Genomic DNA, 55749 nt, shown 5'->3' on the forward strand with positions numbered 1-55749 from the left:
AGGTGGTTGGTCGGTTCGTCCATCACTAGCACGTTGGGCTTCTGGCAGGCCAGCTTGCCGAACAGCATGCGGCCCTGTTCACCACCGGAGAGCACCTTGACCGACTTCTGGATCTCGTCGGAGGAGAACAGCATGCGGCCCAGGGCGGCGCGGATGTTCTGCTCGCCGCTGGTCCACTGGCCCATCCACTCGAACAGGGTTTCGTCGGCCTCGAAATCGTGGGCGTGATCCTGGGCGTAGTAACCCACCTCGGCGCTGTCGGTCCATTTGACGCTGCCGGCGTCCGGCTGCATCTCGCCGACCAGGGTGCGCAGCAGGGTGGTCTTGCCGATGCCGTTGGGGCCGATGATGGCCACGCGCTCGCCTGCTTCGACCTGGAAACCGAAGTTCTTGAACAGCACCTTGTCATCGAAGGCCTTCGACAGCTTCTCGATGGTCACCGCCTGGCGATGCAGCTTCTTGTTCTGGTCGAAGCGGATGAACGGGCTGACGCGGCTCGACGGCTTGACCTCGGCGAGCTGGATCTTGTCGATCTGCTTGGCACGGCTGGTGGCCTGCTTGGCCTTGGAGGCGTTGGCCGAGAAGCGGCTAACGAAGGTCTGCAGCTCGGCGATCTGCGCCTTCTTCTTGGCGTTGTCGGCCAGCAGTTGCTCGCGGGCCTGAGTCGAGGCCGTCATGTACTCGTCGTAGTTGCCCGGGAACAGGCGCAGTTCGCCGTAATCCAGGTCAGCCATATGGGTGCAGACCGCATTGAGGAAGTGACGATCGTGGGAAATGATGATCATGGTGCTGTTACGCGCCGTGAGGATCGCTTCCAGCCAGCGGATGGTGTTGATATCCAGGTGGTTGGTCGGCTCGTCGAGCAGCAGCACGTCCGGATCGGCGAACAGCGCCTGGGCCAGCAATACGCGCAGCTTCCAGCCGGGCGCCACTTCGCTCATCGGACCGAAGTGCTGTTCCAGCGGAATGCCCAGGCCAAGCAGCAGCTCGCCGGCACGGGACTCGGCGGTGTAGCCGTCCATCTCGGCGAACTCGCCTTCGAGCTCGCCGACCTTCATGCCGTCTTCTTCGCTCATTTCCGGCAGCGAGTAGATGCGGTCGCGCTCGGCCTTGACCTTCCACAGCTCCGCATGGCCCATGATCACGGTGTCGATCACATTGAATTCTTCGTAGGCGAACTGATCCTGGCGCAGCTTGCCAAGGCGTACGTTCGGCTCGAGCATTACCTGGCCGGCCGACGGCTCCAGATCACCGCCGAGGATCTTCATGAAGGTCGACTTGCCGCAGCCGTTGGCGCCGATCAGGCCGTAGCGGTTGCCGTTGTTGAACTTGACGGAAACGTTCTCGAACAGCGGCTTGGCGCCAAACTGCATGGTGATGTTAGCGGTGGAAATCAAAGGGCTCTATCTCGCGTGTTTCAGAGTGGTGCGTTTATGCTTGTGGCATTTTTGGGGCAAATGTGAGTTTTCCATCTCTGCCCAGTCGCTGGCGCCATCCAGCCAGCGCGCATATCGAGCCAGCAAAATCTGGATCGAATGGCCGAGCTGCTTGGCGATGAATGCGGGCTTCATGCCTACCATCAAGCACATGGTCGCGTATGTGTGGCGCGCATTGTACGGGGGTCGGTAACGAATACCCAGCGCCTTTAGGATGGGACGCCATTGATGGTGCAGTTCACTCGTCTGTTGAATGAATGCGCTTCGTGATGCCAGGTATTCAGCGTATGAATTTATGCGAGCAGGTTTTTTAACCACACCCAGGTAACGCCGCGAGATGCCGTCCGCCGAGTCTTTAGGGGGAAAGGTTGAAATAAGAATGATTCGCCATTAATGTTCGCGCGGTCGCCATGCTGCTCCATGGCATTTCAGCCTGCTGGTTTGCGCCGCGCTATGTCTTCCTCCGAAATCGATTCGATCATTCCTCTCGACGTGCTGTACGGCACGCACCAGGGCTGGCTGCATGGCTGGCTGCGGCGTTCTGTGGGCTGTTCGCAGCAGGCCGCCGATCTGGTTCAGGACACCTTTCTGCGCCTGCTGGTGCGCGGCCAGCCCGTCGATGATCGGGCGCCCAGAGCCTTGCTGGCGCGTATCGCGCGCGGGCTGGTGATCGATCATTGGCGACGGGATGCGCTGGAACGTGCCTATCTCGAGTCGTTGGCGCAGTTGCCCGAGGCGAGCCATCCCTCGCCGGAGGTTCGCTACGAGGCGTTGCAGTCCCTGGAGCGGATCGCACGCTTGCTCGATGGCCTGAAGCCCGCCGTGCGTGAGGCGTTTCTGCTGTACCAGCTCGGCGGCCTCAATCATGCGCAGGTGGCTCGGCAACTGGGCGTTTCCAGTCGCACCGTCGAGCGGCATGTGGCCAGCGCCTTGCTCCACTGCTATCGCCTGTGTTTCGAGGCGTCGGCGTGAAAGGCGCCGGACAGCCACCTGAATCCATTGTCCGTACAGCCATCGAGTGGCAGATGCGCCTGCGCGCCGATCCCGCCAGTGCCGAGCTGCAGCAGCGACTACAGGCCTGGCTGGAGCAGGACGAACAGCATGACCTGGCCTGGCAGCGCCTGCAGCAGATGGCCGGGCTGTTTCGGGTGACCCCTCTTACCGATGCAGCGCAAACCATTCCGCTATTGCAGCGCGCCGAGGCTGACCTGAGTCGCCGGCGCATGCTCAAGCTGCTTGGGCTGACGGCTGGCAGCGCCACGCTGTTGGCGGCAGCTTCGGCGCCTGTGTGGCGGGCGGACTTCGCCACGGCCACCGGCGAAACGCGGCGTCTTGAGCTGGCGGGCAATGTCGAGGTGCTGCTCAACACCGGCAGCGCCATCGATGTACGCGGGCAGGACCTCTTGCTGCGGAGTGGCGAGGCGCTGGTGCAAGGTGAGCGATGGCAACTGCGCTGCAATTTTGCCGAATGCCTGGGGCGGCACGCGCGCATGTCGGTGCGCGAGTACGAAGACCGCAGCGAGATACGGGTCGAGCAGGGCGAGGTGCAGGTTCGTGCTGCAGCAGGGCAGCATCGTTTACAGGCAGGCGAAGGGCTGGCGGTATCGGCGAGCCGCATGACGACGCTGGAACGAGGAGCGCTCGACCCGTTCGCCTGGGCGCGCGGTCTGCTGGTGGTCAGCGACATCCGCCTGGCGGACTTTCTCGCCGAGGCCGCGCGCTACCGGCATGGCTGGCTGGGCTGCGATCCGGCAGTCGCTGATTTGCGCCTGTCCGGCGTGTTCCGCCTCGCTGAAGCCGAGCTGATGTTGCGCAACATCACCCATCTGCTGCCGGTGACGCTGGTGGAGCGAACCCGCTGGTGGGTGCGCGTCGTGCCCATCGCGTAAAAAATTTGTCGGACTTTGGCTGTTCATCCGGTTAGGGGTGATCACTCCCTGAATGGATCCCCCCCATGCGTTCTACTCGATCTCTGCCGCCGCACCTGCAACCGCGCACGCTATCCAAGGCCATCTGTATCGCTCTGGCGCTATATGGCGTCGCCACGAGCCCGGCGCTGCTGGCCGCCGAGCCCACGTCCCGCGTAGCGACTGCGGACGTGCAGGGTGGGCCGCTGGACCAGGCGCTGAGCTTCTATGCCGAACGAGCCGGCATCACCTTGTCGTATTCCCCACAAGTGGTGCGTGGGCTGGTGAGCCCGGGTTCGACAGGCGCGCAATCGGTGGAAGAGGGGCTGTCGCAGCTGCTGCGCGGCACCGGGCTGGTGGCCGAGAAGACCGCGTCCGGCTATGTGGTGCGGCCGCAGGCTGCCGGTGACAGCTATCAGCTGCAGCCCGTCACCATCGAGGCCGCGCCGACGCAGAGTGCCTTTGCACCCGTGCCGGGTTATTTCGCCAGCAATGCCAGCACCGCCACCAAGACCGATCTGCCGATTCTGCAAACCGCGCAGAGCATCAGCGTGGTCACCGCCGGGCAGATCGCTGATCGCAAGGTCGACCGTGTCGAGGACGCCGTGGCCTACAGCGCTGGCGTGCGCACCGGCAGCTCGGGACTCGATCCTCGTTTCGACCAGATCAACATTCGCGGCTTCGACACCACCATGTCCGCCGACTTCCTCGATGGTCTGCGCCAGCCCTACAACGGCTGGCTGTCGATCTACGGCACGGAAGCCTACGCTCTCGAGCGCATCGAGGTGCTCAAGGGGCCGGCCTCGGTGCTTTATGGGCAGATCAGCCCGGGCGGCATGGTCAACCGGGTCAGCAAGCGCCCCAGCCTGCAGGCCAAGAACCAAGTGGAAATCCAGGCTGGCAACCACGATCACCGCCAAGGGCAGTTCGATGTCGGCGGTCAGCTGGATGAGCAGGGCGATGTACTGTTCCGTACCGTTGGTGTCTATCGCGACGCCAGGTACGACATCGAACAGCTGAACAATGACGTGCGCCTGCTGGCGCCCTCGCTGAGCTGGCAGATCGATCCGGCCACCAGCCTGACCCTGCTGGCGCAGTATCAGGAGCGCGAGACCGCCGCCTCGCCGATGCTCTATCACGATGGTAATCGCCTCACCGATTTCTGGCAGGGCGACGAGTATTTCGACAAGCTCGGCCAGCGTCAGTGGACCTTCGGCTACGAGTTCGAGCACGCCTTCAACGACGCTTTCTCCCTGCAGCAGAACCTGCGCTACGGCCAGCTGGACACCACCAACCAGTACCTGCAGCCCAATGGCACGATCACCAACGGGGTGATGGAGCGTTATGCCGTCGGTGTATACGAGGACATGGAGTCGGTGAGCAGCGATACCCGCCTGGTCAGCCGTTTCGCCACTGGCGAGCTGCAGCACACGCTGCTGACTGGCTGGGATTACACCTGGTTCGATAGCTCGGTGCTCTATGCGACCGGGCCGGCGCCCTCGATAGACATGAACGCGCCGGATTATCACCAGCCAGTCGCCCGGCCCGGCAACCCGCTTTCCGACCAGGACAGCCTGACCCAGCGCAGCGGCATCTACCTGCAGGACCAGGTCGAACTCGACCGCTGGCGCCTGTCCGCCGGTGTGCGCCGTGACTGGGTGCATGTGCGCACCAGCGACAACCTGAGCGACAGCAACAGCAAGATCAGCGACTCCGCCACCACTTACCAGCTCGGCGCGCTGTACCTGTTCGACAATGGCCTGGCACCCTATGCCAGCTACGCCGAATCCTTCCTGCCGCAAAGCGGCAGCAACGCTGCCGGCCCGCTCAAACCCACCGAAGGCAAGCAGTACGAGATCGGCCTCAAGTACCAGCCGCCCGGCACCAGCGCGATGTTCACCGCTTCGCTCTATCACCTGACCCAGGAGAACGTGTCGACCCGCGACCCGCTCGATCCGCTCAACACCTTACAGACCGGCGAGCAGGTGTCGCGCGGTCTGGAGCTGGAAGCCGTGGCCGACCTCAGCGAGCGCCTGCACCTGACCGCCAGCTACAGCTACAACGATCCGGAAATCACCAAGAGCAACGACGGCGACGAGGGCAACGATCCGAAGAACGTGCCGCGTCATCTGGCGGCGCTGTGGCTGGCCTACAAGCTGCCATCCGGTCTCGGTTTCGGTGCTGGCGCGCGCTACACCGGCAGCGTCTACGGCAACGACATGAACACGGTGAAGAGCGAGGATTACACACTGTTCGACGCAGGTGTGCATTACGACTTCGCCGGCGAGCTGGATGGTGTGCGCCTGGCCGTCAATGCGCGCAACCTGACCGACAAGCAGTACGTCAACTGTCAGGACGGCTACTGCTACCGCGGCGAGGCACGCAGTGTGGTCACCAGCCTGAGCTACAGCTGGTGAGAGTGCTGAACTGGCTGTGCAGCGCCATGACGGCGCTGCTGCTGGGCGGCCTTGCCGCCGCCCAGGCCGAGCCGGTCACTCTGGATGGCAGTGAACAATGGCTGATGAAGAGTGCCGAGGGCCGCGACTACCGCATCATGGTCAGCCTGCCGGAGGGCGATGTGCCCTATACCGGCGGCTACCCGGTGATCTATCTGCTCGACGGCAATGCCTACTTCCCGGCGTTCCACGCCGCCAAGCGGGCGCAACGGCAATGGCGCAAGGCGATCATCGTCGCCATCGGCTATCCCAGTACCACGCCGCTGGATTTCGAGCGCCGTGCGTTCGACCTCTCACCATCGCAACTCCCCGAGCGCAACGACCCGCCGCAGGGCGGCCAAGACCTGTTTCTCGATTTCATCGAGCAGCGTTTGATGCCCCGGGTCAATCAGCGTTTCAAGGTCGATCAGGATCAGCTCAGTCTGGTCGGCCATTCGTTCGGCGGCATGTTCGGCATCTACGCTCTGTTCACCCGGCCGCAGCTATTCCAGCATGTGGTCGCCATCAGCCCCAGCCTGTGGTGGCGCGACCGCTACCTGCTGGAACATGAGCTGGCATTCACCCGTCGCGCACATGCAGGAGAGCTGGATCTGACCCATCGCAGCCTGAGCATGTGGGTGGGCGACCGGGAAATGCCGCAGGAAATCCAGGACGTGCGCTCGCTGCAGATTCGCCTGGAAGACCTTTCGCAATATGGGCTGCGCAGTGACTTCCAGCTCGAGACGGGCGAGGACCACATGTCCGTTCCGTTTCGGGTCACCACCCGGGTTTTGGAGGAGCTGATGAGCACGCGGCGTTACTGAATGGTTTTTTGCATCTGCCTTGGGCCGGCTCGGAATACCAGCGGATTGCATGCATTGCTGACATGTCATATGGATATGTAAAAACGATATTTAAATTATTTTTTTTATACCGATATAGTTTCTTCCCATGCGTACCTGCCGACCAATCGGCGCGCCGCACTGAACACATGGCCGAACCCTCGGCCAGTCAAAGTGATGCGCCATTGGCGCCCTCGCATGGAGTTTTCTATGTCGGCAGCAGCTCATTCCATCCCCTCCGCGTCGGCACAGTCATTCGACGTTCGCCCCTTCTTTGATGCGCCGGTGGGGGCCGAGATCGTCGGCCTCGACCTCAGCCGCCCGCTGAACGACGCCGATTTCGCCCGCGTTCATCAGGCGCACCTCGATTACAACGTCGTGGTGTTTCGCGATCAACGCATCACGCCGCAGCAGCAGATCGATTTCAGCCGCCGCTTCGGCGTACTGCAGATCCACGTGCTCAAGCAGTTCCTGCTTGAGAACCATCCGGAAATCTTCATCATCTCCAACATCAAGGAGAACGGGCAGCCGATCGGCCTGGGCGATGCCGGCAAGTTCTGGCACTCGGATCTCTCCTACAAGGAGTTTCCCAGCCTGGGCTCCATGCTTTACGCCCAGGAACTGCCGGAGGAGGGCGGCGATACCCTGTTCGCCAGCCAGCAGCTGGCCTTCGAGACGCTATCGGCCGAACTGCGCCAGGCCATCGATGGCAAGCGCGCTGCCCATTCCTATACCGCTCGTTACGCCGATGAGGTGTTCGCCGGCATTCGCCGCCCGACGCTTACCGAAGCGCAGCTGGCCGAGGTCAAGGCCGTGGTTCATCCGGTGGTGCGTACCCACCCGGAAACCGGCCGCCGGGGCCTGTTCGTCAACGAGAATTTCACCACCCACATTCTCGATGTGCCCGAGGACGAAAGCCGGCAGATTCTCGCCGAGCTCTATGCCCACAGCGCCAAACCGGAATTCATCTACCGGCACCAGTGGCAGGACGGCGACATGGTGTTCTGGGACAACCGCGCGCTGATCCACCTGGCCACCGGCTGCCCGAGCCATCTGCGCCGGCGTATGCACAGAACCACCATCCAGGGCGACGTACCGTTCTAACGGCCTATCCCGCAGCAACCCCATTTCTGCACCTTTGACTGGAGCCTCGACATGTCGGCAGGTAAGCGCTTTTCCTTCGTTCCCGGTTTTGGCCGCCTCGCCGCTGGCATCGCCCTGAGCGCGAGCATTCTGATTGGCAGCCTGGCGGCGCCTCAGTCCGCTCACGCCGAGGGGCAGATCCGTATCGCCGAGCAGTTCGGTATCGTTTATCTGCTGCTCAATGTGGTGCGCGACCAACAGCTGATCGAGAAGCACGGCAAGGCCGAAGGCCTGGATATCGAGGTCGACTGGCAGCAGCTGTCGGGTGGTTCGGCGGTCAACGATGCGCTGCTGTCCGGCGCCATCGACATTGCCGGTGCCGGCATTGGCCCGCTGCTCACTGTGTGGGATCGCACCCAGGGTAGGCAGAATGTCAAGGGTGTCGCTTCGCTGGGCAACTTCCCGTACTACCTGCTGAGCAACAACCCCCAGGTCAAAACCATTGCCGATTTCACCGACAAGGATCGTATCGCCGTGCCAGCCGTGGGCGTGTCGGTGCAGTCGCGCTTCCTGCAGTACGCCGCTGCCAAGCACTGGGGCGACAAGGCATTCGACCGCCTCGACAAATACACCGTGGCATTACCGCACCCGGATGCCACGGCGTCCCTGAAAGCCGGTGGCACCGAGCTGACTGGGCACTTCTCCAACCCGCCGTTCCAGAACCAGGCGCTGGAAAACCCGGATGTGCACGTGGTGCTCGACACCTACGAGCTGCTCGGCCCGAACTCGCCGACGGTGCTGTACACCACCGAGAAATTTCGTCGCGACAATCCCAAGACCTACAAGGCCTTCGTCGGTGCCCTGGCCGAAGCGGCGGATTTCGCCCAGAAGGACAAGGGCGCGGCAGCCGACACCTACATTCGCGTCACCGGCGCCAAGATCAGCCGCGAGGAGCTGCTGAAGATCATCGACAACGAGCAGTTCCAGTTCACCGTCACGCCCACCAACACCTACCCGCTGGCCGACTTTCTGCACCGTGTCGGCGCCATCAAGCACAAGCCGGCCAGCTGGCAGGACTACTTCTTCGAAGACGCCGCCATCGGTCAGGGAAGCTGATAACCCATGAATGCTCCTTTGCAAGGCCACACGGCCAGCATGCTGAATCCAGGCGCCTTCGACACCGTTCTCCAGGTGGACAAGGTCAGCCTCGAATACCGCACCCCGCAGCGCGTGGTGCGCGCCACCCACGAAGTCAGCTTCGCAGTGGATCGTGCCGACCGCTTCGTGCTGCTCGGCCCCTCCGGCTGCGGTAAATCCACTTTGCTCAAGGCGGTGGCCGGTTTCATCGAACCGGTCGCCGGCAGCATCCGCCTCGACGGTGCCCGGGTTCACGAGCCGGGCCCGGACCGGATCGTGGTGTTCCAGGAGTTCGACCAGTTGCCGCCATGGAAGACGGTCAAGCAGAACGTCATGTTCCCGCTGCTGGCCTCACGCACCCTGGGCCGTAAGGAGGCTAAGGAGCGCGCCCTGCATTACCTGGCCAAGGTCGGCCTGGCCGCGTTCGCCGATGCCTACCCGCACACCCTGTCCGGCGGCATGAAAGCCCGGGTGGCGATCGCCCGAGCCCTGGCCATGCAGCCGAAAATCCTGCTGATGGACGAGCCGTTCGCTGCCCTCGATGCACTGACCCGCCGCAAGATGCAGGAGGAACTGCTGGAGCTGTGGGAGGAGGTGCGCTTCACCCTGCTGTTCGTCACCCACTCCATCGAGGAGGCGCTGATCGTCGGCAACCGCATCCTGCTGCTGTCGCCACACCCCGGCCGGGTGCGGGCGGAAATCAACAGCCATCAGTTCGACCTGCACAGCCTTGGTGGTGTGGGCTTCCAGCAGACCGCGCAGCGGATTCACCGCCTGCTGTTCGACGAGGAGGTCGACAACGGCACGGCCGTCGAACTGGGTTTCCAAGATATCCGCATCTCCTACTGAGGAGCGTTCATCATGAGTCTTTCCCCCGCACGGCGTGAGGAATACGAAATTCCCTTGCAGCCGCTGCCCGGCCTCAAGTTGGAGCGCGAGCTGTCGCTCAGTCAGCGCCTGTGGCAACAGGGCTGGCTGCGCAAATCGCTGATCTTGCTGGCGCTGGCGCTGATCTGGGAGGCGGCGGCCCGCTACCAGGCCAATGACCTGCTGCTGCCCAGCTTCCTGCAGACGGCCAGGGCATTCGTCGAGGGCATCGGCAGCGGTGAGTTGCTGGAAAAGGTGGCGATCTCGCTGTCGGTACTGGTCAAGGGTTACCTGATCGGTATCGTTCTGGCCTTTCTGCTGACCAGCCTGGCGGTCTCGACCCAGCTTGGCCGCGACCTCTTGTCGACGCTGACCTCAATGTTCAACCCGCTGCCGGCCATCGCGCTGCTGCCACTGTCGCTGCTGTGGTTCGGGCTGGGCGAGAACAGCCTGATCTTCGTGCTGGTGCATTCGGTGCTCTGGGCCCTGGCCCTGAATACCTACGCGGGTTTTCTCGGCGTCTCCGAGACCCAGCGCATGGCCGGTCGCAACTACGGGCTCAAGGGCCTGCGCTTCGTGTTGTTCATCTTGGTTCCGGCGGCGCTGCCGTCGATCCTCTCGGGTCTGAAGATCGGCTGGGCCTTCGCCTGGCGCACGCTGATCGCCGCCGAACTGGTGTTTGGCGCCTCCAGCGGCAAGGGCGGCCTGGGCTGGTACATCTTCCAGAACCGCAACGAGCTGTACACCGACAAGGTGTTCGCCGGGCTGGTGGCGGTGATCCTGATCGGCTTGCTGGTGGAGAACCTGATCTTTGCCAGCATCGAGAGGGTGACCGTCAAGCGCTGGGGGATGCAGCGCTAAGGGCCATTGAATGCCATGGGCCGTAGGGTGGGCCGGGCGGCGATCCGCTTCAGCCCACCAGCGGTGCACCCAATTGGTGGGCTGAAGCCCACCCTACAGACGAATAATTCACTGATCGCATAACGAGAAAAAAAATGACCAACACCTTCAAACTCGGCCGCCTGGCCACCGCCCTGGGTCTACTCGGCGCCTTGGCAACCCCGCTGGCCGCTCAGGCCGAAGGCAAGATCAGCATCGCCCAGCAGTTCGGCATCGGTTATCTGGTGCTGCATGTGGTCAAGGACCAGCAACTGATCGAGAAGCACGCCAAGGCCCAGGGCCTGGACAAGATCGACGTCGAGTGGCGGACCATCTCCGGTGCCACCGCGATGAACGAAGCGCTGCTGGCCGGTGCCATCGACGTGGTCTCGGCTGGCGTTCCGCCGATGCTCACCGTATGGGACCGCACCCATGGTCGGCAGAACGTCAAGGCCGTGGCCTCGCTGGGTTCGCTGCCCAATTACCTGCTGAGTAATCGCGATGAGGTAAAGACCCTCGACGATCTCGGTGAGAAGGACCGCATCGCGGTACCGGCCGCCGGTGTCGGCTTCCAGTCGCGCACTCTGCAGATCGAGACCGCCAAGCGTTACGGCAATGCCGACTTCCAGCGTTTCGACAAGATTTCCGTCAGCCTGCCGCACCCGGATGCCACCGCGGCACTGACCAAAGGCGGCTCGGAAATCACCGCGCATTTTTCCAGTCCGCCGTTCCAGTACCAGGCGCTGGAAAATCCCAAGGTGCACAAGCTGATCAGCAGCTACGACATCCTCGGCGGCCAGGCTACCTTCAACGTGCTGTACGCCACCGAGAAATTCCACGACGACAATCCGAAAACCTACAAGGCCTTCTACGATGCTTTGGTGGAAGCCTCGCAGATCATCAAGGCCGACAAGGCCGCTGCGGCCGAGACCTATATCCGCGTGGAGAACTCCAAGCTGCCGCTGGAGTTCGTGAAGAAAATCATCGAGGATCCGGAAAACGACTTCACCGTGTCGCCGCAGCGCACCTTCATCTATGCCGAGAAGTTGCACGAGCTGGGCGTGCTGAAGAACAAGGCAGCGTCCTGGAAGGATTACTTCTTCGAGGAAGCCTACGGCAATCCGGGGAGCTGATCGTCAAGCGGCCAGACCCTAGATGCGTGGCCGCAGTTTCAGTTCGGGGGTGGGCTTGGGCGCATCCTTGGCAGGGTGGCTGTCGGGGTGCTGCTCGATCATCTGGGCGATCGCCCGCAACTGCTCGAGCATGGCCTTGGCCAGCCCGGCCTGGGTGCGATACAGGCCGGTGTCCGGGTCCTTTTCCAGGTCGTTGAGGCCCTTGAAGGGGTAGCTGAAACGCCTGGCTTCGGGTGTGAAGAAGCGTTGGTAGTCATGCTCGCTGCCGTGCAGCTCACGGCAGGCACGTTCCAGGCTCTGCAACTGTTCGGCGACGCTGGCCAGTTGCAGGCGCAAGCGGATGATCTGGTGGTTTTCCCAGTTCATCGACGAGGCTTTTGCGCCGGGCTGCCAGCACGCCGGATTGCCGAAGCGCAGCACGAATTGCTGGCCGGCTTCGCGGCCGTAACCGGTCAGGCGCTCGATGCGTTCGGCAGGCATGGTCAGGTTGAGGCCGCCTTCCTCGCGGGTCAGCTGAATCAGGCCGATACGGTCGCGAAAGCCTGGCATCAGCGACAGGGTCTCGTGGTTCCAGTCCTTGGCCACGTTGCTGAGCTGGGCCAGAAAGCCGCGCAGCGCCGGCAGGCCGCTCTGCGGGAAGCGCCGCCAATAGGCGAGCCGCGCATCGCCATTGTTGCGCGGGAAGCGCACGCGCTGTTCGTCCGAGCCGTCGGTCGGGCCGAGATCCAGGCCGAAGGTCGGGCGCCGGGGCAGGGCGGCGTCGAAGAAGTGAATAGGGAAGTTGGAGCTGATACCGCCATCGGTGAACCAGCAGCGCTCGAGTTTCTTCTCGCGCTTGCGGTAGTCCACGGCATGCAGAGGCACGGCGCTCAGCAGCAGCGGGAAACTCAGGCTCATGCGCACCGCGACGATCACCGGCAGATCGTCCGGCAGGGGCATACGCAGATAGCCGTCGTTGCGTTCATCATTTCCGGGGCGTTGGCGCGCGCTCATCCAGGCCACTACGCGGCGCGGGAACAGGCGGGCGAACTCCTCCTCGCGGAAATGGAACTGGTTGTTCTCACGTACCTGATCGTCATCGCGAAAGGGCAGACGGAAAGGGCGCGCCATGCTCAGGCAGGTGGTCATGACCTGCAGATCGATGCCGTGCGCGCGCAGGTCGCCGAAGGTCAGCGGCCGCTCGCATTCAATCGCCCCAGCGTGCTGCGCGCAAAAGGCCTGCTGCCCGCTGAGCCGATCGAAATAGTGGGTCAGCCAGTTGGTCAGGGCTTCCTCCGGGGCCTCGTCATCGGCGTCAGGCAGGCCGGTGCAAATGCCGAAACCATTCTTCGGCAGCTCGCGCAGCGCGGGCAGCAGCAGGCGGCAGGCAGCCGCGAACACGCCGCCAAGCGCGGCGAACAACAGCACCCAGAACCAGACCAATAAATTGCCGCTGGTGATGGCGCTGCTCCACAAAGGCCCACCCGCGACGAGTGCACCAATCAGTGCGGCGAGCTTGTGCCGCATCAGCATTACCTTGAGTGGCGCCAGCACGCGCGCCCGCGGCCCCTTGCCCTTGGCTTCGAGCGTGGCGATGAAGGTGTCGAACAGCGTTCGCAGCGCCGGAATGGGCTTGAACAAGGCCAGCAGCTTGGTGCCATGGCCGTCTGCCGCGGGTGTGCAGAGATGTTCGGGCAAACGTTCGATTTCGGCGAAGCCGGCCGGGTCGCTGCTCAACTGCCCGCTCTGGAAACGCTGGCGACCAAGTTCGGCGGCGGCAGCTGCCGCGGCGGCGATGGCCCCGGCACTGGTGCCACCGATGCTGCGCAGACGAAATGCCTTGGCGATCTCGGTAATGGCCAGCGGATAGACGATGCCGCTGGTGATGCCGCCTTTCATGATCAGGTCGCATTCCCTGGCGAATACCGCCTGGCGCGAATCGTTCATCTACTGCTCCTTGTCGTCATGCCGAACGCAGGCGCGGGCATGATAACGCGGCTTTGCTGTCGTTTTGCTAGCAGGTTGCGGCGCTTCGGTAAAACGACGGTTCAGCGTTCGCCGGAGCTGGCGAGCTGTAAGGGGAGCAGAGGCGGACGTGCGGGATCTGGTTGGAGCCCAGTTGGTTACCAGCGAGTCTTCAACTGTTCTGGCCGGCACGCTTGCGCTCGTGTTGCTCCATCACATCGAGCAGGTCCTGGAGCGTATCGTCCATATGGTCGCCGGCCCTGTAACGCGACATTGCCTGGCCTGTGCTGTCGTTCACCACGGCTCTGGGGCGCTCGACAAATGTTCCGACCAGGTCGAAGGCCTCGTCCAGTATGGCGACCACTGGAACCAGAATGCGCTCTAGCTCCAGCGCATCCCGCAGATCATTCTCGGCACGCCCCTTGGAGACGATTGCCAGTTCGATATTCGGCTGTGCTTGGCACATGAAATCCATCACCGCCAGGTTGATATGGCAGTCCGGGCACCAGATCTCCGCCGCGACCAGCAGATGATACTTACCCTTGAGCTGGCCGAGCCTTTCCAGCGTCGATGCTGCAAAAGTGCCTGGCCTGCGAGCCTTCTGCGCAAAGCTGGTGGCCGATGCTTTCTCGCCCTCCAGCCCTTCACTTACGAAAGCGCTGAACTGCTTGCCTGTTGCAACGATGTCCTTGTAGCGGGTCATGATCTTTCTGCCAGCGTCAAAGCAGTTGATGGTAGTAGAGAGTGATTGCAGGGGCACGTGCTGCAGTGTCGGTTGCCAGTGGGGGGAAGCAGCTTTGGTGGGGCAGCTTTCGGCCAGGAGCAGACATCCGAGAGCATCTCCTCCTCCGGTATCGGGCATCTCGGTTCGTGCGAGCCAGAGTCGCACTATGCGAGCAGTAGCTTTTAGTTTCTTGTCCACCATTTACGGGACAGACCACTAGACCCGCCCAGCCCGGCGAAGCACCATTGTGGATCAGCACCGCAAACCACTCACTGGACTCTCCAGTGCAACTACAAGATCACCCACAGCCAGATCACAGAGCATCGAGCCATTTGCGTCCTTGTAAAGCCAAGTGTAAAGTGTCAACCACAGTGTCAAGCACAGGGGCGACCAATGGGACAGAAACTAAAAAATGCACCGGTCTTTTTTACGATCGGACAGGTGCAGCACAATCCTTTGCTTTCGCTCGGCAGCTACATCCCGCAGATTCAAGAGCGCATGCGGCTGGCTGGCTATCCAGGCTTTGAGCAATCGACCCAAGTACGTGTTGCCATCAAGGCCGCACCCGAGAACCCCGAGGAGAATGGGCTCGCACCTTCCCTTCAGAAGCATGACAGCTACGTCTTTACGGATCTGGACGGCGTCAACACCTTCATCCTTCAGGCCAATTCCATTTCATTTCAAACCACAGCCTACGACTGCTTTGAGGCGTTCTACGAGCGGTTCGAGCAAGGGTTAGGCCTACTGAATGACGTGGTTGGAGGACTGAGCTTTGTCGAGCGCCTGGGGCTGCGCTATGCGGATGCAGTAGCCCCAAAAGAGACAGAGGAGCTGAGTCAGTATCTGGCTCCTCACCTGCTTGGCCTTCCAGCCATCATGGAGGACTCGAGCTTTAATTACTCATTCGCTGAATCTCAGCTTCTTTCCGAGGACGGAGATCAAGTGATTGCTCGTGCCGTCATTCAGAACGGGCGCCTTGGTGTTCCGCCAGATATCGGTCGAGATACGCTTAAACTTCAGTCACGATTTGAGGAGATCAGCGGCCCCCACGCCACGCTCGACACTGACGGCTTCCGCGTCGAGCGTCGCCCCTATGAGATTTCAGATGTGCGCTCCAGAATGAGCGTCCTGCACGAGCTGATCGCCAGATGCTTTAAGGCATCGGTAACCGATTATGCTCGCGAAAGCTGGAATCAATGAAGGGGGCATCCATGCGCATAACTCACTCGGCCGGCGCGAATTCGCGACTGGCCAGCGGCCTGTACACAGCCCAGCGGCTAGAGCAGACGCAAATCGACACCCAAGAGCGCGCCAATTCGAAGCGCACCGCTCGGCAGAGCGTGACCGCTAACAACTCGAGCCTCATCCGCAGCTGTGGCGGGGTTGTTCTCGCTCTACTGGTGGGGACTGGCGGAGCCATGACGGCAGATTTTGTGGCTGCACGCGAAAGCAGAGGGTATCGCCTGCCGGCCATCCAATATGCAGAGCGCCGAATAAGCCCCGTCACTCAAGTTGCCAAGGCTCCCTCGGCGTCGGAAAAACTGGCTTACGTGCGCGATTCGCTTAAGGCCCCAGTAACCGACCTGGCTGCAGTCTTCGGAGTGTCTCGCCAGGCGATTTACAACTGGCAGGCAGGAGAGGCTATTTCCGCCCAGAACGAAGAGCTGCTTCAGCAGTTAGTGGATGCAACCAGCATTCTGCAGCGCGAAGGCATCACTAGCAGTAGCGCCATCAAAAGGAAGCTACCAGGGGGGATGACTCTCCTGGAGATGCTTAGGAGCGGGGAGCCTGGCGAATCTGCAGCCAGGAGTCTCGCTTCCATGATTCAGAAGGAGAGCAGGCAGCGCGAAAGCATTGCCAGACGACTAGAGCGGCGATCGCGCACAGCGATTGATCTGACTAGCGCAGGCACTCCTCATCTTGACGAACGAGCATAGAGGATGAGGTAGCAGTATGGGCAGCTGGAGCAGAGAAACTCCCTGGAGGCAGGGGCATCTTCTTCAAGCGGAAACCATTCGCGAGCTTGAGCTTGCGACCGACCTCCCGCCAGAAAAAGTTGCAGCAGTCGTCGCCACGCACGACTGCGATCTCGCCCAACTACCCAGTGGCGGAGAGCCAGTGGTGGAGGTGATTCTAGGCGTGATCCTAGATGGCGAGCCTAACGGCAGTTACACCAACTGCAAGAACCTTCGCCGACTGCACGTAGGCTACACAGCAACCAGCACAGCTATCTACGTCGAGCTTGATGCCAGCAAGCGCATTTTCATCCCCAAAGAAAACCTCAAAAACCCAAACCACGCACTCTGCGCACACCGACCCGCCAGCGAAAGCACAATGACGAGGAAAGAGCATGGAATTTTCCAGCGCTGGCTGACCGCCCGATATCGCCGATCAGCCTTTCCAGACGAGTTTGATCGCCGCCTGAAAGAAGAAACCAAGATCACCGAAAAACTTGCAAAGACATTTCGGGAGAGCGGAGCTCACATTGTTGCCGTTTTCTTCGACGTGGACTCAGGCATAGAGCAAGCCAGGCAAGGCCCAGATGACCCGTACGAGCTAGTAATCACGCTGCTATACGCAACCGACAGCGACCCCGACGCAGCCGAGGCAGCCGCCGAGTCAGCCAAAAAGACCATCCAGAGAGCATTTAATAAGCACTGCCAGATAAGGAGAGGCGAAGGAATTCACTGGCAGTGGATCGAGCTAATTGACGTCGAAGTCGTAGCTGACGAGGCACTGACGTACGCTCAATCACAGCTACTGAGCAAATGGCAGGCCGACCACATCAGCCTCCGCACCACACCAGAACAGCCAATGCTGGAAAATTGACCCAGCGAAGGCCATGGGGGCGAGAGGAAGGGTAAATAGCTGAAAAACTTGAAATTCCTGCGCACAGGCTGTTGACATCAAGCATAGCTCGTGGGAATATGCGATTTGCTGTGAAATCGTTACTAGCAGCAAAAAGCCCACAACCCGTGCTTTACCAGGGTTATGAGCTCTAAGTCGTGCATCGAAGGTTTTGCAGAACCCTAGAGCACTTTTAACTAAACCAACCTTGGAGGTCAGGTTTTTTCATTCGCGGTGAAAGATTGTACGGATAATAATTATCCGTAGCAAGCCTGCTTGACCAACGGTCTTAAGACCAAGGTGCCTCCGAGGTCTCTTTTTGGAGAGATTCTCTTATGAGTACCATGATTTGCAGACCTTTCATCACCCTTCGCAACGGGCGTCGTTTGTTTGCCCATGAGGTAGGTAAAACTGCCTTCTGCTTTGAGGTTGATGAAGTGAAGCCAGCCAAGCCCCAAGGACCTGTCCAAGGGCAACTGGAACTGGATGACGATAGTGAAGCGAGCGAAAGCTCTCTGCATTGACCTATCCAGGGTTTCATAAAGCGTCTGTACGCTACCGGAGGGGGCCCTGCCCCCTCCACCTATTCAGGCCTCGGATTTCACAATAGCAGGGCAAACGAAATTTGCACCGGCAGTGAAATCACAAGCCATTTCTCGAAAGCGAGCACAGCTCATGTGCGCTGACCAGTAGCCCACTCAGCTTCAAATCTGGCGCGAAGCTTGGCCTCATTGGCCTGGCAGACCTCCGCCATGCGCTGGGATTCGGGAATTTGGCAACGCGATGTTGGTGTGAAGTACTTGGACCAGGCCCCTTCCTTCCTCCATTGTTCTGTTGCAGCTTTCGCGTGCTCTGCCGCATGTCTACGATCTATTTCCGCCTGACGACGTGCAGCCTCCCGCCGGGCTGAGATTTCTGCGGGAGAAAGTTCGCGAGGCGCTGGTGATTGAGGAGCGAGGTTGTACTGCAGCGGTTGCTCAATGCGGGATAAAGAGCGCTCGAGTCTGTACTAGGCTCTGAATTGCCCCGGCTTTCCTAGAGACTTTTAAGCCTCAAGATGCTCTCCCGATGGCTGTGAGATCGTTCTCTTTTTCGCCAGCTCGTAGCTGCAGAGAAGGGCCGCTTTTGGCCGAAAGCAGCCTCTGACGCTTATCGCTATCAACCAGGGGCAACCCGCCCAGCTCATTTATAAAAGCTTGAAGGCGCAATGCCGAACTGCCGTCGGAACGCTGCGGCGAAGGCGCTCTGGCTCTCGTAGCCATGCTGCAGGGCGACTTGCAGCACTGGCTGGCCTTCGGCCAGGGCTTCCAGCGAGAGCAGCAGGCGCGCCTGTTGGCGCCAGCGGCCGAAGGTGATGCCGGTGCTGCCGAGAAAACGTCGGTGAAAGGTTTTCGGACTCATGGCCAGGCTATCTGCCCAATGTTCGGCGCCGTCGGTCTGCGCCGGGTTTTGCGCCAGGGCCTGGCAGACCCGGGAGATGCGTTCGTCATTCGGCCAGGGCAGGTGGAAGGGCAGCACCGGCAGGCTGCGCAGTTCGTCCAGGAGAAAACGCATCAGGCGGCCGTCTCGGCTATCCGCACTGTACTGCGCCGGCACCTGGGTGGCCGCCAGGATGAGTTCGCGCAGCAGTGGCGATACATCGATCACGCAGTTGTCTGTGGGCAACCCCTCGATGGCGTCGGGGTTGACGAACAAACTGCGCATGCGTGCAGCGCCGCGTATGCGCAACGCGTGCTCGACGCCTGCCTGCACCCACACGCCACGGGTGGGCGGTATGACCCAGCGGCCGGCCGGCGTCTCCACCACCAGCACTCCGGAAATGGCGTAGATCAATTGCGCGCGCGGGTGGCTGTGGGCGGGCACCTGATGACCGCTGGGGTAGTCGACCGAGACGCCGGTGACCGGCATTGCCAGAGATTCATAGGGCAGGTGGCTGTGGTCGACCATGGGCGTATCCAGATGTGCGGGTTGGCCAGCTTAGCTGCGGTAGTGACCATTTGGCGACAACGACGGACCATTTGTCGTGCGTGGTCGGTTTTCTGCCTGCCTATGCTGGGCCCCTGTCTGACCGGAACGGCGCCATGAACCTTCTGCTGCCCTTGCTAACGCTACTCGTCCTGAGCTTCGGCCGGGGTCTGTCGCCGCATGTGTGGCGCCGACTTGCGATCTCCCCCAGATCCCGGCCTTGAACAGCCCGCCAGAGCGGGCAGGGGAGATCGGCATTGTCCGCTCTCCCGTTCGAGGTTCGCCCCATGCTGCGCAATCCGCAAACCAAGTACCGTGCTTTTCCCTCCATAGACCTGCCCAATCGCCGCTGGCCTTCGCGTCAGATCACCCAGGCCCCGGTGTGGCTGTCCACCGACCTGCGTGATGGTAACCAGGCGCTGTTCGAGCCAATGAACCGAGAGCGCAAGTTGCGCCTGTTCGGCGAGCTGGTGCGCCTCGGTTTCAAGGAAATCGAGGTCGGTTTCCCGGCCGCCTCGCGCACCGACTTCGAGATCATCCGCCAACTCATCGATGACGGTGGTATTCCCGGTGACGTCACGCCGATGGTCATGACCCAGCTGCGCAAGGACCTGATCGAGGAGACCGTACGAGCCGTGGCCGGCGCACGGCGGGTGATCGTGCACCTGTACAACGCCATCGCACCGGTGTGGCGGCGGGTGGTGTTCGGCCTGTCGGTGGACGAAGTGGAGCAGCTGGTGGTGCGCCACGTGCAATTGCTCAAGGAAAAGGTGGCGGCGCACCCGCAGACGGAGTGGGTGCTGCAGTACTCCCCGGAGACCTTCTGCATGGCCGAGCTGGAGGTGTCGCTGCGCATGTGCAACGCCGCCATTCGCACCTGGGATGCCGGCCCCGGCCGGCCGATCATCATCAACCTGCCGACTACGGTGGAAGTGGCGACGCCGAACTTGTTCGTCGACCAGATCGAATGGATGCACGAGCGCCTGGAGCGCCGTGAGCATGTGGTGCTCTCGGTTCATCCGCACAACGACCGCGGCACCGGTGTGGCCTGTGCCGAGCAGGCGCTGCTGGCCGGCGCCCAGCGGGTGGAGGGCTGCCTGTTCGGCAATGGTGAGCGCAGCGGCAACCTCGACTTGGTCACTCTCGCACTGAATCTCTATACCCACGGCGTCGATCCGCGCCTCGATTTTTCCGATATTGCTGGCGTGGCTCGGGTAGCCGAGATGTGCACCGGGCTGCCGATACACCCGCGCCATCCCTACGTCGGCGATCTGGTGTTCACCGCCTTTTCCGGCTCGCATCAGGATGCCATCGCCAAAGGGTTCGCGGCGCAGGACCCGGAGGGGTTCTGGGAGGTGCCTTACCTGCCAATCGACCCGCAAGACCTGGGGCGCACCTACGACAGTATCGTGCGGGTCAACAGCCAGTCGGGCAAAGGCGGCATCGCCTACCTGCTGCAGCGCGACCACGGCGTGTCGATGCCGCGGCGGATGCAGGTCGAGTTCAGCGCCATCGTGCAGAAAATGGCCGACAGCAGCGAAACCGAACTGGCGAGCACCGAGCTCTGGGCACTGTTCCAGCGTCACTACCTGGCGCCCGCGCGCCCAGGAGGCGAACTGGTCTATCTCGGTCACCAGCTGTTCGAGGACGATGCCGGCCAGGGTGTGATGCTGGAGATCGAGCTGCCCAACGGTCGCCGACGGCAGTTGCAGGGCATCGGTAACGGTCCTATCGACGCCGCCGTCTCTGCACTCGGTCTGCCCATCCGCGTCGACAGCTACGAGGAGCGCAGCATGGGCGGCGGTGCCTCCGCCAATGCTCTGGCACTGGTCGAGGTGGCCTGGCCGGGCGTGGCCGGCTCGCGCTTCGGTGCCGGCAGCCACGCGAACATCGTCGTCGCCTCGATCCAGGCTTTGCTGGTCGCGGTGTCGCGTTTCGATGACGGTCTGGTGCAGTTGCTCGAGTGAGATCGCGTCTGTCGCCTCCAAGGCCTGGACTGCTGGCGTAGAGCGACCTGCTCTGCATCTGCCTCACCCGATGCGCCTAGCGGCCGTAAGCATTATCCGGTGGAGGGCTTTCGGCTTGGGCATCCTGCTTCGCTCTACGTCCTGCATCCCCGCAGTGGTAACTGCGACAGGCGCTCGGCGCTGAAGCCACTTGCATGCCCGCGATGGGCTACAGCGCCTGGCCGAGCAAAAACTTGCTGAGAAACTGTCGCGTGCGTTCGTGCTGCGGTGCGGTGAGCAGGACCTTGGCCGGGCCCTGTTCGACGATGTGCCCCTGGTCGATGAAGATCGCCCGATCCGCCACATCACGGGCGAAGGCCATTTCGTGGGTGACGATGACCATGGTGCGCTTTTCCTCGGCCAGATCACGGATGGTGGTCAGCACTTCGCCTACCAGCTCAGGGTCGAGAGCCGAGGTGGGTTCGTCGAAGAGAATCACCTGAGGGCGCATGGCCAGAGCGCGGGCGATGGCCACGCGCTGCTGCTGGCCGCCGGAGAGACGCTTGGGGTAGGCGTCCTCCTTGCCGCTGAGGCCCACCTTGGCGAACAGCGCGCGGGCATGAGCGAGTGCCTCGTCACGCGGCTCCTTCTTCACCTGCACCGGGCCTTCGATGACGTTTTCCAGCGCCGTGCGATGGGGGAAGAGGTTGAAGTTCTGGAACACGAAGCCGGCCTGCTGGCGCAGTTGGCGGATCAGTTTCTGCTGACCCTTGAGCGGCTTATCCGCATCGATATGGATATCGCCCACGGTGATCTGCCCGCTGCTGGGCTCTTCCAGCAGGTTGAGGCAGCGCAGCAGGGTGGTCTTGCCCGAGCCACTGGGACCGATGATGGCGACGACTTCGCCGGCGGCGACGTCCAGGTCGATGCCCTGGAGTACCTCATTGGTGCCGAAGGCTTTTCGCAAATTGCGCACGGATATCATCAGTCGTCCTGCTCGTGCCGGTTGACCCTGGCCTCCAGGCGCGCCTGGAAGTGCGCAAGGATGCTGGCCAGCGCCCAGTAGATCAGCGCGGCTGCCAGGTACATGGTGAAGATCTCGAAGGTGCGCGCGGTGATCAACTGCGCCTGACGGAACAGTTCCGGCACCTGGATGGTGGCGGCCAGGGCGGTGTCCTTGACTAGCGAAATGAAGCTGTTGCCCAACGGCGGCAGGGCGGTGCGCGCCGCCTGCGGCAGGATGGCCCGGTACAGCGTCTGCGCCTTGCTCATGCCGATGCTGGCGGCAGCTTCCCACTGGCCACGATCGATGGAGGCGATCGCGGCGCGGAGAATCTCCGAGGTGTAGGCGGCCATGTTCAGCGAGAAGCCGATCAGTGCGGCCGGTAGCGGGTCGAGCTGGATACCCAGTTGCGGCAGGCCGTAGTAGATCAGAAACAGCTGCACCAGCAGTGGTGTGCCGCGGAAGAAGGACACGTACAACCGTGTAAGCCAGCGCAGCGGCGCTGGTCCGTACAGGCGTCCGATAGCGAGGGCGAAGCCCAGCAGCAGGCCGAAGAACATGCCGCCCAGGCTGAGTATGACCGTGAAATAGGCGCCCTTGAGCAGAAAGGGCGCGGACTCCAGAGCCAGCTGCAGGGCGGATTCGATCATCGGGTGACGTCAGCCTTGAACCATTTCTCGGACAGTTGCTTGAGGGTGCCGTCGGCGCTCAGCTTGGCCAGGGCCTCGTCGATGGCGGCGAGCAGTTCGGGGTTGCCCTTGCGCAGGGCGATGCCGGCTTCCAGGCGAGAGAAGGCATCGCCGGCCACGGCCAGGCGACCACCGGTTTTCTCGACCATCTCGAAGGCGGCCAGGCGATCCACCAGGATTACGTCGATGCGGCCGACATTGAGGTCCTGGAACTTGGTCGGATCGTCGTCGTAGGTGCGGATGTCGGCCTGCGGCACGTTTTCCTTCAACCACTGCTCGTAGTTGGTGCCCAGGCCCACGCCGACTTTCTTGCCGGCCAGGTCCTGCGCGCTCTTGATGCTGTCGCCATCGGCCTTGCGGGTCAGCGCCTGGATGCCGGAGACAGTGTAGGGGGTGGAGAAATCGTATTTCTGCTTGCGCTCGTCGGAGATGGTCACCTGGTTGATCACCACGTCCAGGCGCTTGGATTCCAGCGCGGCGAGGATGCCGTCCCACTTGGTCGGCTGGAACTCGGCCTTGACCCCCATTTCCTTGGCCAGCGCTTCGGCCAGTTCCACCTCGAAGCCGGTCAGCTTGCCGTTGGCGTCCTGGTAGTTGAAGGGCGGGTAAGTGCCCTCCAGGCCGACCTTGATGGCGCCACGGGCCTTTATGTCATCGAGCAGGTCCGCAGCGAAGCTCGGCGCGCTGAGGCTGGCACCGAGCACCAGGGCCAGGCTGCCGAAAAGGAAATGGCGACGCAGAGTTGAGACGTTCATGGTGACCTCGTGCAGGAAGAAGATTGCGCCACTCTAGGCGGAAATTTTTATGCCGCTAAATAATTAAAAGTTACTCATTTATTCGTTTTTCTTGTAGGCGAACAGGGCAGGTGAGCCACCCGTATGCAGAAACAGCAGCGGCCCGTTGCCGGGGAAGGCGCCTCGTTCGAGCCCGTCGAGCAATCCGGCGAAGGCTTTGCCAGTGTAGACCGGGTCGAGCAGTATCGCTTCCAGGCTGGCCAGCAGGCGGATGGCCTGCAGAGCACCAGCATTGGCTTCGCCGTAGCGTGGCGCGAAATAGGCGTCCCACAGCTCCAGGTTCAATCCGTGTGGCACGTCTACACCCAGCAGTTCAGCCGTGCGCTGCAGTAGACCTTCGACCTTGGGCTTTTGTGCCGCCTCGCTGCGCGAAACGGTGACGCCGATCACGCGCGTGCCCGGGCGTGCCGCCTCCAGCGCCAGGGCCAGCCCGGCGTGGGTGCCGGCGCTGCCGGAGGCCAGCACCACGGCGGCGAAATCCTGGCCGCTGGCGGCGATCTGTTCGGCCAGCTCAAGCCCACCGCGCACATAGCCGAGCGCGCCCAGGGCATTGGAACCTCCTATGGGCACTGGGTACGGTCGTCGTCCGGCAGCGCGCAGCCGTTGGCAGGCGGCCTCCAGTAACTGGTCGGCATCATCCAGGTTGGCGACGTTTTCCACTTCGGCGCCGAACAGATCCAGCAGCAGGCGGTTGCCGTTCTGCAGATAGTCGGTGCTGTGGCTGTCGATGGGATTTTCCAGCAGCGCCAGGCAGCCGAGGCCCAGTTGCGCGGCTACGGCCGCAGTCTGGCGCACATGGTTGGACTGGATAGCGCCGGCGGTGACCAGCACGTCGGCGCCCTTGGCCTGCGCATCGGCGGCGAGGTATTCCAGCTTGCGCGCCTTGTTGCCACCCAGCGCCAGCGGCGTGAGGTCGTCGCGCTTGATCCAGACCTCCCTGCCCAGATGCTGGGACAATCGCGGCAGATGTTGCAGAACGGTGGCTTGGGGAATCAGCGGCAGGCGAGGGAAGTGGGCGAGGGCGGCGGTAAGCATGGAGCCTCCTGAGAGAGAAGGCCATCTACTCTCGGTCGCAGAGAGGATGGCTCACAAGCAAAAACAGATTTTGATTTCGGATATAAGAAAATAACTAATAAGTATTTTGTGGAATAAATATTTCTTCATACTGTCGCGCTCAGCCCGCCATATCCGTTGGGCATCTGCCAAGCGCGCCGGCCTGTCGATCCAGCCGGCGCCATGAACCGAGAACAAGGACATCATGAAAAAGACCCTGTTGTTGACTGCCCTGACCGCTGCTCTGACTGCCTCCCTGGCCCACGCCGGCGAGAAACTGAGCGTAGCCGCCACGCCGGTACCGCACGCTGAAATCCTCGAACTGATCAAGCCCGAGCTGGCCAAGCAGGGCGTGGATCTGGAGATCAAGGTCTTTACCGACTACGTACAACCCAACCTGCAGGTCAGCCAGAAGAACCTGGATGCCAACTACTTCCAGACCAAACCGTACCTGGACAGCTTCAACGCCCAGCGCGGTACCGAGCTGGTGATCGTGCAGGGCGTACACGTCGAACCCTTCGGCGCGTACTCGACCAAGTACAAGTCGCTCGATGAACTGCCGAATGGTGCCACCATCGCCATTCCCAACGACGTCAGCACCACTGGCCGTGCTCTGCTGCTGTTGCAGAAAGCCGGTTTGCTGAGCCTCAAGGATCCCAATAGCGCGCAATCGTTGCCGCGTGACATCGTCGATAACCCGCGCAACTTCAAGTTCCGCGAGCTGGAGGCAGCCACCGTGCCGCGCGTGCTGAATCAGGTCGACCTGGCCCTGATCAACACCAACTACGCGCTGGAAGCCAAGCTCAATCCCAAGCGCGATGCGCTGGCGATCGAAGGCAGCGACTCGCCTTACGTCAATTACCTGGTGGCCCGCCCGGATAATCAGAACAGCGAGGCGATCAAGAAGCTGTCTGCTGCCCTGACCGGTCCGCAGGTGAAGGCGTTCATCGAGAAACGTTACGAAGGTGCGGTGTTGCCAGCCTTCTGAATCGATCCACCTGGTGGCTCTTGCTGTGTCGCTGCTGCCCACCGTGGAACGTCGTAATGAACCTGTGCCAACGGGTTTGCGTTGACGCCGAGCTGGCCTGACCGGCTCGGCGTTCTTTTATGAGCGCCAGGCCGCGCTCACAGGCTGAAATAGTTGCTGCAGGCACCGCGAATATTGTCGTGATAGTCGAAGCGCTGGACGATCTTGTTCTGGTCGATGTCCATCATCACCGAGCAGCTGTAATGGCGGGTGCGCGTCGAATATTCGTTGTAGCGGTACCAGCCGCCTGGGCCGGGGGTGACGTAACTGGCCGAAAGTTCTTCCCAGCTCCGATTCCAGTTATCGAACCACAGGTATTGCTGGCGGCCGTCGCCGAGGTCCTTGATGACGTGCGGGTCACCATACTGGGCGATGGCCTCCGAGGCTGGCTTGCCGGGCCAGGAGTTCTTCGCCATCAGACCGGGGATGTTGGGGATGGCCCGCTCCATGGGGCTACCGACGCAACCGGCGAGAATCAGGCCGGTAAGCAGTGGCAAAATCTGAAGAGCCTTGCTCGACATGGAACCTCCTTGTACTCGATTGAGCTGTGAGTGAAGCCCTGACACTCGCGCAGCCGAAACCGAAAGCAGAACCGCAGCGAACCGGGCAAGCAGCGATAATGGGCCGAATTTGTCGTCATGTGGCCCTGGCCCGACAAACTGCACTGTGGGCTGACGATGCCGACTGGCGGGCAGGACAAACCTGATCCACCGTCGGGTACTTCGCGAACGACTGGAAGGCAGATTGCCTTGGCTGACGCTATGCGCCACGTTTCACAGGCTTGAATAGCCAAGCCAGAATACATTCTGGAATGCTGAGGGAAGTGAGGGCGCGATATGGGCGCCGATCCATCGGCCTGTTGCTACCTCTCACTTTGCGCGAATCCATGGTCACTACCGTCATCCTCGGCATGCTTTGCGTGCACCTGCTGTGCTTTTCCGTGATGTTCCTGCTGATCAGCAGGCGGCTGAACGGCAAGACAATGGGCATGGAAGTCTTTGCGCTGGGCAACCTTCTGCTCGGGCTCGCCTATATCCTGCAGTTGCTCGACGGCCCACCGGACTGGGGGCCGATGAGCCTGGTCAACCATACGCTGACGCTTGGCGCTCCTGTCGCCTACGTTCTGGGTGCGATGCGCTTTTTCGATCGCCCGACGCCGGTGTTGCGGCCGCTGATCATACTGCTGGTCGTCTATAGCCTGGTACAGGTTCTGGTGCAGTGGCTGCTCGGTTCCGCAGCACGCCATGCGCTGCTGGCCGGCCTCTGCGCGTTGCTCTTTCTGGCCATGACGGCAGCCGTTCTCTACGGAAGACGAAGCTTTGCCAGGGACCTGCGTGTCGAGATGGTGGTGTTCGCGGTGCTGATCGGTGGGGTCGGCGTGCTCAATGCCGTTAAGTTCGCGATGATCGTCAATGGCGGAATGGCGGCGCTGGACATGAACAGCGGCTTCCAGAAGGTTTTCTATATCTACATGTCGTTCCTGGCGACCGTGTTGCCACCCTGTGCGGTGTGGCTGGTGCTGCGCCGGCTGACCGATGAACTGCGCCGCCTGGCGGCTCACGACCCGCTGACCTGCTTGCTCAACCGGCGTGGGCTGCTGGACGCCCTGGACGCGCAATTTCGCCTACGCATGACCGGCCCGGCGTACCTGCTGATCATCGATATCGATCACTTCAAGCAGATCAATGACAGCCACGGCCACAAGGTCGGCGACCTGGTTCTGTGTCATATCGCCGACGTGCTTACCTGCAGCGCCCGCCAGGGCGATCTGATCTGTCGCCTGGGCGGAGAGGAGTTCGTGGTCATCGCGCTGGAGACGGATGAGACTGGCGTCGTGCAACTGGCGGAGCGCATGCGCGCCGCGATCGAGCAGAGCGAGGTGCCGGGTGCCAGCCAGGGGCACGTGATCCGCTGCACGGCAACCATCGGCGTATCGGATCGTTTCAACGCTGCGCAAGCGTTCGACCAGGCCTTGCAGCGCGCTGATGCGGCGCTGTACCGGGGCAAAACGGCGGGGCGCAATCGGGTCGAGCGGGCGTAGACGGCCGAGGCGTGACGGTCGGCCAGGCCGGGCTTTTACGTCTCAGCCCCGGGCTCCGGTGCGCCTGGCGTGTCGGCAGGCCGCGCGTTCAGTTCTTCGTCGGCCGCTTGGCGCACCGTGGTTCTAGGGTAAAGGTCTGCGACGCATCCACCGCGCCCAGATGCTCCAGGGTGCGGCGCCCGATCAGCACGGGGTAGATCATCTTGTCGCGGTCGTTGAGCGAGAACTGCTCGTCGTAGACCTGATCGCCAATGCACATCTGCATCGACACCACGGGGCGTCGCTCGGCGCCGCCGGCCCCGCGCACCTTGATATTGCGCTCGACCTGACGTTCGAAGGGAATATTCACCGACTTGCCGGTGTCGCTGTCCTTGAGCTGGACCTTGAAACGCACCCACTTCTCGCCATCGCGCTCGAAACGTTCGAGGTCCCTGGCGTCCATGGACGAGGTGAGGGCGCCGGTATCCAGCTTCATCTTCACCGATACCCGTTCGGGCAGCAGCAGGCCTTCTTCCACCCAACCCAGAATCCTGGGCTTGTCGGCAGCCGTTGCAGCGAAGGGAGCGGCCAGAAGTACGAGGATGATGGCGGCGATACGTTGAACGACCGAAAGGGTCATGGCGAGGACCTCTGGCAAATGGGCAGGAGTGTTTCGCCGCGCGCCATCGAGTCGTTGAAGCGCAAGAATGGCGGCAACGGTTCACCATCATTCAGGCAAGCTGATCGCGGCTTCGTTCGGCTGATACCTGCGAGGCTGGCCGCGCAAATCGCTCAGACGTTCCCGGCGAGCACTCTGGCGCGGGCGTGACAGGTTCGTACGGCTTGGCGAATAATCCATGCCTTACCCGTCCAGCAGCCAGAGACCGCCATGAGCGCCACGCTTCCGCCCCTCGTCCTGTCCATTCAGTCGCATGTCGCCTGGGGCCACGTCGGCAACGCCGCCGCGGTATTTCCCTTGCAGCGCCTCGGCTTCGAGGTGCTACCGATTCACACCGTGCAGTTCTCCAACCACACCGGCTATGGCCAGTTCCGCGGCCAGGTGTTCGGCGCGGAGCACGTGCGCGAAGTGTTGCTCGGATTGCGTGAGCGTGGCGTGCTGCCGCGGCTGTCGGCCGTGCTTTCCGGTTACCTGGGCGATGCCGATACAGGGCGGGTGATTCTCGAGGCGGTGGGCGAGATTCGCCAGCACAACCCGGCAGTGCGTTACCTGTGCGACCCGGTGATGGGCGACGTCGGGCGCGGCCTGTTCGTCAATCCGGCGATTCCCGACTTCCTGCGTGACCAGGCGATTCCCTTCGCCAACATCATCACGCCCAACCAGTTCGAGTTCGAACTGCTCACCGGCTCGAAACCGGCCAATCTGCAGGAGGCGGTAAAGATCGCCAGGCAGTTGCGGGGTCGCGGGCCGGACGTGGTGATCGTGACCAGCCTGGCGACGCCGGACATCGCTGACAGCGAACTCGGTACGCTGGCGGTGAACGGTGAGGGCGCCTGGCTGGTGACCACGCCGCGCCTGGCACTGCACCCCTTGCCCAACGGCATGGGCGATGTGTTCTCGGCTACGCTGCTCGGTCGGCTGCTGGCTGGCCAGGCGCTACCGCAAGCACTGGAATTGGCGACGGCCACGCTCTACGCCCTGGTCGGGCATACCGAAGATGGCGCCCGCGACCTGCCGCTGGTGACCGCGCAGGAGCAGATCGTGGCGCCGGCCAGGCGTTTCGTCGCGCAAACTCTGGGGTGAATCGCGTTCGTCGGAACAGAGGTGATTTCAATGTGATATCACCGTATTCTTGCCACCTGCGGTCCCCAGTCGAACCGGTGACCGCGTCTACGGATGGATATTGACCTTCAACCTCAGCAGGCCATCTTCACCGTAGACCCCTTGTCATGCCGTTTACTCGAATTCTTGCCTACTGCCTGGCGGGCGTGCTGTGCGCGGCTGCCAATCCCTCACTCGCTGAACAGATCAGCGGGCAGTTGCATATCAGCCTGACCATTCTCAAACGCTGCGAGATCGTTGCTCGAAGCGATGCGGCGAGCGTGTATCTGAGCGGCCATAGCTGCGAGCACTCGGCCTATCAGGTGCGCGATGACCAGGGACGTGCCCTGGCGTTGAGCCAGGACGGTCAGACGGCCTCGCTGCCCGTGAAGTCCATCGAGCAGGAAGGCTCGACGCTGGTGGTCTACTGGTGACGCCTCAATAGTTGATGATCAGCAGAACGTTGTCCGTGTACACCCCCACCGGGGCATTGGGCTGTCCAGGGTCGAGAATCGCCTGGTAGGTGAAAGTCTGCGAATTGCCCGTGCCGCTGGCCGTAAGTGGCGAGGCGGGGTTCCAGATCAGGCTGCTGGCGTTGTGGTAGAGGTTGTAGCGGATGTAATTGCTGCCGCTGCGCAATCGTCGCCAAGGCGCCTGATAGTTCTGGCCGTTGTCGAAGGTCAGCGTGTAGCCCTCGGTGGCGGTGCAGGTGACGGCGAAGGTGCGCTGCTGTGTGCTGAACTGGCTGATCAGCGCCTGGGCGCCGAAGTCCACGTTGGGCAACGTGTCGATGCGGCAGGCCTTGCTGACCACCAGTGTGATGGTCAGGGTCGCGAGCGAGCCGGTGCCCCAATTGGTGGGAGCGCCACAGATCAGCAGCGGGCAACTCTGCGTCACTCCGGGGCTGCGGCTCCAGTTGCAGAGATTGATGAGTCCGATGGTGCAAATCGCCCAATCCCAACGCAGAGTAACGGTCGCAGTGTAGGTGCCCGCCGGCACGTTCGGGCCTGGGTTGGTGCGGAAGTACAGGCCGATGGCGCTGGAGCTGCCGCCAAGGGCCAGAAGGTTGATTGCGCCAAGCTGCTGTGGCTGACCTGCAACCAGAGCCTGGTTGTAACCGGAGTCCTGATAAACCTGAAAGGGAACCTGGTTGCCCTGACCGTCCCGCAGGACCAGGCTGCCGGCATTTTGCAGAGTGACCCTGACATAAGCGGCAGTCAGCAACTGAAGTACCCCAGGGCAGGACAGGCCTGCCCCGGCCGCGGCGAATTGTGGGTTGGTGCGCAGGCTCAGGGAGTTGGTGGTGCCCAGGTTGACCGAGGCCCCGTAGGTGTTGCAGGCATGCGTGGTGGTACTGGCCAGGGCGCTGCACAGCAACAGGGCGAAGGCCACCCAGCGGATCATGGCTGGTCCTCCCGTTGCAGGCAGGCGAGGGGGCCGATCACCGCCATCTCCACAGCGCTGTCGTCCAGCGAGAAGCGGCTGCTGCAGCGGCTACCATCGGCCAGGCTCACCTCGAGCTGGTTCTCCCTGGACAGTCCTTCGAAGTACAACTGGCCATCCCAGCCGATGTAGGTGCGTTGGCCGCTGGGTTTATGCAATACCTGGGTGCCGCGTGGCAGCGGTTGCCCCAGGCTGTCGACCAGCTGGATGCTGGCCGACAGGCTCATCTCCATGGGGAAGGCGAGCAGAGCGCCGCTGCCCTGGTGCACGGCGATGCGTTTCTGCGTCTCGGCAAGTTGCAGGTTGCTCGGCAGCTCCAGCAGGTCGACTTCGTATTGGCCGGGGTAGTAGGACGGCACCCAGGGCACCAGCAGGTAGCCAGCCGAATCGGTGCGGCCGAGCAGTTGATGCTCGTAGCGTACCGGCACCTCCGAGTAACCCTCGGTACTGACCAGGACGAAGGCGTCGTCGATGCGGTTGCTGGCGAACATCTGTCCTTGCATGGCCACCAGCGAGCCGCTGACACCGCCCCAGTGGGTGGTGATTCCATCGTTCTGGTAGGCACCGGCCTGCACCTGGGCGTGCTGGGTGCGCCAGGTCAGGTCAGCCTGGCGATATTCGCTCTCGCCGCCGGCATAGCCCAGGTTCCAACCCAGGCCTCCGTCGCTGGGGGCGTTGCGGCTGTAGTTGGCGCGCACGCGCTGGTTGCCATTGCTGTCGCGTTCGACGCCGGTGGTGAAGGTCGAACGGAGGTCGAACGGGATGACCAGTTGCGCCTGGACGGCGTGCGAGCCGTCGTCCAGCTGGCGATTGAACGACAGATAAAAGCTGGCATTGCCCCACAGGCTGCGCGACCAGGACAGATTGAGCAGGCGCGTGCGCCGCCCGCTGTGCTCCTCGCTGGCGAAGTAGCCCACGCCGAACGAGCCGAGATCTTCGGGACTGAAGCTGAAAGTCAACTGGTCGAGGATCTTGCTCAGCGGGCCGCCGGACAGGTCGCTGTCCAACGCCTGGGCGACGCTCAGGTCGGCGTAGTCCGAGGTGCGCTGGATACGCTGCGCGGTGATGCCGAAGCGGCGCGCATAGTAGCTGTAGCCCAGGCTGTATTGCTGGACATTGCCGATACCACTGCTCTGGCTCACCGAGCCGGTCACGGTCCCCATGAGGCCGAGTCCCAGCGTCGTACCGACTCCGGCCTGCTTCAGGCCCGCGCCACCTTCGGCGTGGCCTTCCAGGGTCAGGCTGTCGGTGAGCCCGTAGCGCGCGCTGCCGCTGCCCACCAAGCTGCCGTAGGCGAAGTCTTCCTCACCATAGTTCTGGCGCAATTTGCCCAGCGACAGGGAAAAGTCCGAGAGCCCCTGGCGCAGCAGGGTATCGGTCACGTAGAACGGGACCGTGGTCGACACCTGGCGTCCCAGCACATCGGTGGTCACTAGCGTCGCAGTGCCCGAACCGCTGATATAGGGCACCGTATTCAGGGTGAAGGGGCCGGGGCGCAGGTCCTGCTGGCCAATGCGCGCGTCGTCGATGAAAAGGTCCACGGTGCTGGGCACCGCGGCGTCGCCGTCGAAGCGCGGCAGGGGATAGGTGATCAGGTCCGGGCGCAACGAGAAGTTGCGAGACACCTGCAGCCCGCCCATGCGCACCGCGCTGTTCCAGGTCAGCGCCCCGCTGATCAGGTCGCCACCGCTGAAGCTGAGCATGCGCTGCTGGTCGTTGAACCGCCAGGTGGTGTCGTAGCGGGTGTAGCCGTCGCGGTAGCCCGGCTCGGAAAAGCTGTGACGATAGACCCCGGTATTGGAGATCGTGCCGAAGCCGTCGAATACCCGCTGTTCAAGCCAGGTATTGGCGTAGTGGCCGGCGTTCTCGGTGTGGTTGTAGTAGAGGTCGTAATTGAACAGCGCGCCGAAGGCACTTTGCGCCTGCATGGGCTCGTTCAGGCTGGTGGGGCCGAAACGCTGATGGGGCAACCATTCGCTGGGCAGGGTGAGCAGCAGGCGCTGATTGTCCTGCTGGTATTCGCTTTCGAGGGCGTCGATGCTGTCCAGGGCGACCCAGGGGTTGGTCTGCTCCGGCAGGCGCACGCCAGCGGCAAGCAGGTCGTCGCGCTGGGCAAAGAGCCGGCCTTGGTACTCTCTCACTTCCACCACCTTGCCACTGGACAGTTCATTGATGATCAACTCCAGGTAGAGCGGTTGAGCTTGGGCGAACTGCTCCTGATCATTGCCATGAGCCGGCTGGCCCGACAGCACGGCGGCCAGTAGCCACAACGCCAGCGACTTATTCAGAGTCCAGCGTCTGCGCTTGCCGGCTTTCGTTGATTCGCGCCTGCACACGACCACCCCGTACACCTGCTGGCAACGGCCAGCGCATCTGTGCGTCAGGCAGCACGTAGCCGAGCAAACCTTCGGCCAGTGGCTGGCGGCCGCTGTCGCGCAGCAAGTCGACCTGGGACAGGCGGGCCGGGGCGGGGCCGATATTGCGCAGGTAGAGGAAGGCACCGTCGCTGTCAGCGACGACTCGGTAGCGTAAATCGGGGGCCAGTGGCTGGCCCTGGCCGGGCGTCTCTCGCGCACCGTCATCCAGGTAGGCCCCAGGGCCCACCACGAAAAGCGGCACCGAGTAGCGCATCTGGAATTGCACGCCCATCTGTGACGGGCGCGATTGCGGTGGCAGCATTTCGTCTACCAGCACTCGATAGGTGCGTAGAGTCCCGGCGCTCGGAGGCTCCAGGTTGACCAGTCGCACCAGTTGCCGCTTGCCCGGTTGCAGTGTGGCCATGGGTGGGCTGCCGACGACCTGCTTTTGCGCTGTCAGACGATCTTCGAAACCCTCCTGTTCCCAGGCCAGCACCCGAACCTGCAAGTCCACCGGCTCCTGGCCACGGTTTTCCAACCAGAGCGCGGCTGATTTCTGACGATCGGCCTCGATCAGAGGATTGATTGGCCATATCAGGATGGAGCTGGCGGCCTGCAAGGCCAGGCTCGCCAGGCTCAGGGGGAGAGCCAGGCAGCAGGCGAAGAGGGTCGATGTCCTCATGGGTCAATAACTCACTGTCACGGTGATGGTGTCGGTGTAGATGCCGGCCGACGGCATCGGGCTGACGCTGAACAGGCGTGCGTAGACCGTGAAGGTCTGGGTGGCGCCGCCGGCGGGAAAGTTGATGCTCATGCGCGTACCGCCGTTGCTGCCGTTGCCCCAGATGACGCTGCGCGCGGCGTCCTGGTACAGCTGGTAGCGCAGGCGTTCGGCACCGCGTGCCAGGTATCGCCCGCCCCCGACGCTGCTGGCGTTGAGGCCGGCGTTGAGCGACAGGATGACGGCTGTACCGGGGGAGACTGCAGCACGATGGAGCCGTTGCCCGGTGTGCTGGCGGTATCCAGATTGGCGGGTAGGGTGCTGATCTGGCCGAACGATATGTTGCCGAAGGTGGTGGCGTCGCTGCCGCCGGTCCCCAGCAGGCAGCCCGGTACGATTTCGGCTCGTAGCTGGAAGCTCTGGCTGACGATCTGGTCGTTGACGCCCGTGTCGCCGTGGGCGGGTAGGGTGGGCATGACCCAGGTAGTCAGGCAGAGCAGGCCGGAGATGCCAAGTGATCGGACTCGGCACGGCATCACCAACTCACCGTGATGGTCAGGGTGTCACTGTAGCTGCCGGGCGGTGGAGCGCTCTGCGCCGGCACGCGCGCGTAAACCGGCAGCCACTGGTCCTGGCCGTTGCCTACCGCGCTGACGCCTGTGCTGTCGTCCCAGATGGTGGTGTAGTCGGCGCTGGTGTAGAGGTTGTAGGTGAGCACGGCCGAACCCGGTCCGGTCATCTGCCGATTGTTGGTAGTGCCGCTGTGTCCGGCATTGATCAGCACACGGTAGGGAATGTTCTGCTGGCAGTTGACACGCAGGGCACCGGCTCCAGGCTGGCCTACGCGAGTGATCAGGTTATCGAGTCTGACATGGGTGCCAAAATCCAGTGTGCCGAAGCTGAGCCCCGAGCCACTGCTGCTTCCTGCCTGGCAGGCGGGTAGTACCTCGACGTTCAGGCCGATGGTAGCGGTCTTGTCGACCGCGTGCAGAAGGGGCGGAGCCAGCACTAGAAGAAGGGCGAGCAGGCGCTGCATGACGTGTCTTCCCTGGTAAGCCTTAGATCCTCTTGAGCGGAGCGAAGGGAGTTACCAGGTGATGGTGACCTGCACGGTGTCGCTGTAGGTGCCTGGAGCTGGCGTGGGCTGTGGTGGCACCCGACCGAAGACGATCACCTCCTGATCGGTGCCGTTGCCTGTGCCCGAGAGCGCCGTGCCGGTGGCACCGCCGTCGCCCCAGAGTTGGGTGCGGCCGGCGTCCTGATACAGGTTATAACTGACGAAGGAACCCGCGTTGACCATGCGGCGCTGAGAGCCAGTGGCGTTTTGCCCCGAGCTCAGGGCAATGCTGTAGTCAGTACCATCGCTGCATTGCAGGCCGAATGAGCTGCCACCAGCGCTGCCGAAGGAGCGGCCGTCGATCAGGTTGGTGAGGTCGTTGTAATCGCCGAACGATATGGAACCGAAGGTGTTGGCCGAGCCGTCGCTTGAGCCGTTGGTTACGGTACAACCGCTGCCGATGGTGATCTGAACGTTCAGTTGGCCTTGCAATTGGCCGGCTGAAAAGGCGGGTGCTGACATTAGGGTAAAGGCCAGCGCGGCGGTTCCCGTAACAGACTTCATCGGGTGACTTCCTTGAAGATGGAGTTACTTGGACCATAGTTGTTCAGCCGTTTCGCAGCCTTCAAAGTGTCATTTTAATGACGATCCAGTCGTGTGCTCCGTTCTATTTGCTAACTTTAAGACCTACAAAGAAAAAAATATCCTCTGTAAGAAATCTATGAAAACCGGGAATAGTCAATTTCTTACACGTTTTTAAGATATGGCCATTGCCGGGCATCAAGCGAAGCGCTCTGGCCAAAGCGCGTCAGATTTTGCTCACCCCGGCGATTACCGGCGTGCCGCTCAGCGGGTCGCGCAGCAGCGTGCAGCTCACGCCATACAGGCGCTCGACCAGCTCCGACGTGACGATCTCATCGGGGCGGCCGCTGGCAACGATCTTTCCCTGATGCATGGCGATCAGATGATCGGCGTAGCGGCAGGCGCTGGACAGGTCATGCACCACCATGACGATGGTCTCGCCGATCGCCGCCAACTGGCGGATCAGCTCGAACACTTCGATCTGGTGGCCCAGGTCCAGCGCCGAGGTGGGTTCGTCGAGCAACAGCAGAGGCGTGGCCTGAGCGATGGCCATGGCGATCCAGGCGCGCTGGCGCTGGCCGCCGGACATCGATTCCAGCGGCCGATCAGCCAGTTCCACCAGGTCGGCGGCGACCAGGGCCGCCTCGACGATGGCCTGGTCCTCCTCGCTCCACTGACGTAGCAGGCCCTGGTGAGGCTGGCGGCCGAAGCGGATCAGTTCGCTGACGGTCAGCCCATCCGGTGCGCTGGCATCCTGGGGCAGCAGGGCAAGTCTGCGCGCCACCTCGCGCGAGGGAAGGTTGCCAATGGCCTTGCCGTCAAGCAGCACCTGACCGGCGCTGGGTTTGTGCAGGCGCGCAAGGCCGGCGAGCAGGGTGGACTTGCCGCAGCCGTTGGGACCGACGATGGCGGTGACCTGACCGCTGGGGATGACCAGGTTCAGGTCATCGATGATCGTCGTGTGGGCGTAGCCCATGCTCAGGTCGTGTGCTTCCAGGCGCACGTCTGGCTGGTGGGTGTCGCCGAGCAGGGAGGAAAGCAGGGTCATGTCGAACTCCGTGGGGCCTGGCGCAGCAGAATCCACAGCAGGTAGGGGCCGCCGACCGCGGCGGCGATGATGCCGACCGGGATCTCGATGGGCGCCAGCAGAGTGCGGCCGAGCCAGTCGGCAAGGATCATCATCAGTGCGCCGGACAATGCCGCGTTGAATACCGGCACGCCGTGGCGGTTGCACAGGTGCCGCGCCATTTCCGGTGCCGCCAGGGCAATCAGCCCGACCGGCCCGACGACGGCCACCGCCAGCGCGGTGAGCCACACGCACAGCGCCAGAGTGAGCAGACGCATGCGTTGCAGACGGACGCCGAGGCCGATGGCGACGCTATCGGAAAAGCGCATCAGGCTCAGCGCGCCTGCCAGCAGTTTGGCCAGCGGCAGGCCTGCGGCCAGGCCGATGCCGAGCAGTAGCACCGAATCGGCCGGGCGCGCATTGAGGCTGCCGACCGTCCAGGGGTAGGCGGCGTTGGCGGCGTCCATGTCGCTGCGCGCCAGCATCAGGTTGGTCAGCGCACCGAACAGTGCGCCAACGGCGATGCCGACGACGATGAAGCGATAACCGCGCGCGCCGCCGCCGGCGGCCAGAGCAAAGGTCAGTACCGCCGCAGTGGCGGCGCCGCTCAGCGCCAGGACAGACGGCGCCAGGCTGGTCGGTACGGCAACGATCGAGGCGACGGCGAAGGCAGTGGCGCCGTCGTCGATACCGATCACTCCCGGCGTGGCCAGGCGGTTGCGTGCCAGGGTCTGCAGCAGGCAGCCGGCTGCGCCCAGGGCGGCTCCACTGAGCAGGCCGGCGGCCAGGCGGGGCAGGCGCAGCTCCTGAATCAGAAATACCTGCAGCGCCTCGCCCTGGCCGAAGGCGGCCTGCAGCGCTTTCCATGGCGTGAGGGCATCATCGCCGGCGGCCAGCATCAAGCCGCCGACAACGATCAGCAGCAGGCTGAGGATCAGCGCTACGACCGCGCTGCGTCGGTGCAGCAGCAGGCTATAGGCGCCAAGACGCAGCAGATGATGGCCGGCCGGGGCGAGCAAGGGGCGTGGGGCAGGTGGGTTCATGTCACAAGGTCGGCAGGCGGTGGTTGCGCACCACGGCGATCAGGATCGGCGCGCCGACGAAGGCGGTCACCACGCCCACCGGCAGTTCGTAGGGGCGCACCAGCAGGCGCGAGATGACATCAGCCAACAACAGCACGCACGGGCCGAGCAGCATGCTCAGGCCGAGGGTGCGGCGGATGTCCGAGCCCACCAGGCGGCGGGCGATGTAGGGCACGATCAGGCCGATGAAGGCGATGGGGCCGGCGGCCGCGGTGGCGGTACCGACCAGGATTGCCACGGCTAGCAAAGTGCCCAGGCGGGTCAGCTGCGGGTGATGACCGAGGCCGCTGGCGACGCGCTCGCCCAGTGCCAGTGCTGCCAGCGGGCGAACTACCAGCAGCGCCATCAACAACCCGCCGATCAGCCCTGGCAGGCTCCAGTCGAGGGTATCCAGTGGGCGGCCGGCCAGGGCGCCGATGACCCAGAAGCGCATCTCATCGGCGGTGCGCTGATCCCACAGCAGCAACAGGCTGCTCAGCGCGCCGAGCATGCCGGAGAAAGCGGCGCCGGCCAGCACCAGTCGCACCGGATCGTCGCCGACGCCGCGCATACGCGTGACCAGCAGCACCAGTACGCAGCCGACCAGCGCGCCAAGCATTGCCACGCCCAGATGCAGGCTGGCGGCCGAGGCGCCTAGGTTGATCGCCAGCACCACCGCGAACGAGGCGCCGGCACTGACCCCGAGTAGCCCGGGTTCGGCCAGCGGGTTGCGCGTTACCGCCTGGAGCAGCACGCCGGCCGCACCCAGGGCGAGACCGACCAGCAGGGCCAGTTCGGTGCGCACCCAGCGCAGCTCGAAGACGATGAAGCGGGCATCGTCGTCGCTGCCGCCGAGCAAGGCCTGCAGGCTGGGCAGAAGGCCGATGTCACCCGCGCCCAGGAGCAGACTGGCGAGGCACAGCAGCGCCAGGCAAAGGGCGGCGTAGCCCAGTGCCTGGGGAACGGAAAGGCGTGCGGGCATCAGTCGAGAAGAGCCTTCTCCACGTCATCGAGAACCTGCTGGGCGGCCAGGTAGCCGGAGCTGCTGCTCCAGATCTGGCCATCGACGGCCACCACGTGATCATCGGTGACGGCTTTCAGGCGGGTGAAGGCCGGCTGCTTGCGTGCGTCCTCCAGCGCCTTGCGGCCGTCCGGGTTGAGCGTGGCGAGGAAGATCCAGTCGGCGTTGATGCGCGCCAGGTTCTCCAGGCTGAGCACGTCGCTGTGCGGTTTCTGCGCCTGGGCGGCGGCCAGTTCGTTGGCGCGCAGGCCGAGGTCATCGAGCAACTGGCCGACGAACAGTTGGCTGGACATGATCACCGGCCCCTGCGGGTTCCAGCGCACCACGCTGACCGCTTGCCCCTGGGGCAGGCGCTGTCGCAGCTGTGCGCTGCGCGCGTCGATTTCGGCGATGCGCTGCTGGCCGTCCGCAGCCTTGCCCAGCGCCTGGGCGTAGATGGCGTAGGTTTCGCGCCAGTCCTGGAAGCTGTTGCCCTTGGGCACCACGGTTGGCGCCATCAGGCTCAGCTTGGCGTAGAGCTCGCGTGACAGTTCGCTCGAGGCCAGGACCAGATCCGGCTGCAGGCGCAGGATGGCTTCCAGGTTGGGCTCGCGCACGCTGCCGACCAGAGTGATCTTGCCGGCCTTGGCCTTGAGATAGTCCGGCACGTCATCGCCGCCACGGCTGGCCAGGGTGCCGACCGGTTGCACGCCAAGCGACAGCGCTGCATCCAGCGCGCTGTCGCCGAGAGCGATCACGCGCTGCGGCGTACCGCTGAGTTTCAGCGGGCCGTAGGCGCTGTCCAGCGTGCGTTCGCTGGCGTGCAAGGGAAGGGCGGCTAACAGCGAGGCGGCAATCGCCACCGCAGCGCGTTGCAGATGAGAGCGGATAGACATGCTGGGCTCCGGGTCGGGACGAGCAGCGACGGGCGCTGGTCTAGGCAGGATCGAAAGCAAGCTATCTTTCTACTATTAAAGTTAATGAAAATCCATTTCATTTACGAAGTGTTTACAGGCTGACTCAGCAGGCAATCATTCAAGGTTGGCGGCATGGGATTTTCAATTTTTCATTGAAACGCCTGCTGCCGATGGCCACTTTTTTCACTCGCACGCATGGTTCAAACTAGCGCCCATTTCGCTCCATCCATTCCTTAGGAGGTTGTCCATGAGCCCCGTTTCCTTCGCGCGTCAGCGTTACACCACCAAGGCCTACGATGCCAGCCGCCAGGTGGATCAGGCCATTATCGACGAGTTGCTGGAGTTGCTGCGTCTGGCGCCGTCGTCGGTCAACTCGCAACCATGGCATTTCGTCGTGGCGAGCACCGCCGAAGGCAAGGCGCGCCTGGCCAAGGGCGCGCAGGGTGGCTTCGCCTACAACCAGCCGAAGATTCTCAATGCCTCGCATGTGATCCTGATCTGCGCCCGCCGCGACCTCGACGATGCCTACCTGGCCGATGTCCTGCAGCAGGAGGCCGATGATGGCCGTTTCCGTGATGACGCGGCGCGCACCACCCAGCACAACACCCGCAGCAGCTACGTCGAGCTGCACCGTGGCCTGGGCGATATTCCGCACTGGGCGGAGAAGCAGGCCTACCTGGCGCTCGGTACCCTGTTGCTCGGCGCGGCGGCCAAGGGCATCGATGCCACGCCGATGGAAGGCATCGACCGCGAGGCGCTGGACCAAGAGCTGGGGTTGACCGCCCAGGGTCTGAGCAGCATGGTGGCGGTGGCTCTGGGGCATCGCAGCGACAGCGATTTCAACGCCGCGCTGCCGAAGTCGCGTCTGCCGGCCGAGCGCGTCTTCACTCACCTCTGAGCCGCCTGGCGATGTCCCTCCGCGGTCGGCAGAGGGACACCGCCACTGCTCAATCGCGCAGCTTGGCGATCACTTTGATCTCGAAATCGAAACCGGACAGCCAGGTCACGCCAATGGCGGTCACGGTCGGGTAGGGCGCTTCGCCCCAATAGTCGGCTGCCACCTCCCAGATGGTTTCGAACTTCGCGTGCGGGTCGACCATGAAGATGGTGGTGTCGACGACATCGTCGAAGCTGCTGCCGGCCTCGGCGAGGATTGCGTTGAGGTTGGCGAAGGCCAGACGCACCTGCTCTTTCAGGTCCGGCTCGGGCGAGCCGTCCTTGCGGCTGCCGACCTGGCCGGACACGAACAGAAAGCCGTTGGAGCGAATCGCCGGCGAGTAGCGATGGAGCTCGTAAAGGGCGTGGCGCTCGGCCGGGAAAACCACATCACGTTTGCTGGTCATTGTTGCCTCCGTCGGGGCCGATATGGCCCGCTGTTGTCGATGGCTTCACTCTAAGAACGTCGCCGCACTGGATAAACGAGCAACTCTGGTCATGACTGTTTGTAGAATCCAAACAATCAATGGCTGAGAGAGACGTGAAATGGACCGTTTCGACGCGATGCAGGCCTTCGCCCGGGTGGTGGAAACCGGCAGTTTCACCAAAGCGGCTGCAACCCTGCACATGAGCAAGACCAGCGTGACGCAGCTGGTTCAGCAACTGGAGGCGCGGCTGCGCGTGCGCCTGCTCAACCGCACCACGCGCAAGGTCGCCGTCACGGCCGATGGGGCCGCCTACTACGAACGCGTGGTGCGCCTGCTGGCCGATGTCGACGATGCCGAAACCAGCCTGTCCAGCGCATCGCTGGCCCCGCGCGGGCGCTTGCGTGTGGACGTACCCAGCCCCTTCGCACGCATGCTGCTGATTCCGGCCCTGCCGGCGTTCTACGCGCGTTATCCGGAAATTCAGCTGACCCTGGGCGTGAGTGACCGGATCGTCGACATCATTGGCGAGAACGTCGACTGCGTGGTGCGCGGTGGCGAGATCAGCGATCAGTCGCTGGTGGCGCGGCATGTGGGCGACCTGCAACTCGGTATCTACGCCACGCCCAGCTACCTGCAGCGCGTCGGAACGCCGACGCACCCAAGTGAGCTGGAGGCCGCCGGACACAGCACCGTGGGCTTTCTCTGGTCACGCACCGGCAAGGCATTGCCCTATGTCATGTGGCGCGGCGAGGAGCGCATCGAGGCGCAGGGTCGCCCGCTGCTGACCGTCGATGACGGCAATGCCTATCTGGCCGCCGGGCTGGCAAGCCTGGGCATGCTCTGGCTGCCGCACTACATGGCCAGGCCGCACCTGGCCAACGGCGAACTGGTGCGCCTGTTCGAAGACTGGCAGATGACACCGATGCCGATGTACCTGGCTTTCCCGCCGAACCGCCACGTCAGCGCCAAGCTGCGGGTATTCATCGACTGGGTGGTGGAGCTGATGGCCGAGCATACGCCAGTGTCGGAGCGGCGCTGAGCGGCCTTCACCCTGCAAGGCGCATCTGCGAAGTCCGGCTCGCGCCGTCGAGATGCTGAAGTGCTGGCGCACTCTACTGATCTACCGCTCGTCCCACCTTACGAAAAACGGTTGACCAAAGAGAATGATCGTTCTACGTTATTGAGAACGATCATTCTCTTTGGTTTGAACCATGCTTGAAGACGCCTCTCTACAGCAACGTTTGCTGCAAGCCACCGAAAGCCTGGTCTATGCCGGCGGCATCAATGCCACCGGGATGGACGCCATCGTCAAGGCATCCGGGGTGGCGCGCAAAAGCATCTATCGCCTCTATCCGACCAAGGAAGCATTGGTCGCCGCGGCACTGCGCGAGCGTGATGAGCGCTGGATGCAGTGGTTTATCGCGGGTACCTCGGCTGGCTCGCCAAGCGAGCGCTTGTTGGCTGCATTCCCGCTTCTGCGCGCCTGGTTTTCGGCGGCGGATTTCCACGGCTGCGCCTTTATCAATGCGGCTGGTGAGATCGGTGATCTCGACAGTGAAATCCGCGCCGTGGCGCTGCTGCACAAACAGCGCCTGCTGGCCTATCTGAACGAGCTGACCACGGCTGGCAGCTTTGCCGAGCCCGGGGAAATGGCCAGGCAGTTTCTCCTGCTGATCGATGGCGCGACCGCCGTCGCCATGGTGACCGGCCAGGCGGATGCCGCCGACAGCGCCGGTCGTACTGCGCTATTGCTTCTGCAATCCCTATCGCCCAGCAATGGGCACAACCCCCCGCAAGCCTGAGGTGCCGTCATGTCGTCAAATACTGAAGTTCGTCCGCCGCTGCCGCCGTTCACTCGCGAGAGCGCCATCGAGAAGGTTCGCCTGGCCGAGGATGGCTGGAACAGCCGTGATGCGGCCAAGGTCGCGCTGGCCTACAGCCTCGATACGCGCTGGCGCAACCGCGCCGAGTTCGCCAATGGCCGCGATCAGGCGCGTGCGTTCCTCGAGCGCAAATGGGCCAAGGAGCTGGAGTACCGTCTGATCAAGGAGCTCTGGGCATTCGCCGACAACCGCATCGCCGTGCGCTATGCCTACGAATGGCGTGACGACTCTGGCAACTGGTTTCGCTCCTACGGCAACGAGAACTGGGAGTTCGGTGCCGACGGCCTGATGATCAACCGTTATGCCTGCATCAACGACTTGCCGATCCTGGAATCCGAGCGCAAGTTCCGCTGGCCGCAGGGGCGTCGTCCTGACGATCATCCGGGGCTTTCCGAACTGGGACTCTGATCGGGCTATGTGGGCACGGGAGTTGCTGCTTTAATGCGCCAACAAACCTGCGCCCTGAGGCCCTCTGGATGAATCGCAACGACCTGCGCCGCGTCGACCTGAATCTGCTGGTGATCTTCGAAACCCTGATGTTCGAAAAGAACCTCACCCGTGCGGCCGAGAAGCTGTTTCTCGGCCAGCCGGCGGTCAGTGCGGCGCTGGCCCGGCTGCGTGACCTGTTCGACGACCCGCTGCTGGTGCGCAATGGTCGCGGTTTCGAGCCGACCGCGCGGGCGCTGGCGATTCTCAAGGAGTTGCAGCCGGCGATGGACACCATCTCGGGCGCGGTCAGCCGTGCCCGCGAGTTCAACCCGGCGACCAACCGCGACACCTTTCGCATCGGCCTGTCCGATGACGCCGAGTTCGGCCTGTTCCCGGCCTTGCTCAACCAGATTCGTGAAGAGGCGCCCGAGGTGGTGATCGTGGTGCGGCGGGTCAACTTCCTGCTGATGTCGTCGATGCTGGCCTCGGGGGAAATCTCCGTAGGCGTCAGCTATACCACCGAATTGCCGGCCAACGCCAAGCGCCGCAAGTTGCGCGAAATGAAGGTCAAGGTTCTGCGTGGCGACGATCGCCCCGGCGCGCTGACACTGGACGAATATTGCTCGCGGCCGCATGCGCTGGTGTCGTTCTCGGGCGATCTGTGCGGCAACATCGACAACGATCTGGCGCGCCTGGATCGCTCGCGGCGCGTGGTGCTGGCGGTGCCGCAGTTCAGCGGTTTGCGCTCGATCATCGCCGGTACGGAAATGCTCGCCTCGGTGCCGGATTACGCAGCAACGGCATTGATCGAAGGCACCGGGCTACGCGCTGATGATCCGCCATTCGAGTTGGTCACCTCAGACCTGTCGATGGTCTGGAGCGGGGTGACCGACAACGACCCGGCCGAGCGCTGGCTCAGAAGCAAGATCGTCGAGTTCATGGGTGATTCAGGCGCTTGAGCCGGGTCAGTCGCGATAGAACACCTGGATCAGGTGATAGCCGAATTGGGTCTTCACCGGGCCATGCACTTCACGCAACGGCTTCTTGAAAATCACCTGATCCACCGCACGCACCATCTGCCCGGGACGCACTTCGCCAAGGTCGCCGCCTTTCTTGCCGGAAGGGCAGGTGGAGTGCTTGCGCGCCAGCACATCGAAGGCTTCGCCGGCGGCGATGCGCTTTTTCAAGGCGGCCGCTTCCGCTTCGGTCTTGACCAGGATGTGGCGGGCCATTGCCTTTGCCATTGATGGGTTCCTCAATTCTGTCAGGGCGCTATTGTGCCAGGATTCATTGCGCCAGCAGAATGGCGTCAACTTTATGGGTGTGTTTCATCCGCGGTGCGGGCGAATCATGGCCTATGGTATTTCAATCGTGCCCACGGAAAACGCCGCCATGGATCTCCACGCAATGCTGAAAATCCTGTCCAGTCAGGATGGCTCCGATCTGTATCTGTCCACCGGTGCGCCGCCTTGTGCGAAATTCAACGGTGTACTCAAGGCGCTGAGCCAGGAGCCAATGAAGGCGGGCGACGTGGCGGCCATCGCCGACGCGATCATGGATAGCGCGCAGCGCGAGGAATTCGAGCGCGAACTGGAGATGAACCTGGCCATCTCGCTGGCTGGTGTGGGGCGCTTTCGCATCAACATCTTCAAGCAGCGCAACGAGGTGTCCATCGTCGCGCGCAACATCAAGCTGGACATTCCCCGCTTCGAAGACCTCAAGCTGCCGGAAGTGCTACTCGGTACAGTGATGGAAAAGCGCGGGCTGGTACTGTTCGTCGGCGGCACGGGTTCGGGCAAGTCGACCTCCCTGGCGGCGCTGATCGACTACCGCAACCGCAACAGCGGCGGCCATATCATCACCATCGAAGACCCGGTGGAGTACGTGCACCGGCACAAGAAGTCGATCATCAACCAGCGCGAAGTGGGTGTGGACACGCGCAGCTTCCACGCCGCGCTGAAGAACACCCTGCGCCAGGCGCCGGACGTGATCCTGATCGGCGAGATCCGCGACCGTGAAACCATGGAGCATGCGCTGGCCTTCGCCGACACTGGCCATCTGGCGATTTCCACCCTGCACGCCAATAACGCCAACCAGGCGCTGGACCGCATCATCAATTTCTTCCCGGAAGACCGCCGTCCGCAATTGCTCAACGACTTGGGCAACAACCTCAAGGCGTTCGTCTCCCAGCGGCTGGTCAAGACCGTCGATGGCAAGCGCCGCGCCGCGGTGGAGGTGATGCTGGGGACGCCGACGGTGCGCGACCTGATCAAGCGCAACGAATTCTCCGAGCTCAAGGAGATCATGGAAAAATCCAAGAACCTCGGCATGCAGACCTTCGATCAGGCGCTGATCGACCTGGTGCACGAGGGCGCCATCGACGAGGAAGAGGCAGTGAAGAACGCCGACTCGGCGAACAACGTGCGCCTGAAGCTCAAGCTCTATCGCGACAATCCGGCCAATGCCAGGCCGGCACCTGCTGCCGCTGCGCCGGTGGCCGCGCCCGTCGCTGCACCAAAGGCCGCCTCGGCAGGCGATTGGGGGCTGGAGCTGAAGCTGGAGGATATCGAGGAAGAGCAGCCGCCCGAGGATCCGGGGCGTCAGGGGATCTAGGGATCGGGTTGCAGCGGCAGATAGGCCTGCCGCAACCGTAGGCTGACGCCGTCTAGCTCCAGTTCCTTGATGGCGGTGCGCAAGCGTTCGACCAGTTGCGCGTCGCATTGCCTGGAGCAGCCGAGGTAAATGTCGGTGCTGGTCAGCGGCGGGCTGCTGCGCAGATTGCGCTTGCGGTACTCCGAACCCTCCCAGATATACAGCGCTTCGGGCACGCCAGTGAACCAGGCGTCGATGCGCCCAAGCACGAGCAGATGAGCCGGGTTCTCACCCAGTTTCAGTTGCACGATCTGCTCGTCGCTGAATCCTTCGCGCTGCAGGATGCCAACTTGCGCGGTGCCCATGCCGACACCGATGCGGCGATAGCGCTGACGAGCCTCGGCAAAGCTCTGGACGGGTCCGTCGAGGGTGAAAAAGGCGCGCTCCAACTTCATGATTGGGGTGATCCAGGTATAGAGTTCTTCGCGCTCGGGCGTGCGCGACAGCGGAATGATCAGCATGTCGCTGCCCCTGGCGACGCTTACCTGCGCGCGCGGCCAGGGTTCTGCGACGATGTGGGAGAGTTCGCCGATTCTGGCCAGCGCCGCCAGCACCACGTCACCCACCATGCCATGGCCACCGGCGTAATGGTTCATTGCCAGTGGCGGTGCATCCGGCATGTACAGCCTGACCGGCTCATCGGCCGACGCCACTGCAGCGAAGAGCAGCGCATGAGCCAGGCAGAGGCGTTTGAGCACGACGAAATCCTATCGTTTTGGTCGGATAAGTATAGAGGCGGCTGCGCTTGCCGTGGCGTTGGTCTGTATCAGCAGATTTATTTCTGCAAATCTGGCAGATCGCGATACAACTCCAGCGCCTGGGGATTGGCCAGGGCATCGGTGTTTTTCACCGGCCGGCCATGGACGATATTGCGCACCGCCAGTTCGACGATCTTGCCGCTGAGGGTGCGCGGGATGTCGGCGACCTGGATGACCTTCTCCGGCACATGGCGCGGCGTGGTGTTGGCGCGGATCACCTGGCGAATCTCGTCGCGCAATGGCTCATCCAGCGTCACGCCCTCGCGCAGGCGCACGAACAGCACCACACGCACATCGCCTTGCCAGTCCTGGCCGATGGCGATGGACTCCAGCACCTGAGGCACCTTCTCCACCTGGCGGTAGATTTCCGCGGTGCCGATACGTACACCGCCGGGGTTGAGTATGGCGTCGGAGCGGCCGTGGATGATCAGGCCGCCATGTTCGGTTTCTTCGGCATAGTCGCCGTGGGCCCAGACTCCGGGAAAAGTGTCGAAATAGGCGGCGCGGAACTTCTCGCCGTCTGCATCGTTCCAGAAGCCCACCGGCATCGAGGGGAAATGCCGGGTGCAGACCAACTCGCCCTTGTCGTTATGAACCGGCTGACCCAGCTCGTTCCAAACCTGCACGTCCATGCCCAGGCCTTTGCACTGCAGCTCGCCACGCCAAACGGGTAGGGTCGGGTTGCCCAGGGCGAAGCAGGAGACGATATCGGTGCCACCAGAGATGGATGACAGACACAGGTCCGGTTTCACATCGCGGTAGACGTAGTCGAAGCTTTCGTGGGCCAGCGGCGAGCCGGTGCAGAGGATGGCCTTCAGGCTTCGCAGTTTATGGCTTTCGCGCGGTCTGACGCCGGCTTTCTCCAGCGCGGCGATGAACTTGGCGCTGGTGCCAAAGACGCTGATGTCCTCGGCGTCGATCAGGTCGATCAAGCGCGTGGGACCGGGATGGAAAGGCGAGCCGTCGTAAAGCACCAGGGTGGGGCCCAGGGCCAGGCCGGATACCAGCCAGTTCCACATCATCCAGCCGCAGGTGGTGTAGTAGAACAGGGTGTCGGTGGCGCTCAGGTCGGTGTGCAGCCCCAGTTCCTTGACGTGCTGCAGCAGGGTGCCGCCGTGCCCGTGGACGATGCATTTGGGCGCGCCGGTGGTGCCGCTGGAGTAGAGGATGTAGAGCGGATGATCGAAAGAGACTGGCGTGAACTGCGGCGCGCCGCCAGGTTGGTAGAAGTCTTGCCAAAGAGTCGCTGGAGCAACGGACTCGTAATCAGCAGGGCTGGCCTCGTCGCGTGAGTAGGGCACGATGACCAGATGGTCCAGGCTGGGCAGTTGATGAAGAATTTCGTTCAGCTTGTCGGTCAGGTCGATTCGCTTGCCGGCATAGCGATAACCCGCGGCGGCGATCAGCACTCTGGGCTCGATCTGGCCGAAGCGGTCGGTCACGCCCTGAGTGCCGAAGTCCGGCGAGCAGCTCGACCAGGTAGCGCCGAGGCTGGCGCTGGCAAGCATACCCACCACGGTTTGCCAGGTGTTGGGCATGAACGCCGCGACGCGGTCGCCGAGACCGACACCGGCGTCGCGCAGAGCCCGCTGCAGGCCGGCGACATGGGCGGCCAGTTGCGCATGACTGAGCTGCTCGCGGCTGCCGTCCTCGCCGATGGCCACCAGCGCCGGATGGCCATCGCGGCGGCGCAGCAGGTGCTCGGCGAAATTCAGCGTGGCGCCGGGGAACCACTGCGCATCCGGCATTGCCGGGCCTTCGCGCAACGTGCAGCCGGCGGGGCTGTGGAAACGAATCTCGAAGAAATCGACGATGGCCGGCCAAAAAGCCTCGCGTTTCTCGACGCTCCAGGCATGCAGGGCAGGGTAGTCAGCCAGTTGCAAGCCGTGGCGCTGATTGACGAAACGGCGGAAAGCGTCCATTCGGCTGGCGGCGACACGCTCGGCGGTAGGCGTCCACAGAGGTTGCTGCATGGTCAGTCCTCGTCGTTGCTTGTCGGTACTTCAACCCTAGCGCAAAAGGATGCTCTGGCCTTAATGATGTGGCCTGCACATCCGGCCTCCACCTTCTAACGTCAGGCATTTGTGAAGTAAGACAGTGATCGCCGCGAAGTGATCATCAGCCTGTAAAGAGCGGCTTCAGCCGCGGAAAAATCGCGAATAAATTCACTTCTACAGGCGTGGGCGTTGACGGTCAGTGATATGCCTGGCGGTGTAGCCGGAGGCATCCTGAGCGCCGCAAAGCCCCGGGCTTCATCCGGGCTACGACTGTGTAGGAGCGGCTTCAGCCGCGAAAAATCGCGGATAAATCCGCTCTTACAGGCGTGCGCGTTGAGGGTCAGCGATTCGCCAGACGGGTGCGGGCGACGCGTGAGCCGTTGGCCTTGCCGAGCACCTCGCAGATGCGCTGGCCGGCGGCGATCAGCCTGTCCATGTTCACACCGGTCTCGATGCCCAGGCCTTGCAGCAGGTACAGCACATCTTCGGTGGCGACATTGCCGGTGGCGCCCTTGGCGTAGGGGCAGCCGCCCAGGCCAGCGACCGAACTGTCGAACACGCTGATGCCCTCAAGCAGGCTGGCGTAGATATTGGCCAAAGCCTGGCCGTAGGTGTCATGAAAGTGCCCCGCCAGCAGGTGCCGGGGAATTTCCCGGCCGACGACGTTGATCAGATGGCGGGTCTTGCCCGGCGTGCCGGTGCCGATGGTGTCGCCCAGCGATACCTCGTAGCAGCCCATGGCGTACAGCTCGCGAGCGACACTGGCGACCTGCGCCGGATCGATCTCGCCATCATAGGGACAGCCGAGCACGCAGGACACGTAGCCGCGTACGCGCACGTTCGCGGCCTTGGCCGCCTCCATCAGCGGTATGAAGCGCTGCAGGCTCTCGGCAATGGAGCAGTTGATGTTCTTCTGCGAGAAGGCCTCGCTGGCGGCGGCGAACACTGCCACTTCCTCGACCTTGGCTTCGAGCGCGGCCTCGAAGCCTTTCAGATTGGGCGTCAGGCCGGCGTAGGTGACCCCAGGTTTGCGCTGGATGCCGGCGAATACCTCGGCGCTGCCGGCCATCTGCGGCACCCATTTGGGCGAGACGAAGCTGCCCACTTCGATGTAGTTCAGACCGGCCGCAGTCAGCTCATCGACCAGGCGTACCTTGTCGGCGACGCTGATCGGCTGCTTCTCGTTCTGCAGACCGTCACGCGGGCCGACTTCGACCAGACGCACGGATAGGGGCAGGCTCATAGGTGTTTCCTCGTATTCATAGCGCGCCGCGTGGGATTGTCTGTAGAGCGAATTTATTCGCGATATCGGTGGCAACGTAGCGATTCAATCGCGAATAAATTCGCTCCTACAACTGCATCGTCGTTCATGTCCACCTTATCCAGCGCGAATGCGGTGGATCGCTGAAGCGTGATCCACCCTACGGTGCCAGCTCCACCAGAGCCGCGCCTTCACTGACCATATCCCCTTCGCGGCAATACAGCGCCTTGACCGTGCCGGCCTCGGGCGCACGGATGCTGTGCTCCATCTTCATCGCCTCAAGCACCACCAGGGCGGTGCCGGCTTCGACCTCCTGGCCGGGTTCGACCAGCACCCGGACGATGCTGCCGTTCATGGGCGCGCTAAGGCCGCCGTGCTGGGCATGGCTGGCTTCGGCGGCGGCGATGGAGTCGAAGCGGGTTATTGCATGTAGCTCGCCGTGCCACTGCAGGTAAAGCGTGTCGCCACGGCGAATGGCGCGCAGACGCTGGCGCGTTCTATCGATCTCCACCAGCAGCTCTTCGCCATGCAAGCAGGCTTTGTTGGTCGCACGCACCTTGCGGCTTTCACCCTGGCAGCTTAGGTGCAACTCGACCTCAGCAGCGCCACCGGCGCGCCAGCCGCTGCGGCTTGCCCAGGGCGAATGCGGATCATCGTCGCGTTGCAGCGGCGTCTCGCTCTGCCCCCAGGCATCGGCCGCCAGTTGCCAAAAGGTATCCGGCAACTCGCCCGGAGCGGGCAGTAACTGCTGCTGATGGCGCGGGATAAAGCCCGTATCCAGCTCGCATGCGGCGAAGGCCGGGTGGGCGAGGATGCGGCGCAGGAAGGCCAGGTTGGTCTTCACGCCGCCGACTAGGGTATCGCCGAGCATCGCCAACAGTCGCAGGCGCGCCTGCTCGCGGTTCTCGCCCCAGGCGATCAGCTTGCCCAGCATCGGGTCGTAGAAGGGCGAGACGCTATCGCCCTCGGCCACGCCGCTGTCGATACGCCGGCCGTCGCCATTGCCGGCCTCGCGGTACAGCGCCAGGGTGCCGGTAGCGGGGAGGAAATCGTGATCCGGGTCTTCAGCATACAGCCGCACCTCGATGGCGTGGCCGTTCAGCGGCACCTGCTGTTGAGCCAACGGCAGCGGCTCGCCACGGGCGACGCGAATCTGCCAGGCCACCAGATCCAAGCCGGTGATGGCTTCGGTGACCGGATGCTCGACCTGCAGGCGGGTGTTCATCTCCATGAAGAAGAAGTCGCCACGCTCGTCGAGCAGAAACTCCACGGTGCCGGCACCGACATAGCCGATGGCTTGCGCGGCCTTGACCGCCGCCTCGCCCATGGCGCGGCGCAGCTCGGGACTCAGGCCGGGCGCCGGCGCTTCTTCCACGACCTTCTGATGGCGACGCTGGATGGAGCAGTCGCGCTCGTTGAGGTACAGACAATTGCCGTGCTGATCGGCGAACACCTGGATCTCCACGTGGCGCGGCTTGAGCACATATTTTTCCACCAGCATGCGCGAGTCGCCGAAAGCCGATTGCGCTTCGCGCTGCGCGGACTCCAGCGTCTCGGCGAGTGGCGCTTCCGATTCGGCCACCTTCATGCCCTTGCCACCGCCGCCCGCAGCAGCCTTGAGTAGCACCGGGTAACCGATGCGCGCGGCCGCCTCGCGGAAGGTCTCATAATCCTGCGCTTCACCGTGGTAGCCGGGCACCAGCGGCACGCCAGCAGCTTCCATCAGCGATTTGGCCGCCGACTTGCTGCCCATGGCTTCGATGGCCGAGGCGGGCGGGCCGAGGAAGATCAATCCGGCCTGCTCGATGGCACGGGCGAAGCCGGCGTTCTCCGAAAGAAAACCGTAGCCAGGGTGGATGGCCTGCGCGCCGCTGGCCTTGGCGGCGGCAATAATCTTGTCGATCAGCAGGTAGCTTTCGCCAGGCTTGGCACCGCCGAGATTCACCGCCACGTCTGCTTCACGCACATGCCGAGCATTGGCATCGATGGCGCTGTGTACGGCGACAGTACGAATGCCCATGGCTTTGGCCGTACGCATCACGCGGCAGGCAATTTCGCCACGATTGGCGACCAGCAGGGTGTCGATCATGGTTATTGCTCCTGCCAGGACGGTTGGCGTTTTTCCAGGAAGGCGCGCAGGCCTTCCTGGCCCTCGGCGCTGACGCGCAGGCGGGCGATGGCATTTTCCGTGTAAAGACGCAGGGCCGGGGTCAGCTCTCCGCTGCCGACCTCGCGCAGCAAGTCCTTGCTGGCGCGCATGGCCTGCGGGCTGTTGTACAGCAGGTTGGCGATCCAGGCTTCGACCTGAACGTCCAGCTCATTGGCCGGGAAACACTCGGCGAGCAGGCCCAGTTCGCGGGCACGCTTGCCGTCGAAACGCTCGGCAGTCAGCGCGTAGCGCTTGGCAGCGCGCTCGCCAACGGCCTGCACTACGAAGGGGCTGATCACCGCCGGAGCCAAGCCAATACGTACCTCGGACAGCGAGAACAGCGCATCCTCGGCGCCGATGGCCATATCGCAGCAACTGGCTAGGCCCACCGCGCCGCCGAAGGCTGCGCCCTGGACCACGGCCAGGGTCGGGATCTTCAGGCCGTGCAGGTTGTACATCAGTTCGGCCAGCTCACGAGCGTCACTCAAGTTGGCGTTGTAGTCGAGGGCGGCGGCCTGCTGCATCCAGGCCAGGTCGGCGCCGGCGGAGAAATGTTTGCCACGGCCGCGCAGCAGCAGGAAACGAAGGCTCTTGTCCTCACCCACGGCATCGAGGGCGAGGATCAACTCGCGGATCATCTCGGCGTTGAAGGCGTTGTTCTTCTCCGGGCGGTTCAGCCACAAGGTGGCGAAGCCGCACGGGTCTTTCTCAAGCTGTACGGTGGTGAATTCGGTCATGGTCAATTCCGGAATCTGCTTTTTGCTCCCTCTCCCATTCAGGGGCGAGGGCTGGGGAGAGGGCGCTTCGAGCGTTTGACCCTTTCCCCCGGCCCCTCTCCCGCAAGCGGGAGAGGGGAGTTGATCATCACATACGGAACACCCCGAAACGGGTCGGCTCGATCGGCGCGTTGAGGCTGGCCGACAGCGCCAGGGCCAGCACCTCGCGGGTCTGCGCCGGGTCGATCACGCCGTCGTCCCACAGCCTGGCGCTGGAATAGAAAGCGTGCGCCTGCTGCTCGTACTGCTCGACGATGGGCTGCTTGAGGCGTTGTTCCTCGTCGTCGCTGAACGGCTGGCTGGCGCGTGCGGCCTGTTCACGCTTGACCTGCACCAGTACGCCCGCGGCCTGCTGAGCGCCCATCACACCGATCCGCGCGTTGGGCCACATCCACAGAAAACGCGGGTCGTAGGCGCGTCCACACATGCCGTAATTGCCGGCGCCGAAGCTGCCGCCGATGAACACGGTGAATTTCGGCACCTGGGCGCAGGCCACGGCGGTGACCAGCTTGGCGCCATGCTTGGCGATGCCGCCTTCCTCGTATTTCTTGCCGACCATGAAACCGGTGATGTTCTGCAAGAACAGCAGTGGAATGCCGCGCTGGCAGGCCAACTCGACGAAGTGCGCGCCTTTTTGTGCCGCCTCGGCGAAGAGGATGCCGTTGTTCGCCAGGATCGCCACCGGGTAGCCGTTGATTCGGGCGAAGCCGCAGACCAGGGTGGTACCGAACAGCGCCTTGAATTCATCGAGCTGCGAATCGTCGACGATGCGCGCGATCACCTCGCGCACATCGAAGGGCTGCTTGGCGTCTGCCGGGATCACCCCGTACAACTCTTCGGCGGGGTAGCGCGGGGCGATGGGCACACGGCTGTCGAGCTGGCCGAGCTTGCGCCAGTTCAAATTGCTGATGCAGCGGCGGGCCAGGGCCAGGGCGTGTTCGTCGTCTTCGGCATAGTGGTCGGCCACGCCGCTGGTCTTGCAGTGCACGTCGGCGCCGCCCAGTTCTTCGGCTGTCACCACTTCGCCGGTGGCGGCCTTCACCAGTGGCGGGCCGGCGAGGAATATGGTCGCCTGTTCACGCACCATGATGGTCTCGTCACTCATCGCCGGTACATAGGCGCCACCAGCAGTGCAGGAACCCATCACCACAGCGATCTGCGGAATGCCCATTGCGCTCATGTTGGCCTGGTTGAAGAAGATCCGGCCGAAGTGCTCGCGATCGGGGAATACCTCGTCCTGGCGCGGCAGGTTGGCGCCGCCGGAGTCCACCAAGTAGATGCACGGCAGGCGGTTTTCACGAGCGATGGCCTGGGCGCGCAGGTGCTTCTTCACCGTCAGCGGGTAGTAGCTGCCACCTTTTACCGTGGCGTCGTTGGCCACGATCATGCACTCGACACCTTCGACCCGGCCGATACCCGCGATCACCCCGGCGGCCGGCACGTCCTCGCCGTATACCTCATGGGCGGCGAGCTGGCCGATCTCCAGGAACGGCGAGCCGGCATCGAGCAGGCGGTTGATGCGCTCGCGCGGCAGCAGCTTGCCACGCGAGGTATGGCGCTCCTGCGCCTTGGCACCGCCGCCTTCGTGAACGCGGGCGAGCAGGGTACGCAGTTCGTCCACCTGGGGGAGCATGGCTGCCTGGTTGGCGGCGAATTCCGGTGAGCGGGTGTTGATCTGGGTGTGCAGGATGGCCATCGGTGGTGCTCCGATTTTGATTTATCTCCTCTCTGCCCGCTTGCGGGAGAGGGGCCGGGGGAGAGGGCGGTGCAGGCGACTCAGAGCCCCTCTCCCTAACCCTCTCCCACACGTGGGAGAGGGAACAGACCGAGCATCACTTGGTCTCGTTGAACAGCTCGCGGCCGATCAGCATGCGGCGGATCTCGCTGGTGCCAGCGCCGATCTCGTAGAGCTTGGCGTCACGCAGCAGGCGCCCGGCCGGGTACTCGTTGGTGTAGCCGTTGCCGCCGAGCAACTGGATGGTGTCCAGCGCCATTTTCGTCGCCATCTCGGCGGTGTAGAGGATCACCGCCGCAGCGTCCTTGCGCGATTCCTCGCCGCGATCACAGGCGCGAGCGACGTTGTACAGGTAGGACTTGGAGGCGTTCATACCCGCGTACATGTCGGCCAGCTTGCCCTGCACCAGCTGGAATTCGCCGATGGACTGCTTGAACTGCTGGCGCTCGTGCACGTAGGGCAGCACCACGTCCATGCAGGCGCTCATGATCCCGGTCGGGCCGCCGGAGAGCACGGTGCGTTCGTAGTCCAGGCCGCTCATCAGCACGCGCACGCCGGCGCCTTCGGCACCGAGGATGTTTTCCTCCGGCACCTCGCAATCCTCGAACAGCAGCTCGCAGGTGTTGGAGCCGCGCATGCCCAGCTTGTCCAGCTTCTGGTGGCGGGAGAAACCCTTGAAGTCGCGCTCGACGATAAAGGCAGTCATGCCGCGTGAGCCGGCGTTGATGTCGGTCTTGGCGTAGATCACATAGGTGTGGGCATCCGGGCCGTTGGTGATCCACATCTTGTTGCCGTTGAGCACGTAGCGGTCGCCGCGCTTTTCCGCGCGCAGCTTCATCGACACCACGTCGGAGCCGGCGTTGGGCTCGCTCATGGCCAGGGCGCCGATGTGCTCGCCCGAGCAGAGGCCGGGCAGGTACTTGCGCTTCTGCGCCTCGCTGCCGTTCTTGTGGATCTGGTTGACGCACAGGTTCGAGTGCGCGCCGTAGGACAGGCCCACCGAGGCCGAGGCGCGGCTGATTTCCTCCAT

The 55749-nt window shown here is 63.1% G+C and carries 53 protein-coding genes and 1 pseudogene (1 of these 54 only partly in view); 24 read left to right on the top strand and 30 right to left on the bottom strand.

From position 1 onward, the window contains the following. Together B3P22_RS16830 and B3P22_RS16835 are read right to left on the bottom strand one after the other, a co-directional pair. Positions 1-1397: ABC-F family ATPase (locus B3P22_RS16830; RefSeq protein WP_296271776.1), on the bottom strand; the 1397-nt coding region annotated here is incomplete at its 3' end. Between the two features lie 6 nt (positions 1398-1403). Further along, positions 1404-1691 (bottom strand): annotated as a pseudogene (locus B3P22_RS16835) (hypothetical protein); the annotation flags it as partial. 198 nt (positions 1692-1889) lie between these two features. Between B3P22_RS16835 and B3P22_RS16840 the strand changes: the two are divergent. From B3P22_RS16840 to B3P22_RS16880, 9 genes are all read left to right on the top strand, one after another. Further along, positions 1890-2408 (top strand): sigma-70 family RNA polymerase sigma factor, encoded by a 519-nt coding sequence (locus B3P22_RS16840; protein ID WP_275545292.1) that lies wholly within the window; start codon positions 1890-1892, stop codon positions 2406-2408. After that, complete coding sequence (locus tag B3P22_RS16845; RefSeq protein ID WP_296271777.1) at positions 2405-3325, top strand: DUF4880 domain-containing protein; 921 nt, start codon at positions 2405-2407, stop codon at positions 3323-3325. The genes B3P22_RS16840 and B3P22_RS16845 overlap by 4 nt, the downstream gene beginning before the upstream one ends. A 65-nt stretch (positions 3326-3390) precedes the next feature. Beyond that, the gene (locus B3P22_RS16850; protein ID WP_296271778.1) at positions 3391-5760 is read left to right on the top strand and encodes a TonB-dependent siderophore receptor; all 2370 of its coding nucleotides are present in this window, start codon (positions 3391-3393) and stop codon (positions 5758-5760) included. Then, on the top strand, positions 5757-6602 hold the full coding sequence (locus B3P22_RS16855) for an alpha/beta hydrolase (RefSeq protein ID WP_296271779.1): 846 nt from the start codon (positions 5757-5759) through the stop codon (positions 6600-6602). Before B3P22_RS16850 ends, B3P22_RS16855 begins: the two co-directional genes overlap by 4 nt. A gap of 228 nt (positions 6603-6830) precedes the next feature. Beyond that, the gene (locus B3P22_RS16860) at positions 6831-7724 is read left to right on the top strand and encodes a TauD/TfdA dioxygenase family protein (protein WP_296271780.1); all 894 of its coding nucleotides are present in this window, start codon (positions 6831-6833) and stop codon (positions 7722-7724) included. A 51-nt stretch (positions 7725-7775) separates the two neighbouring features. Beyond that, on the top strand, positions 7776-8819 hold the full coding sequence (locus B3P22_RS16865; RefSeq protein WP_296271781.1) for an ABC transporter substrate-binding protein: 1044 nt from the start codon (positions 7776-7778) through the stop codon (positions 8817-8819). 6 nt (positions 8820-8825) lie between these two features. After that, positions 8826-9689 carry an ABC transporter ATP-binding protein gene (locus B3P22_RS16870; protein WP_296271782.1) on the top strand — a complete coding sequence of 288 codons (864 nt, stop codon included), beginning with the start codon at positions 8826-8828 and terminating at the stop codon, positions 9687-9689. 12 nt (positions 9690-9701) lie between these two features. Next, positions 9702-10568: an ABC transporter permease gene (locus B3P22_RS16875; RefSeq protein WP_296271783.1), complete on the top strand. Its 867-nt coding sequence runs from the start codon at positions 9702-9704 to the stop codon at positions 10566-10568. 134 nt (positions 10569-10702) lie between these two features. Continuing rightward, positions 10703-11719, top strand: a complete 1017-nt coding sequence (locus B3P22_RS16880) for an ABC transporter substrate-binding protein (protein WP_296271784.1) — start codon at positions 10703-10705, stop codon at positions 11717-11719. 18 nt (positions 11720-11737) lie between these two features. Here B3P22_RS16880 and B3P22_RS16885 read toward each other — a convergent pair whose 3' ends face one another. Then, the gene (locus B3P22_RS16885; protein WP_296271785.1) at positions 11738-13645 is read right to left on the bottom strand and encodes a patatin-like phospholipase family protein; all 1908 of its coding nucleotides are present in this window, start codon (positions 13643-13645) and stop codon (positions 11738-11740) included. 190 nt (positions 13646-13835) lie between these two features. Further along, on the bottom strand, positions 13836-14366 hold the full coding sequence (locus B3P22_RS16890) for a thioredoxin family protein (protein ID WP_296271786.1): 531 nt from the start codon (positions 14364-14366) through the stop codon (positions 13836-13838). A 414-nt stretch (positions 14367-14780) separates the two neighbouring features. Between B3P22_RS16890 and B3P22_RS16895 the strand changes: the two genes are divergently transcribed. The 4 genes from B3P22_RS16895 (at position 14781) to B3P22_RS16910 (ending at position 17758) form a co-directional block, all read left to right on the top strand. Further along, positions 14781-15587, top strand: coding sequence for a TIGR04255 family protein (locus tag B3P22_RS16895; RefSeq protein WP_296271787.1), 807 nt, complete (start codon positions 14781-14783; stop codon positions 15585-15587). Between the two features lie 11 nt (positions 15588-15598). Beyond that, a complete protein-coding gene (locus B3P22_RS16900) occupies positions 15599-16324 on the top strand; it encodes a Cro/Cl family transcriptional regulator (RefSeq protein ID WP_296271788.1) in 726 nt (241 codons plus the stop codon). A gap of 16 nt (positions 16325-16340) precedes the next feature. Further along, on the top strand, positions 16341-17216 hold the full coding sequence (locus B3P22_RS16905; RefSeq protein WP_296271789.1) for a hypothetical protein: 876 nt from the start codon (positions 16341-16343) through the stop codon (positions 17214-17216). 353 nt (positions 17217-17569) lie between these two features. After that, on the top strand, positions 17570-17758 hold the full coding sequence (locus tag B3P22_RS16910) for a hypothetical protein (protein ID WP_296271790.1): 189 nt from the start codon (positions 17570-17572) through the stop codon (positions 17756-17758). 658 nt (positions 17759-18416) lie between these two features. On the opposite strand, the gene B3P22_RS16915 is transcribed toward B3P22_RS16910, so the two are convergent. Beyond that, positions 18417-19181 carry an AraC family transcriptional regulator gene (locus B3P22_RS16915; protein ID WP_296271791.1) on the bottom strand — a complete coding sequence of 255 codons (765 nt, stop codon included), beginning with the start codon at positions 19179-19181 and terminating at the stop codon, positions 18417-18419. A gap of 305 nt (positions 19182-19486) precedes the next feature. On the opposite strand from B3P22_RS16915, the gene B3P22_RS16920 reads away from it, so the two are divergent. Further along, positions 19487-21166, top strand: a complete 1680-nt coding sequence (locus B3P22_RS16920; RefSeq protein ID WP_296271831.1) for a 2-isopropylmalate synthase — start codon at positions 19487-19489, stop codon at positions 21164-21166. A 208-nt stretch (positions 21167-21374) separates the two neighbouring features. On the opposite strand, the gene tcyN is transcribed toward B3P22_RS16920, so the two are convergent. The 4 genes from tcyN to B3P22_RS16940 all read right to left on the bottom strand — a co-directional run bounded on the left by tcyN (position 21375) and on the right by B3P22_RS16940 (position 24666). Next, the gene (gene tcyN, locus B3P22_RS16925; RefSeq protein WP_296271792.1) at positions 21375-22130 is read right to left on the bottom strand and encodes an L-cystine ABC transporter ATP-binding protein TcyN; all 756 of its coding nucleotides are present in this window, start codon (positions 22128-22130) and stop codon (positions 21375-21377) included. Beyond that, positions 22130-22798, bottom strand: coding sequence for a cystine ABC transporter permease (gene tcyL / locus B3P22_RS16930; RefSeq protein WP_275545273.1), 669 nt, complete (start codon positions 22796-22798; stop codon positions 22130-22132). Before tcyL ends, tcyN begins: the two co-directional genes overlap by 1 nt. Beyond that, entirely contained in the window at positions 22795-23592 is a 798-nt protein-coding gene (gene tcyJ / locus B3P22_RS16935) for a cystine ABC transporter substrate-binding protein (RefSeq protein ID WP_197859106.1), read from the bottom strand. Before tcyJ ends, tcyL begins: the two co-directional genes overlap by 4 nt. 78 nt (positions 23593-23670) lie before the next feature. Further along, positions 23671-24666, bottom strand: coding sequence for a D-cysteine desulfhydrase (locus B3P22_RS16940; protein ID WP_296271793.1), 996 nt, complete (start codon positions 24664-24666; stop codon positions 23671-23673). Between the two features lie 223 nt (positions 24667-24889). Here B3P22_RS16940 and B3P22_RS16945 point away from each other — a divergent pair, with 223 nt between their 5' ends. After that, positions 24890-25672, top strand: coding sequence for a MetQ/NlpA family ABC transporter substrate-binding protein (locus B3P22_RS16945; RefSeq protein WP_296271794.1), 783 nt, complete (start codon positions 24890-24892; stop codon positions 25670-25672). A 137-nt stretch (positions 25673-25809) separates the two neighbouring features. Here the strand turns inward: B3P22_RS16945 and B3P22_RS16950 are convergent, their stop codons facing one another. Then, entirely contained in the window at positions 25810-26232 is a 423-nt protein-coding gene (locus B3P22_RS16950; protein ID WP_275545270.1) for a hypothetical protein, read from the bottom strand. A gap of 365 nt (positions 26233-26597) precedes the next feature. Between B3P22_RS16950 and B3P22_RS16955 the strand changes: the two genes are divergently transcribed. Then, positions 26598-27752, top strand: a complete 1155-nt coding sequence (locus B3P22_RS16955; protein WP_296271795.1) for a GGDEF domain-containing protein — start codon at positions 26598-26600, stop codon at positions 27750-27752. 88 nt (positions 27753-27840) lie between these two features. Here B3P22_RS16955 and B3P22_RS16960 read toward each other — a convergent pair whose 3' ends face one another. After that, entirely contained in the window at positions 27841-28371 is a 531-nt protein-coding gene (locus B3P22_RS16960) for an ATP-dependent zinc protease (protein WP_296271796.1), read from the bottom strand. Between the two features lie 249 nt (positions 28372-28620). On the opposite strand from B3P22_RS16960, the gene pdxY reads away from it, so the two are divergent. Beyond that, positions 28621-29493: a pyridoxal kinase PdxY gene (gene pdxY, locus B3P22_RS16965; protein WP_296271797.1), complete on the top strand. Its 873-nt coding sequence runs from the start codon at positions 28621-28623 to the stop codon at positions 29491-29493. Between the two features lie 146 nt (positions 29494-29639). Next, entirely contained in the window at positions 29640-29945 is a 306-nt protein-coding gene (locus tag B3P22_RS16970; RefSeq protein WP_296271798.1) for a hypothetical protein, read from the top strand. A gap of 4 nt (positions 29946-29949) precedes the next feature. Here B3P22_RS16970 and B3P22_RS16975 read toward each other — a convergent pair whose 3' ends face one another. The 10 genes from B3P22_RS16975 to B3P22_RS17020 all read right to left on the bottom strand — a co-directional run bounded on the left by B3P22_RS16975 (position 29950) and on the right by B3P22_RS17020 (position 39694). Then, complete coding sequence (locus tag B3P22_RS16975) at positions 29950-30915, bottom strand: Csu type fimbrial protein (RefSeq protein WP_296271799.1); 966 nt, start codon at positions 30913-30915, stop codon at positions 29950-29952. Continuing rightward, positions 30912-33224 carry a fimbria/pilus outer membrane usher protein gene (locus B3P22_RS16980; RefSeq protein WP_296271800.1) on the bottom strand — a complete coding sequence of 771 codons (2313 nt, stop codon included), beginning with the start codon at positions 33222-33224 and terminating at the stop codon, positions 30912-30914. The genes B3P22_RS16975 and B3P22_RS16980 overlap by 4 nt, the downstream gene beginning before the upstream one ends. Before the next feature lie 10 nt (positions 33225-33234). Next, positions 33235-33993, bottom strand: coding sequence for a fimbrial biogenesis chaperone (locus tag B3P22_RS16985; RefSeq protein WP_197859115.1), 759 nt, complete (start codon positions 33991-33993; stop codon positions 33235-33237). 3 nt (positions 33994-33996) lie between these two features. After that, complete coding sequence (locus B3P22_RS16990; protein WP_296271801.1) at positions 33997-34563, bottom strand: Csu type fimbrial protein; 567 nt, start codon at positions 34561-34563, stop codon at positions 33997-33999. A gap of 4 nt (positions 34564-34567) precedes the next feature. Next, positions 34568-35068, bottom strand: coding sequence for a Csu type fimbrial protein (locus B3P22_RS16995; protein WP_296271802.1), 501 nt, complete (start codon positions 35066-35068; stop codon positions 34568-34570). A 51-nt stretch (positions 35069-35119) separates the two neighbouring features. Continuing rightward, positions 35120-35653 carry a Csu type fimbrial protein gene (locus tag B3P22_RS17000; protein ID WP_296271803.1) on the bottom strand — a complete coding sequence of 178 codons (534 nt, stop codon included), beginning with the start codon at positions 35651-35653 and terminating at the stop codon, positions 35120-35122. Between the two features lie 244 nt (positions 35654-35897). Continuing rightward, positions 35898-36719: an ABC transporter ATP-binding protein gene (locus B3P22_RS17005; RefSeq protein WP_296271804.1), complete on the bottom strand. Its 822-nt coding sequence runs from the start codon at positions 36717-36719 to the stop codon at positions 35898-35900. Then, a complete protein-coding gene (locus tag B3P22_RS17010) occupies positions 36716-37780 on the bottom strand; it encodes a FecCD family ABC transporter permease (protein ID WP_296271805.1) in 1065 nt (354 codons plus the stop codon). Before B3P22_RS17010 ends, B3P22_RS17005 begins: the two co-directional genes overlap by 4 nt. Position 37781: 1 nt before the next feature. Further along, on the bottom strand, positions 37782-38780 hold the full coding sequence (locus B3P22_RS17015; RefSeq protein WP_296271806.1) for a FecCD family ABC transporter permease: 999 nt from the start codon (positions 38778-38780) through the stop codon (positions 37782-37784). Beyond that, complete coding sequence (locus B3P22_RS17020; RefSeq protein ID WP_296271807.1) at positions 38780-39694, bottom strand: ABC transporter substrate-binding protein; 915 nt, start codon at positions 39692-39694, stop codon at positions 38780-38782. Before B3P22_RS17020 ends, B3P22_RS17015 begins: the two co-directional genes overlap by 1 nt. Before the next feature lie 268 nt (positions 39695-39962). Between B3P22_RS17020 and nfsB the strand changes: the two genes are divergently transcribed. Further along, entirely contained in the window at positions 39963-40613 is a 651-nt protein-coding gene (nfsB, locus tag B3P22_RS17025) for an oxygen-insensitive NAD(P)H nitroreductase (protein WP_197859122.1), read from the top strand. Between the two features lie 49 nt (positions 40614-40662). On the opposite strand, the gene B3P22_RS17030 is transcribed toward nfsB, so the two are convergent. Next, a complete protein-coding gene (locus B3P22_RS17030; RefSeq protein WP_296271808.1) occupies positions 40663-41058 on the bottom strand; it encodes a RidA family protein in 396 nt (131 codons plus the stop codon). Between the two features lie 139 nt (positions 41059-41197). On the opposite strand from B3P22_RS17030, the gene B3P22_RS17035 reads away from it, so the two are divergent. The 4 genes from B3P22_RS17035 (at position 41198) to B3P22_RS17050 (ending at position 44350) form a co-directional block, all read left to right on the top strand. Continuing rightward, positions 41198-42118, top strand: coding sequence for a LysR family transcriptional regulator (locus B3P22_RS17035; protein ID WP_296271809.1), 921 nt, complete (start codon positions 41198-41200; stop codon positions 42116-42118). A 172-nt stretch (positions 42119-42290) separates the two neighbouring features. Further along, positions 42291-42881, top strand: coding sequence for a TetR/AcrR family transcriptional regulator (locus B3P22_RS17040; protein ID WP_296271810.1), 591 nt, complete (start codon positions 42291-42293; stop codon positions 42879-42881). A 9-nt stretch (positions 42882-42890) separates the two neighbouring features. Continuing rightward, positions 42891-43370, top strand: coding sequence for a nuclear transport factor 2 family protein (locus B3P22_RS17045; protein ID WP_275545251.1), 480 nt, complete (start codon positions 42891-42893; stop codon positions 43368-43370). Between the two features lie 68 nt (positions 43371-43438). Next, positions 43439-44350, top strand: coding sequence for a LysR family transcriptional regulator (locus B3P22_RS17050; RefSeq protein ID WP_275545250.1), 912 nt, complete (start codon positions 43439-43441; stop codon positions 44348-44350). A 6-nt stretch (positions 44351-44356) separates the two neighbouring features. On the opposite strand, the gene B3P22_RS17055 is transcribed toward B3P22_RS17050, so the two are convergent. After that, positions 44357-44635 carry a peptidylprolyl isomerase gene (locus tag B3P22_RS17055; protein WP_013715799.1) on the bottom strand — a complete coding sequence of 93 codons (279 nt, stop codon included), beginning with the start codon at positions 44633-44635 and terminating at the stop codon, positions 44357-44359. A gap of 148 nt (positions 44636-44783) precedes the next feature. Between B3P22_RS17055 and B3P22_RS17060 the strand changes: the two genes are divergently transcribed. Further along, positions 44784-46004, top strand: a complete 1221-nt coding sequence (locus B3P22_RS17060) for a PilT/PilU family type 4a pilus ATPase (protein ID WP_275545249.1) — start codon at positions 44784-44786, stop codon at positions 46002-46004. Here B3P22_RS17060 and B3P22_RS17065 read toward each other — a convergent pair. The 7 genes from B3P22_RS17065 to B3P22_RS17095 all read right to left on the bottom strand — a co-directional run. Next, positions 46001-46741: a substrate-binding periplasmic protein gene (locus B3P22_RS17065; protein ID WP_296271811.1), complete on the bottom strand. Its 741-nt coding sequence runs from the start codon at positions 46739-46741 to the stop codon at positions 46001-46003. The genes B3P22_RS17060 and B3P22_RS17065 overlap by 4 nt on opposite strands. 77 nt (positions 46742-46818) lie before the next feature. Then, complete coding sequence (locus tag B3P22_RS17070) at positions 46819-48774, bottom strand: acetoacetate--CoA ligase (RefSeq protein WP_296271812.1); 1956 nt, start codon at positions 48772-48774, stop codon at positions 46819-46821. A gap of 364 nt (positions 48775-49138) precedes the next feature. Further along, positions 49139-50041 (bottom strand): hydroxymethylglutaryl-CoA lyase, encoded by a 903-nt coding sequence (locus B3P22_RS17075; RefSeq protein WP_296271813.1) that lies wholly within the window; start codon positions 50039-50041, stop codon positions 49139-49141. Between the two features lie 178 nt (positions 50042-50219). Further along, the gene (locus B3P22_RS17080) at positions 50220-52148 is read right to left on the bottom strand and encodes an acetyl-CoA carboxylase biotin carboxylase subunit (RefSeq protein WP_296271814.1); all 1929 of its coding nucleotides are present in this window, start codon (positions 52146-52148) and stop codon (positions 50220-50222) included. Positions 52149-52150: 2 nt separating this feature from the next. Next, a complete protein-coding gene (locus B3P22_RS17085) occupies positions 52151-52945 on the bottom strand; it encodes a gamma-carboxygeranoyl-CoA hydratase (RefSeq protein ID WP_296271815.1) in 795 nt (264 codons plus the stop codon). A 127-nt stretch (positions 52946-53072) separates the two neighbouring features. Further along, positions 53073-54680 (bottom strand): carboxyl transferase domain-containing protein, encoded by a 1608-nt coding sequence (locus B3P22_RS17090; protein ID WP_296271816.1) that lies wholly within the window; start codon positions 54678-54680, stop codon positions 53073-53075. 136 nt (positions 54681-54816) lie between these two features. Continuing rightward, a protein-coding gene (locus B3P22_RS17095) for an isovaleryl-CoA dehydrogenase (RefSeq protein ID WP_296271817.1) crosses the window boundary here: on the bottom strand, positions 54817-55749 show its 3' portion. Its footprint extends 231 nt past the window's final position; 933 of the gene's 1164 nt are visible here — the last part of the coding sequence; the start codon falls outside the window, past its right edge — the gene reads right to left on this strand; the stop codon is at positions 54817-54819.

The sequence above is a fragment of the Pseudomonas sp. UBA6323 genome, assembly GCF_002439135.1.
In the GTDB taxonomy this organism is placed as follows: domain Bacteria; phylum Pseudomonadota; class Gammaproteobacteria; order Pseudomonadales; family Pseudomonadaceae; genus Aquipseudomonas.

Bases quoted from the DNA above. Each gene is read 5' to 3' on its own strand.
- B3P22_RS16840 (WP_275545292.1), top strand. From the start codon at position 1,890: ATGTCTTCCTCCGAAATCGATTCGATCATTCCTCTCGACGTGCTGTAC.
- B3P22_RS16850 (WP_296271778.1), top strand. From the start codon at position 3,391: ATGCGTTCTACTCGATCTCTGCCGCCGCACCTGCAACCGCGCACGCTA.
- B3P22_RS16860 (WP_296271780.1), top strand. From the start codon at position 6,831: ATGTCGGCAGCAGCTCATTCCATCCCCTCCGCGTCGGCACAGTCATTC.
- B3P22_RS16865 (WP_296271781.1), top strand. From the start codon at position 7,776: ATGTCGGCAGGTAAGCGCTTTTCCTTCGTTCCCGGTTTTGGCCGCCTC.
- B3P22_RS16870 (WP_296271782.1), top strand. From the start codon at position 8,826: ATGAATGCTCCTTTGCAAGGCCACACGGCCAGCATGCTGAATCCAGGC.
- B3P22_RS16875 (WP_296271783.1), top strand. From the start codon at position 9,702: ATGAGTCTTTCCCCCGCACGGCGTGAGGAATACGAAATTCCCTTGCAG.
- B3P22_RS16880 (WP_296271784.1), top strand. From the start codon at position 10,703: ATGACCAACACCTTCAAACTCGGCCGCCTGGCCACCGCCCTGGGTCTA.
- B3P22_RS16885 (WP_296271785.1), bottom strand. From the start codon at position 13,645: ATGAACGATTCGCGCCAGGCGGTATTCGCCAGGGAATGCGACCTGATC.
- B3P22_RS16890 (WP_296271786.1), bottom strand. From the start codon at position 14,366: ATGACCCGCTACAAGGACATCGTTGCAACAGGCAAGCAGTTCAGCGCT.
- B3P22_RS16895 (WP_296271787.1), top strand. From the start codon at position 14,781: ATGGGACAGAAACTAAAAAATGCACCGGTCTTTTTTACGATCGGACAG.
- B3P22_RS16900 (WP_296271788.1), top strand. From the start codon at position 15,599: ATGCGCATAACTCACTCGGCCGGCGCGAATTCGCGACTGGCCAGCGGC.
- B3P22_RS16905 (WP_296271789.1), top strand. From the start codon at position 16,341: ATGGGCAGCTGGAGCAGAGAAACTCCCTGGAGGCAGGGGCATCTTCTT.
- B3P22_RS16910 (WP_296271790.1), top strand. From the start codon at position 17,570: ATGAGTACCATGATTTGCAGACCTTTCATCACCCTTCGCAACGGGCGT.
- B3P22_RS16915 (WP_296271791.1), bottom strand. From the start codon at position 19,181: ATGGTCGACCACAGCCACCTGCCCTATGAATCTCTGGCAATGCCGGTC.
- B3P22_RS16920 (WP_296271831.1), top strand. From the start codon at position 19,487: ATGCTGCGCAATCCGCAAACCAAGTACCGTGCTTTTCCCTCCATAGAC.
- tcyN (WP_296271792.1), bottom strand. From the start codon at position 22,130: ATGATATCCGTGCGCAATTTGCGAAAAGCCTTCGGCACCAATGAGGTA.
- tcyL (WP_275545273.1), bottom strand. From the start codon at position 22,798: ATGATCGAATCCGCCCTGCAGCTGGCTCTGGAGTCCGCGCCCTTTCTG.
- tcyJ (WP_197859106.1), bottom strand. From the start codon at position 23,592: ATGAACGTCTCAACTCTGCGTCGCCATTTCCTTTTCGGCAGCCTGGCC.
- B3P22_RS16940 (WP_296271793.1), bottom strand. From the start codon at position 24,666: ATGCTTACCGCCGCCCTCGCCCACTTCCCTCGCCTGCCGCTGATTCCC.
- B3P22_RS16945 (WP_296271794.1), top strand. From the start codon at position 24,890: ATGAAAAAGACCCTGTTGTTGACTGCCCTGACCGCTGCTCTGACTGCC.
- B3P22_RS16950 (WP_275545270.1), bottom strand. From the start codon at position 26,232: ATGTCGAGCAAGGCTCTTCAGATTTTGCCACTGCTTACCGGCCTGATT.
- B3P22_RS16955 (WP_296271795.1), top strand. From the start codon at position 26,598: ATGGTCACTACCGTCATCCTCGGCATGCTTTGCGTGCACCTGCTGTGC.
- B3P22_RS16960 (WP_296271796.1), bottom strand. From the start codon at position 28,371: ATGACCCTTTCGGTCGTTCAACGTATCGCCGCCATCATCCTCGTACTT.
- pdxY (WP_296271797.1), top strand. From the start codon at position 28,621: ATGAGCGCCACGCTTCCGCCCCTCGTCCTGTCCATTCAGTCGCATGTC.
- B3P22_RS16970 (WP_296271798.1), top strand. From the start codon at position 29,640: ATGCCGTTTACTCGAATTCTTGCCTACTGCCTGGCGGGCGTGCTGTGC.
- B3P22_RS16975 (WP_296271799.1), bottom strand. From the start codon at position 30,915: ATGATCCGCTGGGTGGCCTTCGCCCTGTTGCTGTGCAGCGCCCTGGCC.
- B3P22_RS16985 (WP_197859115.1), bottom strand. From the start codon at position 33,993: ATGAGGACATCGACCCTCTTCGCCTGCTGCCTGGCTCTCCCCCTGAGC.
- B3P22_RS16995 (WP_296271802.1), bottom strand. From the start codon at position 35,068: ATGCAGCGCCTGCTCGCCCTTCTTCTAGTGCTGGCTCCGCCCCTTCTG.
- B3P22_RS17000 (WP_296271803.1), bottom strand. From the start codon at position 35,653: ATGAAGTCTGTTACGGGAACCGCCGCGCTGGCCTTTACCCTAATGTCA.
- B3P22_RS17005 (WP_296271804.1), bottom strand. From the start codon at position 36,719: ATGACCCTGCTTTCCTCCCTGCTCGGCGACACCCACCAGCCAGACGTG.
- B3P22_RS17010 (WP_296271805.1), bottom strand. From the start codon at position 37,780: ATGAACCCACCTGCCCCACGCCCCTTGCTCGCCCCGGCCGGCCATCAT.
- B3P22_RS17015 (WP_296271806.1), bottom strand. From the start codon at position 38,780: ATGCCCGCACGCCTTTCCGTTCCCCAGGCACTGGGCTACGCCGCCCTT.
- B3P22_RS17020 (WP_296271807.1), bottom strand. From the start codon at position 39,694: ATGTCTATCCGCTCTCATCTGCAACGCGCTGCGGTGGCGATTGCCGCC.
- nfsB (WP_197859122.1), top strand. From the start codon at position 39,963: ATGAGCCCCGTTTCCTTCGCGCGTCAGCGTTACACCACCAAGGCCTAC.
- B3P22_RS17030 (WP_296271808.1), bottom strand. From the start codon at position 41,058: ATGACCAGCAAACGTGATGTGGTTTTCCCGGCCGAGCGCCACGCCCTT.
- B3P22_RS17035 (WP_296271809.1), top strand. From the start codon at position 41,198: ATGGACCGTTTCGACGCGATGCAGGCCTTCGCCCGGGTGGTGGAAACC.
- B3P22_RS17040 (WP_296271810.1), top strand. From the start codon at position 42,291: ATGCTTGAAGACGCCTCTCTACAGCAACGTTTGCTGCAAGCCACCGAA.
- B3P22_RS17045 (WP_275545251.1), top strand. From the start codon at position 42,891: ATGTCGTCAAATACTGAAGTTCGTCCGCCGCTGCCGCCGTTCACTCGC.
- B3P22_RS17050 (WP_275545250.1), top strand. From the start codon at position 43,439: ATGAATCGCAACGACCTGCGCCGCGTCGACCTGAATCTGCTGGTGATC.
- B3P22_RS17055 (WP_013715799.1), bottom strand. From the start codon at position 44,635: ATGGCAAAGGCAATGGCCCGCCACATCCTGGTCAAGACCGAAGCGGAA.
- B3P22_RS17060 (WP_275545249.1), top strand. From the start codon at position 44,784: ATGGATCTCCACGCAATGCTGAAAATCCTGTCCAGTCAGGATGGCTCC.
- B3P22_RS17070 (WP_296271812.1), bottom strand. From the start codon at position 48,774: ATGCAGCAACCTCTGTGGACGCCTACCGCCGAGCGTGTCGCCGCCAGC.
- B3P22_RS17075 (WP_296271813.1), bottom strand. From the start codon at position 50,041: ATGAGCCTGCCCCTATCCGTGCGTCTGGTCGAAGTCGGCCCGCGTGAC.
- B3P22_RS17080 (WP_296271814.1), bottom strand. From the start codon at position 52,148: ATGATCGACACCCTGCTGGTCGCCAATCGTGGCGAAATTGCCTGCCGC.
- B3P22_RS17085 (WP_296271815.1), bottom strand. From the start codon at position 52,945: ATGACCGAATTCACCACCGTACAGCTTGAGAAAGACCCGTGCGGCTTC.
- B3P22_RS17090 (WP_296271816.1), bottom strand. From the start codon at position 54,680: ATGGCCATCCTGCACACCCAGATCAACACCCGCTCACCGGAATTCGCC.